This is a genomic window from Arthrobacter sp. H35-D1, from assembly GCF_030063185.1.
Classification (GTDB): Bacteria; Actinomycetota; Actinomycetes; order Actinomycetales; family Micrococcaceae; genus Specibacter.
This window is the reverse complement of the sequence record NZ_JASISP010000019.1, coordinates 1-56,915: the sequence shown is the minus strand read 5'-3', so window position 1 is coordinate 56,915 and position 56,915 is coordinate 1. Positions and strand designations below refer to the sequence as shown.

The 56,915-nt window shown below is 64.3% G+C and carries 52 protein-coding genes, 6 tRNA genes, 1 pseudogene and 2 riboswitches (1 of these 61 running past the window's edge); of the genes and pseudogenes, 25 read left to right on the top strand and 34 right to left on the bottom strand.

The window, feature by feature from the left end; translation table 11 throughout:
• The 19 genes from hisG to QMG25_RS15630 form a co-directional block, all read right to left on the bottom strand.
• Positions 1-595, bottom strand: partial view of an ATP phosphoribosyltransferase gene (gene hisG, locus QMG25_RS15720; RefSeq protein WP_283461908.1) — the 5' portion only. The gene continues 251 nt to the left of window position 1, outside the view; only the first 595 of its 846 coding nucleotides appear in the window; the start codon lies at positions 593-595; its stop codon lies off the left edge, out of view.
• Positions 596-687: 92 nt separating this feature from the next.
• Positions 688-951, bottom strand: a complete 264-nt coding sequence (locus QMG25_RS15715) for a phosphoribosyl-ATP diphosphatase (RefSeq protein WP_233914276.1) — start codon at positions 949-951, stop codon at positions 688-690.
• Positions 952-1,345: 394 nt separating this feature from the next.
• Positions 1,346-1,834: a 6,7-dimethyl-8-ribityllumazine synthase gene (gene ribH, locus QMG25_RS15710; protein WP_283461900.1), complete on the bottom strand. Its 489-nt coding sequence runs from the start codon at positions 1,832-1,834 to the stop codon at positions 1,346-1,348.
• Entirely contained in the window at positions 1,831-2,583 is a 753-nt protein-coding gene (locus tag QMG25_RS15705) for a GTP cyclohydrolase II (RefSeq protein ID WP_283461898.1), read from the bottom strand. The genes ribH and QMG25_RS15705 overlap by 4 nt, the downstream gene beginning before the upstream one ends.
• On the bottom strand, positions 2,580-3,287 hold the full coding sequence (ribB, locus tag QMG25_RS15700) for a 3,4-dihydroxy-2-butanone-4-phosphate synthase (protein ID WP_283461896.1): 708 nt from the start codon (positions 3,285-3,287) through the stop codon (positions 2,580-2,582). Before ribB ends, QMG25_RS15705 begins: the two co-directional genes overlap by 4 nt.
• Before the next feature lies 1 nt (position 3,288).
• Positions 3,289-3,915, bottom strand: a complete 627-nt coding sequence (locus QMG25_RS15695) for a riboflavin synthase (protein ID WP_283461893.1) — start codon at positions 3,913-3,915, stop codon at positions 3,289-3,291.
• Between the two features lie 2 nt (positions 3,916-3,917).
• Positions 3,918-5,087, bottom strand: a complete 1,170-nt coding sequence (gene ribD, locus QMG25_RS15690) for a bifunctional diaminohydroxyphosphoribosylaminopyrimidine deaminase/5-amino-6-(5-phosphoribosylamino)uracil reductase RibD (RefSeq protein ID WP_283461891.1) — start codon at positions 5,085-5,087, stop codon at positions 3,918-3,920.
• A gap of 26 nt (positions 5,088-5,113) precedes the next feature.
• The gene (gene pnuC, locus QMG25_RS15685) at positions 5,114-5,926 is read right to left on the bottom strand and encodes a nicotinamide riboside transporter PnuC (protein WP_283461889.1); all 813 of its coding nucleotides are present in this window, start codon (positions 5,924-5,926) and stop codon (positions 5,114-5,116) included.
• Between the two features lie 125 nt (positions 5,927-6,051).
• A riboswitch (FMN riboswitch) is annotated at positions 6,052-6,197 on the bottom strand.
• A gap of 111 nt (positions 6,198-6,308) precedes the next feature.
• On the bottom strand, positions 6,309-7,010 hold the full coding sequence (rpe, locus tag QMG25_RS15680) for a ribulose-phosphate 3-epimerase (RefSeq protein ID WP_283461887.1): 702 nt from the start codon (positions 7,008-7,010) through the stop codon (positions 6,309-6,311).
• 47 nt (positions 7,011-7,057) lie between these two features.
• Complete coding sequence (locus tag QMG25_RS15675; protein WP_283461885.1) at positions 7,058-8,635, bottom strand: RsmB/NOP family class I SAM-dependent RNA methyltransferase; 1,578 nt, start codon at positions 8,633-8,635, stop codon at positions 7,058-7,060.
• Complete coding sequence (gene fmt / locus QMG25_RS15670) at positions 8,632-9,552, bottom strand: methionyl-tRNA formyltransferase (protein WP_283461883.1); 921 nt, start codon at positions 9,550-9,552, stop codon at positions 8,632-8,634. Before fmt ends, QMG25_RS15675 begins: the two co-directional genes overlap by 4 nt.
• Positions 9,549-10,112 carry a peptide deformylase gene (gene def, locus QMG25_RS15665; protein WP_283461881.1) on the bottom strand — a complete coding sequence of 188 codons (564 nt, stop codon included), beginning with the start codon at positions 10,110-10,112 and terminating at the stop codon, positions 9,549-9,551. Before def ends, fmt begins: the two co-directional genes overlap by 4 nt.
• A gap of 96 nt (positions 10,113-10,208) precedes the next feature.
• Positions 10,209-11,063, bottom strand: coding sequence for a PD-(D/E)XK nuclease family protein (locus QMG25_RS15660; RefSeq protein WP_283461879.1), 855 nt, complete (start codon positions 11,061-11,063; stop codon positions 10,209-10,211).
• Between the two features lie 136 nt (positions 11,064-11,199).
• Positions 11,200-11,796 (bottom strand): hypothetical protein, encoded by a 597-nt coding sequence (locus tag QMG25_RS15655; protein ID WP_283461876.1) that lies wholly within the window; start codon positions 11,794-11,796, stop codon positions 11,200-11,202.
• A 118-nt stretch (positions 11,797-11,914) separates the two neighbouring features.
• Positions 11,915-11,989, bottom strand: a tRNA-Val gene (locus QMG25_RS15650).
• 82 nt (positions 11,990-12,071) lie between these two features.
• Positions 12,072-12,144, bottom strand: a tRNA-Gly gene (locus QMG25_RS15645).
• Positions 12,145-12,194: 50 nt separating this feature from the next.
• Positions 12,195-12,266: transfer RNA gene (locus tag QMG25_RS15640), tRNA-Val, on the bottom strand.
• Between the two features lie 48 nt (positions 12,267-12,314).
• Positions 12,315-12,388 (bottom strand) — tRNA-Cys (locus QMG25_RS15635).
• 24 nt (positions 12,389-12,412) lie between these two features.
• Positions 12,413-12,485, bottom strand: a tRNA-Gly gene (locus QMG25_RS15630).
• Positions 12,486-13,008: 523 nt separating this feature from the next.
• Between QMG25_RS15630 and QMG25_RS15625 the strand changes: the two genes are divergently transcribed.
• A tRNA-Val gene (locus QMG25_RS15625) sits at positions 13,009-13,080 on the top strand.
• Positions 13,081-13,222: 142 nt separating this feature from the next.
• Complete coding sequence (locus tag QMG25_RS15620) at positions 13,223-14,683, top strand: MFS transporter (protein WP_283461873.1); 1,461 nt, start codon at positions 13,223-13,225, stop codon at positions 14,681-14,683.
• A 39-nt stretch (positions 14,684-14,722) separates the two neighbouring features.
• Here QMG25_RS15620 and QMG25_RS15615 read toward each other — a convergent pair whose 3' ends face one another.
• Entirely contained in the window at positions 14,723-15,037 is a 315-nt protein-coding gene (locus tag QMG25_RS15615) for a DMT family transporter (protein ID WP_283461871.1), read from the bottom strand.
• 13 nt (positions 15,038-15,050) lie between these two features.
• Positions 15,051-15,112, bottom strand: a riboswitch (guanidine-III (ykkC-III) riboswitch).
• Positions 15,113-15,237: 125 nt separating this feature from the next.
• On the opposite strand from QMG25_RS15615, the gene QMG25_RS15610 reads away from it, so the two are divergent.
• Positions 15,238-15,459 (top strand): antitoxin, encoded by a 222-nt coding sequence (locus QMG25_RS15610; protein ID WP_283461869.1) that lies wholly within the window; start codon positions 15,238-15,240, stop codon positions 15,457-15,459.
• A gap of 175 nt (positions 15,460-15,634) precedes the next feature.
• On the opposite strand, the gene zapE is transcribed toward QMG25_RS15610, so the two are convergent.
• On the bottom strand, positions 15,635-16,717 hold the full coding sequence (gene zapE, locus QMG25_RS15605; protein WP_283461867.1) for a cell division protein ZapE: 1,083 nt from the start codon (positions 16,715-16,717) through the stop codon (positions 15,635-15,637).
• A 267-nt stretch (positions 16,718-16,984) separates the two neighbouring features.
• On the opposite strand from zapE, the gene QMG25_RS15600 reads away from it, so the two are divergent.
• The 4 genes from QMG25_RS15600 (at position 16,985) to QMG25_RS15585 (ending at position 20,254) form a co-directional block, all read left to right on the top strand.
• Entirely contained in the window at positions 16,985-17,908 is a 924-nt protein-coding gene (locus tag QMG25_RS15600) for a sulfurtransferase (protein ID WP_283461865.1), read from the top strand.
• Positions 17,909-18,042: 134 nt separating this feature from the next.
• Positions 18,043-18,501, top strand: coding sequence for a SufE family protein (locus tag QMG25_RS15595; RefSeq protein WP_283461863.1), 459 nt, complete (start codon positions 18,043-18,045; stop codon positions 18,499-18,501).
• Positions 18,502-18,509: 8 nt separating this feature from the next.
• The gene (ybaK, locus tag QMG25_RS15590) at positions 18,510-19,007 is read left to right on the top strand and encodes a Cys-tRNA(Pro) deacylase (RefSeq protein ID WP_283461861.1); all 498 of its coding nucleotides are present in this window, start codon (positions 18,510-18,512) and stop codon (positions 19,005-19,007) included.
• Positions 19,008-19,360: 353 nt separating this feature from the next.
• The gene (locus QMG25_RS15585; protein ID WP_349307150.1) at positions 19,361-20,254 is read left to right on the top strand and encodes an oxygenase MpaB family protein; all 894 of its coding nucleotides are present in this window, start codon (positions 19,361-19,363) and stop codon (positions 20,252-20,254) included.
• Positions 20,255-20,256: 2 nt separating this feature from the next.
• Here QMG25_RS15585 and QMG25_RS15580 read toward each other — a convergent pair whose 3' ends face one another.
• The 3 genes from QMG25_RS15580 to QMG25_RS15575 form a co-directional block, all read right to left on the bottom strand.
• On the bottom strand, positions 20,257-21,336 hold the full coding sequence (locus tag QMG25_RS15580; RefSeq protein WP_283461856.1) for a serine hydrolase: 1,080 nt from the start codon (positions 21,334-21,336) through the stop codon (positions 20,257-20,259).
• Between the two features lie 17 nt (positions 21,337-21,353).
• On the bottom strand, positions 21,354-21,506 hold the full coding sequence (locus QMG25_RS20625) for a Cpe/LpqF family protein (RefSeq protein WP_502866426.1): 153 nt from the start codon (positions 21,504-21,506) through the stop codon (positions 21,354-21,356).
• Between the two features lie 394 nt (positions 21,507-21,900).
• Positions 21,901-23,118: an alpha/beta hydrolase family protein gene (locus QMG25_RS15575; protein WP_283461854.1), complete on the bottom strand. Its 1,218-nt coding sequence runs from the start codon at positions 23,116-23,118 to the stop codon at positions 21,901-21,903.
• A 123-nt stretch (positions 23,119-23,241) separates the two neighbouring features.
• Between QMG25_RS15575 and QMG25_RS15570 the strand changes: the two genes are divergently transcribed.
• From QMG25_RS15570 to QMG25_RS15505, 14 genes are all read left to right on the top strand, one after another.
• Positions 23,242-23,733 carry a hypothetical protein gene (locus QMG25_RS15570; protein WP_283461852.1) on the top strand — a complete coding sequence of 164 codons (492 nt, stop codon included), beginning with the start codon at positions 23,242-23,244 and terminating at the stop codon, positions 23,731-23,733.
• Between the two features lie 14 nt (positions 23,734-23,747).
• The gene (gene msrB, locus QMG25_RS15565) at positions 23,748-24,206 is read left to right on the top strand and encodes a peptide-methionine (R)-S-oxide reductase MsrB (protein WP_283461850.1); all 459 of its coding nucleotides are present in this window, start codon (positions 23,748-23,750) and stop codon (positions 24,204-24,206) included.
• Positions 24,207-24,336: 130 nt separating this feature from the next.
• Positions 24,337-25,710 carry a DUF6421 family protein gene (locus QMG25_RS15560; RefSeq protein ID WP_283461953.1) on the top strand — a complete coding sequence of 458 codons (1,374 nt, stop codon included), beginning with the start codon at positions 24,337-24,339 and terminating at the stop codon, positions 25,708-25,710.
• Positions 25,711-25,728: 18 nt separating this feature from the next.
• Positions 25,729-26,481 carry an SDR family oxidoreductase gene (locus QMG25_RS15555; protein WP_283461848.1) on the top strand — a complete coding sequence of 251 codons (753 nt, stop codon included), beginning with the start codon at positions 25,729-25,731 and terminating at the stop codon, positions 26,479-26,481.
• Positions 26,478-27,605, top strand: a complete 1,128-nt coding sequence (locus QMG25_RS15550; RefSeq protein WP_502866424.1) for a threonine aldolase family protein — start codon at positions 26,478-26,480, stop codon at positions 27,603-27,605. Before QMG25_RS15555 ends, QMG25_RS15550 begins: the two co-directional genes overlap by 4 nt.
• Before the next feature lie 61 nt (positions 27,606-27,666).
• Positions 27,667-28,233, top strand: coding sequence for a DUF3000 domain-containing protein (locus QMG25_RS15545; protein ID WP_283461846.1), 567 nt, complete (start codon positions 27,667-27,669; stop codon positions 28,231-28,233).
• A gap of 371 nt (positions 28,234-28,604) precedes the next feature.
• Positions 28,605-29,579 carry a M12 family metallopeptidase gene (locus QMG25_RS15540; protein WP_283461844.1) on the top strand — a complete coding sequence of 325 codons (975 nt, stop codon included), beginning with the start codon at positions 28,605-28,607 and terminating at the stop codon, positions 29,577-29,579.
• A gap of 44 nt (positions 29,580-29,623) precedes the next feature.
• Positions 29,624-31,237 (top strand): DUF6345 domain-containing protein, encoded by a 1,614-nt coding sequence (locus QMG25_RS15535; RefSeq protein WP_283461842.1) that lies wholly within the window; start codon positions 29,624-29,626, stop codon positions 31,235-31,237.
• Positions 31,238-31,345: 108 nt separating this feature from the next.
• The gene (locus QMG25_RS15530; protein ID WP_283461840.1) at positions 31,346-31,741 is read left to right on the top strand and encodes a pentapeptide repeat-containing protein; all 396 of its coding nucleotides are present in this window, start codon (positions 31,346-31,348) and stop codon (positions 31,739-31,741) included.
• A gap of 174 nt (positions 31,742-31,915) precedes the next feature.
• Entirely contained in the window at positions 31,916-33,373 is a 1,458-nt protein-coding gene (locus QMG25_RS15525; RefSeq protein WP_283461837.1) for a ribonuclease D, read from the top strand.
• 156 nt (positions 33,374-33,529) lie between these two features.
• Positions 33,530-34,837 carry a thiolase family protein gene (locus tag QMG25_RS15520; RefSeq protein WP_283461835.1) on the top strand — a complete coding sequence of 436 codons (1,308 nt, stop codon included), beginning with the start codon at positions 33,530-33,532 and terminating at the stop codon, positions 34,835-34,837.
• Complete coding sequence (locus QMG25_RS15515) at positions 34,834-36,978, top strand: 3-hydroxyacyl-CoA dehydrogenase NAD-binding domain-containing protein (protein ID WP_283461833.1); 2,145 nt, start codon at positions 34,834-34,836, stop codon at positions 36,976-36,978. Before QMG25_RS15520 ends, QMG25_RS15515 begins: the two co-directional genes overlap by 4 nt.
• Positions 36,979-37,039: 61 nt before the next feature.
• Positions 37,040-37,492 carry a Rieske (2Fe-2S) protein gene (locus QMG25_RS15510; protein WP_283461830.1) on the top strand — a complete coding sequence of 151 codons (453 nt, stop codon included), beginning with the start codon at positions 37,040-37,042 and terminating at the stop codon, positions 37,490-37,492.
• Positions 37,485-38,120, top strand: coding sequence for a GNAT family N-acetyltransferase (locus QMG25_RS15505; protein ID WP_283461828.1), 636 nt, complete (start codon positions 37,485-37,487; stop codon positions 38,118-38,120). Before QMG25_RS15510 ends, QMG25_RS15505 begins: the two co-directional genes overlap by 8 nt.
• A 63-nt stretch (positions 38,121-38,183) precedes the next feature.
• Here the strand turns inward: QMG25_RS15505 and QMG25_RS15500 are convergent, their stop codons facing one another.
• Genes QMG25_RS15500 through QMG25_RS15490 form a run of 3 tightly spaced genes read right to left on the bottom strand, consistent with a single transcriptional unit; the run spans position 38,184 to position 41,227 of the window.
• Entirely contained in the window at positions 38,184-39,173 is a 990-nt protein-coding gene (locus QMG25_RS15500) for an aldo/keto reductase (RefSeq protein ID WP_283461826.1), read from the bottom strand.
• Positions 39,174-39,225: 52 nt separating this feature from the next.
• A complete protein-coding gene (locus tag QMG25_RS15495; RefSeq protein ID WP_283461824.1) occupies positions 39,226-39,957 on the bottom strand; it encodes a flavodoxin family protein in 732 nt (243 codons plus the stop codon).
• A gap of 1 nt (position 39,958) precedes the next feature.
• Entirely contained in the window at positions 39,959-41,227 is a 1,269-nt protein-coding gene (locus QMG25_RS15490; protein ID WP_283461822.1) for a bifunctional alpha/beta hydrolase/OsmC family protein, read from the bottom strand.
• A gap of 337 nt (positions 41,228-41,564) precedes the next feature.
• On the opposite strand from QMG25_RS15490, the pseudogene QMG25_RS20620 reads away from it, so the two are divergent.
• Positions 41,565-41,816 (top strand): annotated as a pseudogene (locus QMG25_RS20620) (MBL fold metallo-hydrolase); the annotation flags it as partial.
• Positions 41,817-41,870: 54 nt separating this feature from the next.
• Here the strand turns inward: QMG25_RS20620 and QMG25_RS15485 are convergent.
• The 7 genes from QMG25_RS15485 to QMG25_RS15455 form a co-directional block, all read right to left on the bottom strand.
• Positions 41,871-42,551, bottom strand: coding sequence for a hypothetical protein (locus tag QMG25_RS15485; protein ID WP_283461819.1), 681 nt, complete (start codon positions 42,549-42,551; stop codon positions 41,871-41,873).
• The gene (locus tag QMG25_RS15480; RefSeq protein WP_283461816.1) at positions 42,548-43,108 is read right to left on the bottom strand and encodes a DUF402 domain-containing protein; all 561 of its coding nucleotides are present in this window, start codon (positions 43,106-43,108) and stop codon (positions 42,548-42,550) included. Before QMG25_RS15480 ends, QMG25_RS15485 begins: the two co-directional genes overlap by 4 nt.
• 29 nt (positions 43,109-43,137) lie before the next feature.
• Positions 43,138-45,129 carry a 1-deoxy-D-xylulose-5-phosphate synthase gene (dxs, locus tag QMG25_RS15475; protein ID WP_283461814.1) on the bottom strand — a complete coding sequence of 664 codons (1,992 nt, stop codon included), beginning with the start codon at positions 45,127-45,129 and terminating at the stop codon, positions 43,138-43,140.
• A gap of 261 nt (positions 45,130-45,390) precedes the next feature.
• Complete coding sequence (locus QMG25_RS15470; protein ID WP_283461812.1) at positions 45,391-48,234, bottom strand: aconitate hydratase; 2,844 nt, start codon at positions 48,232-48,234, stop codon at positions 45,391-45,393.
• A 68-nt stretch (positions 48,235-48,302) separates the two neighbouring features.
• On the bottom strand, positions 48,303-50,837 hold the full coding sequence (locus tag QMG25_RS15465; RefSeq protein WP_349307149.1) for an HAD-IC family P-type ATPase: 2,535 nt from the start codon (positions 50,835-50,837) through the stop codon (positions 48,303-48,305).
• Between the two features lie 8 nt (positions 50,838-50,845).
• Positions 50,846-52,276, bottom strand: a complete 1,431-nt coding sequence (locus QMG25_RS15460; RefSeq protein WP_283461810.1) for a class I SAM-dependent RNA methyltransferase — start codon at positions 52,274-52,276, stop codon at positions 50,846-50,848.
• Between the two features lie 5 nt (positions 52,277-52,281).
• A complete protein-coding gene (locus QMG25_RS15455; protein WP_283461808.1) occupies positions 52,282-54,252 on the bottom strand; it encodes an APC family permease in 1,971 nt (656 codons plus the stop codon).
• A gap of 326 nt (positions 54,253-54,578) precedes the next feature.
• Between QMG25_RS15455 and QMG25_RS15450 the strand changes: the two genes are divergently transcribed.
• The 3 genes from QMG25_RS15450 (at position 54,579) to QMG25_RS15440 (ending at position 56,658) form a co-directional block, all read left to right on the top strand.
• Positions 54,579-55,250 (top strand): potassium channel family protein, encoded by a 672-nt coding sequence (locus QMG25_RS15450; RefSeq protein WP_283461806.1) that lies wholly within the window; start codon positions 54,579-54,581, stop codon positions 55,248-55,250.
• A gap of 1 nt (position 55,251) precedes the next feature.
• Positions 55,252-55,917, top strand: coding sequence for a potassium channel family protein (locus QMG25_RS15445; RefSeq protein ID WP_283461804.1), 666 nt, complete (start codon positions 55,252-55,254; stop codon positions 55,915-55,917).
• Positions 55,918-56,010: 93 nt separating this feature from the next.
• A complete protein-coding gene (locus QMG25_RS15440; protein WP_283461802.1) occupies positions 56,011-56,658 on the top strand; it encodes a PepSY domain-containing protein in 648 nt (215 codons plus the stop codon).
• The last annotated feature ends 257 nt before the right edge of the window (positions 56,659-56,915 follow it).

Here is a 56,915-nt window from a genome sequence, read left to right as displayed (position 1 = left end):
GTCGGATCAGCACCTCGACGCCGGCGGGGCGGGTGACGCCGCGGCGGCCAATGAGCAGGGCTTCGGAGTTCAGGATGGGCTCACCGAAAATTTCCATGCCGGCAGCCTTGAGTGTGCTGCCGGTTTCCACGACGTCGGCAATGGCATCGGCGACACCGAGGCGGACGGAGGATTCAACGGCCCCGTCCAGGCGAACCACTTCGGCGTTGATGCCCAACTCGGCCAGGTACTCACGCAGCAGCACATCGTAGCTGGTGGCGATCCGCTTGCCTTCAAGCTCGGCGGCGCTGCTGAAGTGGCCCACGGGACCGGCAAAGCGGAAGGTGGAGACGGCAAAGCCCAGCGGCAGGAGTTCGTCGGCTTCGACCTTGGCGTCCATGAGTAAATCGCGGCCGGTGATGCCGACGTCGAGCGTGCCGGCGCCGACATAAACGGCGATGTCTCGGGGGCGGAGGAAGAAGAATTCAACATTGTTTTCGGGATCAACCATGACAAGCTCGCGGGAATCGCGGCGTTGGCGGTAACCAGCCTCCGCCAACATCGCTGAAGCAGCTTCGGACAGGGAACCCTTGTTGGGAACGGCAACACGCAGCATAAGGAAAAGTACTTTCAGATCGGTTCAAGCAAAAGGTATTGGCATTGGAATCAATGCCGATTCAGGGTTGGTCAAACAGCCACGACACGTGGCTAGAGATGCTTGTAAACGTCCTGAAGGGTCAAACCTTTGGCGATCATCATGACCTGCAGGTGGTAGAACAGCTGGGAAATCTCCTCGGCGCAGGCCTCGTCCGACTCATACTCGGCGGCCATCCACACCTCGGCGGCTTCCTCAACCACTTTCTTGCCGATGCCGTGAATGCCGGATTCAAGTTCGGCCACGGTACGGGAGCCGGCGGGCCGGGCTGCGGCTTTCGCGCTGAGCTCGTCAAAAAGGGATTCGAAGGTCTTCACGCAAACCACCTTACTTGCTTTGCCACAGGTTTGCGGATTTCGAGACGGGCCGTGTCCAGCATGTGAACAGTTCCGCGGCATGGTTCGAGGCGAGGGGATCCCGAAACCGCGCCTACGCTGCATGCCCGCGTCTGCCCCGCGAAACCGCTGTTGCCTATCAGCTGGTTCGCGGGGCAGGTGCAGGCACGCGGGTAAGACGCGGGCACACCTTTGCGCCAGCCGGTGGGGCATTCGCGCACCAACGCCCAGTGCCTGCTGGCCCGCCAGTAACGGCGTGCAAGCAGACAAGGTGTCCAGGAGTCCGAAGGAGTGCAGGAGCGTTCGGATATATGGCCCCGAACGTGCAGGAGCGTCTGTAGGGCGGGGAGGGCGGGGCCGCATTGCCGCCCGGCCGCTAAACGTCCAGGGCGCCCAGGGTCAGTGCGGTGGCGAGTGCTGCCGTGATGGCTTCGTGGCCCTTGTCCTCAACCGAGCCCGGCAGCCCGGCGCGGGCCAGGCCCTGCTCCTCGGTGTCGCAGGTGAGCACGCCGAAGCCGATGGGTGTCCCCGTGCGCACGCTGACATCGGTCAGGCCCATGGTGGCTGCCTGGCACACGTAGTCAAAGTGCGGAGTCCCGCCGCGAATGACCACCCCAAGCGCCACGACAACGTCAAACGTTGCCGCAAGCCGTGCCGCAGCCACGGGCAGCTCAAAGCTGCCCGGCACCCGAACCACCGCGGGAGCCACGATCCCTGCATCGGCAGCACCGCGCAACGCGCCTGCCAGCAGCCCGTCCATGATTTCGGTGTGCCAGCTGGCGGCCACGATAGCCACCTTCATGCCGGCTGCCCGTGACTTTTCTGCAGTGCTGAATCCAATGCCGGGTGCTCCGTGTCCGCTCATGCTGTGTGTCCTTTCGTCGGTGCTGGGGTAGTTTCCGGGGCGTGCGACGGCGTCGAACCCACAGTTGTCGAGTTTTCCGCTGCCGCGTGTTGGGCGGGTGCGGTGATGGAAAGCGCGTGCTGCATGCGGTCGCGCTTGGTTGTCAAGTAGCGCAGGTTTTCGGCCCGGGCGGGCACCTCGGTGGGGACCACCTTGACCACGTCGATGCCATGACCCAACAACTGCTCCTGTTTCAAGGGGTTGTTGCTCAGTAGTGCGATGCGGAGCAAGCCCAACGACCGCAGGATTCCAGCAGCCGCCGCGTAGTCGCGACCGTCGACGGGCAGCCCCAGTTGTTCATTGGCTTCCACGGTGTCGGCCCCGGCTTCTTGCAGGCTGTAGGCACGCATTTTGTTGGACAGGCCGATGCCTCGGCCCTCATGCCCGCGCAAATACACGAGTGTTCCGCCGCGGCGGTGGATCATTTCCAGCGCATAGTCCAGCTGTTCCCCGCAATCACAGCGGTACGAGCCAAACACATCGCCTGTCAGACATTCGGAGTGCAGCCTGACAAGTGGCACGTACGCCTCCCCGGGCGCACCGGCTTCCGCTGGAGCTGCGGCAGAATCCGCAGCATCTCCGGCGGCGCTGAGGGTCAGGTGCTCGGCACCGGTTGCAGTGTCCACCCACGCTTGGGCCTGAAAGGGGCCAAAGCGCGTGGGCAACTGCACCACCGGCCCGCCGGTCACGGCCGGTTCCTGCCCGCTCATGCCGGCGTCGCTTCCCGGCCTGCGACGGGTTGGCCTGCCGCCTGCGGGCCTGCCACCTCCAAGTCTGCCGCGTCCAAGCCAGCCACATGCGCCACGAGGTCGGCAATGGAAACCAGCACCAAGCCGTGCTTGTTGGCGAAGTCGCGCAAGCCGTGAAGTCGCAGCATCTCCCCCTCGTCATCGACCACTTCGGCGATAACGGCCACGGGCTCGCACCCTGCCAACCTGCAAAGTTCAACGGATGCTTCGGTGTGGCCCGGTCGCTGGCGCACTCCCCCGGCGACGGCGCGCAGGGGGAACATGTGCCCGGGGCGGGTGACGGAGTCCGGCGTGGACAAGGGACTGGCCAAAACACTGGCGCTCAGCGAACGGTCCGTGGCGCTGATGCCTGTGCTGACGCCGAATGCGGCATCGCAGCTGACGGTGTAGGCGGTGCCCTTGGCGTCCTGGTTGTGGGCGACCATGGGAGGCAGTGCCAGGCGGTCGGCGTGGGCGTCGTCCATGGGGATGCAGACCACCCCCGAGCTGTGCCGGATGGTCCAGCCCATGAGCGCCGGGGTGCTGTGCTGGGCGGCAAAGATGATGTCGCCCTCGTTTTCGCGGTCTTCGTCGTCGACCACGAGCACCGCTTCACCGCGTGCCATGGCGGCAATAGCCATGGTGATGGGGTCCAGGATCGTTTCACGGCTGATGGTTTCGCTCATGTCAGGCACCCTTCAAGTTGGTGAATTCCAGCAGTCGCTCGGCGTATTTGGCCAGCACGTCAACTTCCAGGTTCACGGCGCCGCCGGCCGCCTTCTCGCCAAGCCCTGTCTTGGCCAAGGTGACGGGGATCAGTCCCACCTCGAACCACTGCTGCGGCTCCGTGGCCGGGCTGACGGCGGTGACGGTGAGGGAGACGCCGTCGATCGCGATGGAGCCCTTTTCGGCGATGTAGCGCGAGAGCTCCGACGGGACGGCAAAGCGCAGCCGCTCCCACTTGCCCTGGTCTTCGCGCTCAAGCAACGAACCCGTGCCGTCCACGTGGCCCTGGACAACGTGCCCGTCAAGGCGTCCGCCGGCGGGAACACAGCGTTCAAGGTTCACGGTGTCGCCGTCGCACAGCCCGCCGGTGGTGGTGCGCACAAGGGTTTCGCCCATGACGTCCACCTCCACTGTGCCGCCGTCAAGGCGCACTGCCGTCAAGCACACGCCGTTGACGGCCAGCGAGCCGCCCAGTTCAAGTCCCTCCAGGACGTCCCCGGCGTGGAGCACCAGCACGGCGCTGTCAGTCTCCGGGTGCAGGTCAACGCGCTGCACCGTGCCGCGTCCTTCAATGATTCCGGTAAACATCTCTACCTTCCTTCTGCGGCGTCGGAGGCAGCGGCACCGGCGACTGTGCCGGCATCTTTCGCTGCGGCCTTGGCCGGCATGAGTGTCAATTTTAAGTCCGGGCCCAGCAGTTCAACGGGCCCGGTGGTGGTCGCGTCCCACTCCCAACGCTGGGCTTCGGCAAGCGTGCCAATGCCCAGGTCCGTCAGCGCGGGGATTCCGGCACCGAGCAGCGTGGGCGCCAGATACACCACGAGTTCGTCCACCAGGCCCTTCGCCAGGAACGCGCCGCAGATCTTTGACCCGCCCTCGATCATCAGGTGCCCCACCCCGCGCTCCTGCAGTTCACGCACGACGGCGGCAGGGTCGTGGGTGTGCATGGCCAGGAAGTCCCCGTCCCCCAGGCGGTCCGGGCTGCTGGGGGTGCCGGAGACACCGCGCACTGCGGCATCGGGAGCGATGTCGCGCAGTCCCATGACCACCCGCAGCGGCTGGTGGGCTGTATCCGAGCCGTCGGCGGCACGGGCGGTGAGCCGGGGATTGTCGGCTGCTATGGTCCCCGTGCCCACCACGATCGCGTCCACCCGGGCCCGCAGGTCATGGGAGTCCTGCCGGGATTCCTTCGAGGTGATCCACTGGCTTGAGCCGTCCACCGCGGCAATCCTGCCATCCACGGTTTGGGCCAGGCGGGCGGTAATAAAGGGCCGTTGTTCCCGCACGGCCACAAACCACTGCCGGTTCAAATCCTCGGCTTCGGCGGACAGGAGTCCCATGCGGACGTTGATGCCCTCATTGTGCAGAATTTCCGCCCCGCCGGCGGCAGGCAGGTGGGGGTCCCTGACGGCGAAGACCACATTGCCAATGCCGGCTTCAAGAATCGCCTGGGTGCACGGGCCCGTGCGTCCCACATGGTTGCACGGTTCAAGGGTGACAATGAGCGTTGCCGCTGACAGGTCGCGCTTGACGCCGGTGCCCAACAGGCGGTTGATGACATCCGTTTCGGCGTGGAGGGTGCCAGCCCCTCGATGGTGGCCGATCGCCAGGAAAGTGCCGTCGGCGTCGATAATGACGGCCCCGACCAGCGGGTTGGCACTGCGGACGCCCTGCTTGGCGGCGGACAGGGCTGTTTCCATGCCGAGGATCTCGGCCGAGGTGAAGTTCCCGGAGTCATGGCCGAAGGGGACGGAGTTCATGAAGCCGGGATCCATGGAGCTGAAATTCACAGTTTTGCCTCTCGATTGGCCACAGTATTGCCGTGTGTGTTGTCCTCAGTATTGCCTTCAGAGTCGCCTTCAGTGTTGCCCAAGGTGTTGCCGACCGTGATGTCGGGGAAAGTGGTGTCGACGGACACTGTGCGTGCCAAGGCATCGCTGTTGCACCGTACCTTCCACCATACGAAGAATCCTGCCAGGGTGAAGGCACCGTAGAAAATGTACATGAAGGCCGAGGCGTAGTAGCCGGCGCTGAACAGCAGCGGCACACCCACCAGGTCCACAGCGACCCAGATCAGCCAGAATTCCACCCACGCCTTGGCCATGCCGTACGTGGCAAGCAGCGAACCCATGAAAATCCAGGCGTCGGCCCAAACCGGTTCGTAGGATCCCATGGCGCGGAAGATCGGGGTGAGGACCACGGTACCGCCCACGATGGCTGCCAGCAGGAGCCAGCGCACCCGGGCTCCAGCCCAGCGCGGCTCAACCGCTTCGCCCACATGGGTGCCGACGTCGTTCTTGGGGTGCCGTGTCTGGTTCCACCGGTTCCAGCCATAAATGGAGACGGCAATGAACATGATTTGGCGCCCGGCCTGGCCGAGCAGGTTCACGTGGTCGGCCGAACCGAAAACGGAGCCCATGAAGACGGTGAAGAGCAGCAGGTTGCCGACGATGCCCACCGGCCAGGCCCAGATTTTACGGCGCATGCCGCCGAGGGCGCTGGCCAGCCCAAAAAGATTTCCTATGACTTCGCGCCATAAAAGGAATCCACCACCGGCGAATTCCAGTTTGGCGTCAAAGAGCCATCGCAGAACGTCCATCGTTACCTTTGCCCTTTCGAGACCGCGATGGCTCCGGGGGTAACGTACAGCGGCGCGCAGGGTGCAAGAAATGGCAGGGATGCAAAAATGCTGCTGCCACACCCCTGACCTGGCGGCCAAGACTGTTCGTGCTTCTCCCATCCAGACTTTAACTGTCGGTTCCGGAATTTCACCAGATCAACCGAGCGCTGCTTGGCTGTTGCCAGCCTGCTGCGCGCGGGTCGCGGACTATAACCGCCGGTTCGGAATTACACCGACCCCGGAGCACGTAATACTTTGTTTTGGTCCCGACGAATGCCGGAACCACTTTCATTATGACACCTTTGGCGCGCCAAGCTAAATGTTGCCGTGCCGCACCGCCAAATGTCGTGGTCGGACCCGGCTAGACGTCGCGGTGCTGGTGCGCGTCGCCAAAAGCGAGCCGGCCCTTCGCCCGCAGCGCGTCGATGGCGTCGGCCGGCGAGGACTTGCCGTACACGGCCGATCCGGCCACGAAAACGTTGGCCCCCGCCTCGGCGGCACGGGTGATGGTTTCCTCCGTGACGCCGCCGTCCACCTGCAGGGCCACATTGATGCCGCTGCCTTCAATGGCGGCGCGGGCGCGGCGAATCTTGGGCAGCGTCAAGTCGAGGAACGCCTGGCCGCCAAAGCCCGGTTCCACGGTCATGATCAACAGCATGTCCAACTCGGGAAGCATGTCCAAGTACGGCTCCACGGGCGTGGCCGGGCGCAGGGCCATGCCTGCCTTGGCGCCCCGGGCGCGCAGTTCCCTGGCCAGCTTGATCGGTGCGTCGGAGGCCTCCACGTGGAACGTCACCGATGCCAGGCCGGCGTCGGCGTACAGCGGCGCCCAGCGGTCGACGTCGGCAATCATCAGGTGGGCGTCCAAGGGCACCGAACTGACCTGCTGAATCCGCTCCACCACCGGCAGCCCGATAGTCAGGTTGGGCACGAAGTGGTTGTCCATGACATCAACGTGCACGGCATCGGCGTTGGCAATGCGCGCCAGTTCGGCTTCGAGGTTGACGAAGTCCGCGGACAGGATGCTGGGGTTGATGCAACAGGCAAGCGAAGAGCTGGTCATGAATGAACCTCATCTTTATGCTGGTGGTGGGGCTTGATTCTCACGGATTAGTTCTTGCGGATCAGCGCAAGGAACATGGCGTCGCTTTGGTGGATGTGCGGCCACAGCTGCGCCATTTTCCGGTGTTCGGGAATGCTCGAGGCGGGGTTGCCGGCCTGCAGCTCGCCGCTGAGGCTGACGGAGTCAAGGGTGCTGCCGGCGTCGAGCAGTTCAACGTCGTCCCGCTTGCGCAGGGCGTCGTCGACGACGGCGATGGTCTCGGCCACGTGGGGTGAGCACGTCACATACGCCACGACTCCCCCGGGCTTGACGGCGGCCAGGGCAGAGTCGAGCAGCTCGCGCTGCAACCGGCCCAGCTCGCCCACGTCGGAGAGCTGGCGGCGCCAGCGCGATTCCGGGCGGCGGCGCAATGCGCCCAGGCCCGTGCAGGGTGCATCGACCAAAATCCTGTCGAAGGCGTCGGGGTGCTCGCGGCCAATGTCGCGGCCGTCGCCGGTGCGTACCGTCCAGGTGTCTTCCGGCACGGCGCCGAGGGCCTGCGAGACCAGCTTGGCACGGTGGGCGGAGGGCTCGTTGGCAAGAATCCAGGCGCCCTTTTCAGCAGCCAAGGCAGCCAGCAGGGCGGCCTTGCCGCCGGGGCCGGCACACATATCAAGCCAGCGCTCCTCGCCGTCGTTCTGTTCAGTGGCACCCAAATCGGTGGCAATCTCGACGGCGGCCAGGGCGCGGGCCACCAGCTGCGAACCGGCGTCCTGCACACGGACTGAACCTTCGCGCACGCTCTCCAGCCGGCTCAGGTCTCCGCCGGAGGACAGCGCGGAGTCAGCCACGAGTTCCCCGGGCGTGAAGCCCGCATCGAAGGCTTCGGACAAGTCTCCCAGGCCCGGCAGCGCCACGAGATTGACCACGGGGGCGGCGTTGTCGGCTTCGAGCAGGGCCGTGATTTCGGAAACGTCGCGGCCGTGGGCCACGAGCGCCTGGCGCATGGCTCGCACAATCCACTCGGGGTGCGAGTGCTCGATCGAGGCGATTTTCACTTCGTCGCTCAGGCCCTCCGTCAGCTCCTCGAGCCACTGCGGCAATTCCTTGACCGCAACTTTGCGCAGCACGGCGTTGACAAGACCCGAAGGGCCGGCGCCAATGACGGCACGGGCCAAGCCCACCGTCTGGTCCAGTGCGGCGTGGGTGGGCACGCGCATGGCCATCAGCTGGTGGGCGCCGATGCGCAACGCGTCAAGGATGGCGGGGTCCAGCTCGCTGAGCGGGCGGTCCACGCACTTGGCCAGGATGGCGTCGTAGGTGCCTTGGGCGCGCAGCGCGCCGTAGGTCAATTCGGTGGCGAAGCCGGCATCGCGGCGATCCAGGCCGTGCCGGCGGATGCGGGTGGGAAGCACCAGGTTGGCGTAGGCGTCGTCGGCCGAGACGGCGCGCAAAACTTCAAAGGCCACCAGGCGTGCGGGGTCGGCGATGCGGGTGCGCTGCCCGGGGGCCGTGTCCGTCCGGTTCGCTCCGGTGCTTCGATTGCGTTCGCGCCCCGAGGCGTCCCTGCGCTTGACACCGCCGGAGTGCTCCGGCCGCCCCTGCTGGTCCCGGTGGCTCGAACGTCCGCCTTGCTCGCTGGTCATCCAAACACCACATCTTCCTTGTTGGCCAGGCCGCGGGCCCAGTCCGTTGCTTTCATAAGTTTTTTGCCGGCAGGCTGGACCTCCGCCAGTTCCACCGCATGCGATCCCGTGCCCACCAGGACGGTCTTTCCCTCGATGCGGAGCCGGGCCGGTGCCAGGTCCGTGACATCGGTCCGCAATAGCACCGGGCCCAGCTTGAAGAGTTGCCCCTCCAGCATGGTCCATGCGCCGGGTTCGGTGGTGACCCCGCGGATGCGCCGCGATATGGCCAGTGCCGGGCTGTCCCACTGCACGTGGCCGTCCTCGAGCGTCAGTTTGGGGGCCAGGGAAATCTCCCCTTGCTGCGGGACTCCGCCGAGAGCCCCGGCGGCCAGGCCGTCAATGGTCTGCACCAACAACATGGCACCGCTGTGGGAGAGCCGCTCAAGCAGCACCGCGCTGGTGTCGGAGGGGCGGATGGACTCAGTCACGGTGCCAAAGACCGGTCCGGTGTCGAGGCCCTTTTCCAGCAGGAACGTGGACGCCCCGGTGATCTCGTCTCCGTTGATCACCGAATGCTGCACGGGGGCTGCGCCGCGCCAGGCCGGCAGCAGCGAGAAGTGCAAGTTGATCCAGCCGTGCGCCGGAATTCCGAGCGCACTTTCCGGCACCAGCGCCCCGTAGGCGACGATCGCCGCGACGTCGGGTGACGCGGCAGCAATGGCGGCGGCAGCCTCGGCGTCGACCTTGTTGGCCTTGATGACCGGCAGGCCCAGCTCGGCGGCACGGGCGGCAACGGGCGACGGCGTGAGGACCCGTTTGCGGCCCAGCGGCGCGTCGGGGCGGGTCAGGACGGCGACAATCTCGTGTCCGGCCGCGCGCAAGGCTTCAAGGGAGGGCAGCGCCACCGCTGGTGTTCCGGCAAACAAGACCCTCATTGGGCGGCCCCGGCACCAAAGGCCGAGCCCACGGTGCGGGCCCGCTTGGCCACGGTCCCGGCCGTCACGTCGTGGTAGTTGGCCATGCGGATGGCGCGCAGGGCTTCCTTGCGGTCCTCGCCCTCCAGCCGGTCAACATAGAGTTTGCCGTTCAGATGGTCGGTTTCGTGCTGGAAGCACTTGGCCAAGGTGCCGGTGGCTTCCAGGTCGATGGGGGCGCCGTGCATGTCGACGCCGGTAATCCGCACCCACCGGTAACGGGCCAGGGTGAAACCCATGCCGGGCACCGACAGGCAGCCCTCGGGCTCGGCCGGGGCAAAGTCGTCGCTGGCCACCAGGATGGGGTTGACGATGTGCCCTTCCGCCCCGTCCACTGAATACGTGAAGAGGCGCTTGTTCACGCCAATTTGGGGTCCTGCCAGGCCGGCACCGCGAACATCGAGCATGGTTTCGTGCATGTCCTCAATGAGCTTGGCCAGCTCAGGCCCAAAAACCGTCACGTCCTCGGCGACGGTTCTCAGGACAGGGTCGCCAATAATGCGAATGCTCAGGATGGCCATGGGTGGGCACCTCACTTTGATGTTGTTGCACGAGTGTCATTGCTCAGGTGGTGCTGCGGACCGGTTTCGGCGCGCGGGAGAGCTGGTGCCTCAAGTCTAGTTGGCTGCCGGGGCCGGCGGTGGCGAAATGTCCAGCAACGGCGTGCCTGCGGATGAGGCATCCAATGAGGTTTGCCACACCCGTCGCAGCGACGCGAACTTGAACCAGTGCGCCTTCAAGACCTCCGGGTTGGCCCGAAGCGTGCGCACCTCCGTCTCGCCGATGGCAACACCGAGCAGGATCGGGTCTTGGCCGTACTTCCATGCCTCCCAAGTGCCTGCTGCTTCATCGATGATGGATTCCTCCGCCTTCATCCCGGCCACGAGCTGCATGACCACCTTCGCATCAAGACTTTTTACCTGACCATTGCGGTCCGTGCCCTTCGTCTTGTAGTCGATGATGCACAGCTTCCCACCGATGGTGGCCACCAGGTCCAGGGTGCCGGCGTAGCCCAGGGATTCATTCCACACGGTAATTTCCGGGGCCAACGGCTGCACGTTGTACTCCTGCCACCACGCGTCAAAGCGCAACGCGAAGTCGCCTTCGCCGTTTTCGGCAAGGGCGTCCTTGGCTTCCGCCAGCTGGTGCGGGCGGTCCAGCACACGAAGTGCCACCTGCTCGCAGTAGTTGTGCACCCTGTCGCCGCGGGCAGCTGCGGCATCGCGGAACTGTTCTGCAGCGTTGGAGCTGTCGCGCACCACGGTGCGCAATTGTCCGGGATTGCCAATGCTGGCGCCCAGGTCCGGGTGCTTCGCCACGGCAGTTGCTGCCATGTAGCCAATCCAGCCGTCAAGGGAGGTGGACTGTTGGCCAATGACCGTGGTGATGGAAGGGACCTTGGGCGGGTCTTGGAGGGAACGGGCGTACATGCGCCCCAATTCGGTGCTGTGTGCCAATGCTGGTGCGCTCATGCCTCTACTATTCCATTAGCTGCCAACACTCGGTGTCGGTGCGGGCAGGAAGCTGTGGATAACCAGGCCCTGGGCGGCATACGGATCACCTCGCCCCAACTGGTTTGCTCGCACGGAGTTGTGGGGCCGCCCGTTGCTACCGCTTGTCGCCGTAGTAGTCCCCGCTCCCCGCAACCTCGTGGGGCCACCCGCCGTGGTGCAGGTGATGCTCAAGAACGTCCAACAGCGGATCAACGTTGAAGGCTGAGCTGTTCACGGAGATTCCGACGCCGTCGAGCCCCCAAACATTGACCATGGGAACAACACCGTTTGTCGTGAAGGAGTATCGGCGGATGGAGTCGTAACGGATGCGCTTGATCTTGCCGAAAACACTTCGATTGACAATCTCATCCGGACCCACCAAGACGTACCAAGACGAACCAAGACGTACCAAGACGTACCAATTCTTGTAAATCAACAAGAAGACGCCGCCGAAGGCCATCATGCCCGCCCCGCTCGCCAAAGGACCAATACCAGCACTGGACTCCATGATCAGCGGGATGGAAAGCAAGAACAGCAGCGCACCCACGACCAGCAGAATCCAGCCAAAGATGGGAATGATCTTTGGTTGGCGAACGGCGCCCTTGGTGACTTTGTCCAAGTTGGGTCGGCGTTTCGCCCACATCCCAAAGCCCGTAGTAAAAACAATGCTAAAAACCGCAACACCGAGCCAGACCCACGTTTCAATCGACATGCGCTTGCGCCATCCCTGCTCGCAACGGCGGCCGGCTCCCATCGGAAAAGCAACTTACACGTTGTCACAGGGTCCGGCAGCTAATAGAAAAGGCACCCTGTCAGGGTGCCTGGTGTACTGGTGGGCGATACTGGGATCGAACCAGTGACCTCTTCCGTGTCAGGGAAGCGCGCTACCGCTGCGCCAATCGCCCGGATTCGTTGGATCAACATCCGGATTTGGAACAAGACTGCCGGAAACCTCACGGCTTCCGGCAGTCCATCCATATATATGCGAGCGGTCGACGAGATTCGAACTCGCGACATCCACCTTGGCAAGGTGGTGCTCTACCAGCTGAGCTACGACCGCATTTACTTCTTTTGCCCAACTTTCATTGGATGAATGAACAAGTTCATTCGTGGGCGATACTGGGATCGAACCAGTGACCTCTTCCGTGTCAGGGAAGCGCGCTACCGCTGCGCCAATCGCCCAAATGCATTCCGCTGTACTCTACAGCAAAATACTTTGGATCAGCCTAATGGAGGTGGGAACGGGATTCGAACCCGTGTGCACGGATTTGCAGTCCGTTGCCTCGCCTCTCGGCCACCCCACCGTGAAAACTGAACGGTGTCTTGCGAGCGGTTGACGAGATTCGAACTCGCGACATCCACCTTGGCAAGGTGGTGCTCTACCAGCTGAGCTACAACCGCAGTGAGTAACATTTTCTTACCGCTTGCGTTTCCGCTTCGGTAGTCCGTGTTGCTGCGGTGAAAACAATACCCGAGCTTTTTCCCAAACACCAAATCGGCCCGCTCCCGGTTTCGCTTCCCAAGCCGGCGAGGTGCCTGCATCGTTGAATTGGCGGGGATTTCGCGTTTCCATTCGAATTACATGCATGTCATTCAATGCCCCCATTTGGGCCCGATTTGTTTCGATTTCGACGTTTTCGAGCAGAAACAATCCTGAGGTGCTCGTCACATTCACTCTTTTCCGGGCACGACGCCGGACACTCCCCTGTGCGTTTCGGGCGCCTTGGGTGCCAGCTGGTTCTTGGCACAACACTCTTGGCACAACACTGCCGGTGGCGCCCCATCCCCGGACACCACCATGCGGTCCGTTGCACAAGGAGGCGTTCGAACATGGACGATTATGAGTGCGCAGCAGTTTGGGCTATTGTTTTGAACGCACCAAGGAACGCGCACAACCCGCTTGACGGGCTGTGAAGGCGACTTTGGGCGATTGGCGCAGTGGTAGCGCGCTTCGTTCACACCGAAGAGGTCACTGGTTCGAACCCAGTATCGCCCACGATCAAAAAGCCCCTCCCACCAGCAGAAACGCTGGCCGGAGGGGCTTTTTCGCGCCGTCGGGCCACCACCCGCGTTGCCGGCGCGTGCACGGCAACGCGGGCACGTCGACACCCCTCAAGACGCTAAGTAAGGTTGTGCCAGTGATCGACGGACAGAGTACCCAGCAATACATTCCCGATCCGCGTCGCTGGCGGATCCTTACGGTTCTCGCTGTCACGCTCTTTATGTCCTTGATCGACGTCAGCATCGTCACCGTGGCGCTGCCATCAATCCAGACAGGGCTGGAAGCATCCACATCGGAGTTGCAGTGGGTGCTTTCCGGATATGCGCTCACCTTCGGCATCGGCCTCGTCTCGGCAGGCCGGGCAGGTGACCTCTTTGGGCGCGGACCCTTGTTCATCATCGGCGTTGCACTGTTCACAATTACTTCCGCCGCCGCAGGATTCGCCCCTGATGCACTCTGGCTGAACATCTCACGGGCGTTGCAGGGCATCGCGGCGGGCCTGTTCAACCCGCAGATGATCGGGATGATTCAGCAGTACTTCCGGGGCGCCGAGCGGGGGCGGGCCTTCGGTGTCTTCGGCGGTGTGGTGGGTGTCTCGGTGGCGGCGGGGCCGTTGCTCGGCGGCCTCCTGATTCACGCAGCCGGGGTGCAGGAGGGCTGGCGGTGGGTGTTCTTCGTGAATCTTCCGGTGGGTATTCTTGCCATCGTCCTTGCATTTTTGTGGCTTCCCAAACCATTGCTCAACAGCAGGCAGGGCCAAGGGCTGGCTGTTCCCGGCGTGCCGAAGCAGAGCAGGGACTTGGACATGGTGGGCGCGGTCCTTCTGGGGCTTGCAGTGGTTGCTGTGCTCTTCCCCTTCCTGGAGTCAAGGGAATCAGCGCTGGTCTGGGCAGTTCTCCCCTTCGGGGGCGTCCTGCTGGCAGTGTGGCTGTGGTGGGAGCGTCGTTACAAGCGCCTCGGCAAGAGCCCAATGGTTGATCTCGGGATCTTTCAGGTGAAGAGCTTCGCCAATGGAACTCTGCTGGTGGGCCTGTACTTTCTGGGCATGACAAGCATCTGGGTGCTGATTGCGCTGTACTTCCAGGATGGGCTGGGCCACAGCGCCCTGGCGACCGGGATGGTAGGGCTGCCCAGTGCCATCGCCTCGGGCATAGCGGCGTTGTGGGGCGGGCGCAAAGTTGCCGAGTACGGTCGCAAGGTCGTCGTCGGTGGGCTGTATTTTGGCTTGTTCGGACTCGCTACCAGCATCCTGGTGGTGTGGCTTCAAGCAATCGGCGCCGCCAGTGAATGGTGGCTGCTGCTGAGCCTGACGTTCGTCGGGGTGTCGCAAGGGGCTGTGATCAGCCCCAACCAGACGCTCACCCTGGCCGAGGTGCCGCTGGAGTACGCGGGCAGCTCGGGCGGGATCATGCAGACCGGCCAGCGCATCGGAACCTCGGTGGGCATCGCCTTGATCACTGCAGTGGCTTTCACGGTGTTGGGATTCAGCAACTGGTCGATGGCGTTTATCGCAGGGCTGACCACGATCTTCATCTTGGTGGTCCTCACGCTGGTTGTGGGCTATGCGGACCTGCGCTCGCGTCGAGCAGGCGAGTAGCTGGCAAACCGCTGCCATGACAGCGCCTGACGGAAAAAGTCAGTGGGCCAGTTTCAGGCCCACAATGCAGCCCACCAGGCCCAGCAGCAACAGGATCTTCACCAGCGAAACGGCCTCGGTGCCCGTGAGCATGGCATAGCTGACCGTCAGGGCAGCGCCAATGCCCACCCAAACCGCGTAGGAGGTCCCCACTGGAAGCGTGCGCATGGCCCAGGCCAGTCCGAACATGCTGACGACAACGGCAACAACAAAGACAATACTGGGACCTATTTTGGAAAAGCCTTCACTTTTTCCCAGCGCAGTGGCCCACACGGCCTCCAGCAATCCCGAAACAACCAAAACAACCCACGCCATGAAAAGCATCTCCTCGGCGCCGTCTTGTCGCTGTCCGGGTACGGCGCACCTCGTCCGGGTGCCTAGTGGCTCAAACCAGTGTGCCACATGGCAACGATTCGTTCCGGATTCCAGCAAAATTTCCCTTGACAAAGCGCAGGCGGGAACTAGGCTAAGAAAAGTTGGGGCGCAAGGACCCCATGAGCGAAGGGAGGTGCCTGTTGTCTATTTTTGACGATGTCAAGGGCAAGGCCGAAGGATTGGTCAACAAACATGGAGACGCCATCAAACGTGGCGTCGAAAAGTCCGGCGACTGGGTCGATGGGAAAACTGGTGACAAGTACAAGGACCAGATTGACTCCGCCCAAAAGGCAACTTCCGACTATGTAGACGGTTCAGCCAAGGCAGACGGCCAACCCAATGTAGACGGTTCAGCCAAGTAGCTGGTCCTTCGCTCGTGTCCAGAGCGTCAAAGAGGGCGCCGGTCCCGTCGTGACGACGGCACCGGCGCCTTTTGGCGTTAAAACACTTTTGGCGTTAAAACACTTTTGGCATTGACATAGGTACGGGAGTGGATCCTGCACGGGCCCCGCGGACGCCCTCAGCTGCCGTGCCCCGTCAGCTCACGGGTTGGGGAACTGTGGCCTCCTGGGCTTCACGGGCCAGAGCTGTCAGGCGCGACACCGCGCGGAAGTACTTCTTCTGGTAGCCGCCTGTCATCATCTCTTCGGTGAACAGTTGGTCCAGCGGTGCCCCGCTGGCCAGGATTGGCACGTCCCTGTCGTAGAGCCTGTCGGCCAGCACTACAAAGCGCAGTGCAACCGATTGTTCGGTAATGGTGGCCACATTGCGCCACACCACGGCATCGATGCCGTCAAGCAGCTGCCTGTATCTGGAGGGGTGGACGCCTGCCAAATGGTCCACCAGCGTGCCAAAGTCGTCCACAGCCACGGTGCGGTCCCCGAAATCGGCGCGCATGCGCGCATCAAGCTCACTGTTGGCCACCGGATTGGGCGGGGTGGGCAGTCCGCGGTGGCGGAAGTCTTCGCCGTCGATGTGCAGGATCTCGAACTGGTCGGCCAGGACCTGGATTTCCCGCTGGAAGTCGACGGCGGCGAACCGTCCGTCGCCCAGTGAACCGGGCAGCGTGTTGGAGGTCGCTGCCAGCTTCACGCCGGCGTCGGCCAGTTCACGCATCAATCGCGACATCAGCACCGTGTCGCCGGGATCGTCAAGTTCAAACTCGTCAATGCACACCAGTTTGTACTGGCTCAGCGCCTCGACCGTCTTGCGGAAGGACAGCGCGCCCACCAAGTTGGTGTACTCCACAAAAGTGCCAATGGCCTTGGGCCCCTCAACTTCGTGCCACAGGGAAGAGAGCAGGTGGGTCTTGCCCACGCCAAAGCCGCCGTCGAGGTAGACACCGGCGCGCTTGCCCGCACCCTTGGCCCCGGATCCCTTGCCGCTTCCCTTGGATTTGCCGCCAAAGAGCTTGCGCAGGCCGCCGGCCGGTTTCCCCGCCGTGCCGGTGGCGAATTCCTGCAGCAACGTCACCGCTTGGGACTGCGAGGGCTGGTTGGGGTCCGGGCGGTACGTGTCAAAGGAAACTTTGCCAAAGCGCGGGGACGGGACAAAACCCTGCAACAGTTCCGCGACCGAGACAGCCGGACGGCGGGTGGATAGTTGCTCAACGTGTACCAAGAATGATTCCGATCATAAAGATTCTTCCGACAGTGCATGCCGGACACGACACACGGCTCATGGATACAAGAATACCCACGGCATATTGCGTTGCGTTAACGGCCAAGGAAGTAAACGGCGGGGCAACTCGTTACGCTGATAGTAGGGAATAGCTGCCGCACCCAAGATTTTCGCGGCGGAACGCTAATCTGCACCTCACGGCCACGGAACGGTCCCGGAAATACCTTCGGCGGCCCCGGCCTGAGCAGTTATAAGAGAAAGGGCACCATGCCTGTTGCAGTTGAATCGAATGAGAAGTTCGCAGCCTACGCCCACCCGGAGCGGCTTGTGTCCACCGAGTGGCTCGCCGAGGCCATTGCCGGCGGGGCCACTGCCAACGGCGGCCTTGTGGTCGTGGAGTCCGACGAGGACGTGCTGCTGTACGAAACCGGGCACATCCCCGGAGCAGTCAAGATTGACTGGCACACGGACCTGAACGACGACGTCACCCGGGACTACATTGACGGCGCCGCTTTCGCCCTGCTCGCCACGGCCAAGGGCATCTCCCGCGACACCACAGTTGTGGTCTATGGCGACAAGTCCAATTGGTGGGCCGCTTACGCCCTGTGGGTCTTTACCTTGTTCGGCCACGAAGATGTTCGCCTGCTCGACGGCGGCCGCGACAAGTGGATTGCCGAGGGCCGCGAGATGACCACCGACGCCACCGCCGTCACCGCGTCCGCAGGCTACCCGGTGGTGGAGCGCAACGACGCCCCCATCCGCGCCTACAAGGAAGACGTCCTGGCCCACTTGGGCAAGAACCCGCTGATCGATGTCCGTTCCACCGAGGAATACACCGGTGAACGCACCCACATGCCTGCCTACCCGCAGGAAGGCACCTTGCGTGGCGGCCACATCCCCACGGCTGCCTCCATCCCGTGGGCCCGTGCCGCGGCCGAAGACGGCACCTACCGCTCACGCGAAGAGCTCGAGGCCCTGTACCTCGGCGAAGCCGGACTGGCGGCAGGGGACGACGTCGTGGCCTACTGCCGCATTGGCGAGCGATCCAGCCACACCTGGTTCGCGCTGAAGTACCTGCTGGGCTTCGACACGGTCCGCAACTACGACGGCTCCTGGACCGAATGGGGCAACGCCGTGCGTGTTCCCATCGCCGTGGGCACCGAACGCGGCGAACTGCCCGCAAAGAACTAGTCCCCACGCCCTCCCAAAGTTCAGCCGCTGGCGCGTCTGGACTTTGGGCCCCTCGGGCGCGTGGGCCCATACGCTTCCGGGACCAACTTTCCTCTGTTTCACCTTCCACCGAAAAGAAACGTACGCTTTAGTCGATGACTACTTCACAAGCACTTCCCCCCGCACTGGCTGAGATCGTCGAGGATTTCCAGGAACTGGAAGAACGCGACCGCCTGACGCTGCTGCTGGAATTTTCCCGTTCCCTGCCGGCCCTGCCTGAGCGCCTCACAAATCACCCGGAGTTGCTCGAGCAGGTCCTGGAATGCCAGTCGCCGTTGTTTTTGACAGTCGAGTCGGAAAAGACACCGAACGGCGATGTCGTCAGGTTGTTCTTCCAGGCTCCCCCCGAAGCACCCACCACGCGCGGTTTTGCGTCGGTGCTGTTTGAAGGCCTCGACGGATTGACAGCCGAAGAAATCCTTGCCGTACCCGACGACATGCCGGACCAGCTGGGCCTGACCCGTGCCATCTCCCCGCTGCGCATGCGCGGCATGAGCGCCATGCTGGGCCGCGTCAAGCGGAAGATCAACGGCGGACTCCGCCCCGCTGCCTGACTGCTTCCATGGCCAAACGACAAGCAGCGGGTGCAAGCACGCCGGCAACTGTTGCGCTGACGGCCGCCAACGTGGCCTTTATACCCCACAGCTATGCCCACAACCCGGCCGCCACCAGCTATGGCATGGAGGCAGCCACGGTTCTTGGCATTGCCCCGGAACGCGTTTTCAAGACGCTGATGGCAGACGTCGGGGGCGCCTTGGCGGTGGCGATCGTGCCCGTCAACGGCACCCTAGACCTGAAAGCCCTCGCCCACGCGCTTGGCCACAAAAAGGCCGTGATGGCCGACCCTGCCTTGGCACAGCGACGCACCGGCTACGTGCTCGGCGGCATCTCCCCGCTCGGCCAGCGCCAGCAGTCCCCCACCGTCCTTGATGCATCGGCTCTTGCACATGAGAGCATCTTCGTCTCGGGCGGACGCCGGGGATTCGACGTCGAGCTCTCCCCCGGAGACCTCATCACCTTGACCCATGCCATGACTGCGCAGATCGGCCACCCTGCCTGAGCAGACCTGCCTCGCAGCAGCCATGGATCCCAGTGTGCGATTCGTGGTCGGCGGGAACATGGAGGCCGGCCATCGTCGCCCCGGGACAATACGTGCTGGGAAATAGGCCACCCCCAACCGTTTCAGTGTCACCGGGATGTACTCGTTCCGTGCCTCCAGATCCGCCCGGGTAGCGAACACCTCAACGACGGCCCGCACCGTAGCTTTCAAGGCACTGCTCGTCCTCCCCGATGGGGTCCAGCAACCTATTCTGGTAGCCGCCGGACAAAGGCCCTGGGCTGGTTCCAACAAGTTATAGGCGAATAACAAACGCGGCCGGAACAATCGGCGGCGCGGTGATGGGAAGATTCTTGATGGAAATGCATCGCGGCCTCGCCGAGAGCGTCCACCGTCAAACGGCCGCCGACCCCGGCGATTGGGAAGCCACCTATCGGCAGATGGTGCTGTACGACCTCGCAGCTGACGTTGAACTTGGGTTCTTCCTGGCCTACTACCGCAATTTCGCCATCCCCGGCATCGCTGCAACCTTGCACCGGAACGGCGAGATCATCCAGCGCCCCGTGAAGCGCACGTTCGACACCGCCATTGTGACCTATGAACTCATCGCCTGTGGCCTCAACAGCGAACGCGGGCGCCACATGATCCGGCTGCTCAACCGCGTCCACCGCCACGTCCCCGGCAGCAACGACGACTTCCTCTACGTCCTGCTCACGCTCCTCGACGTCCCGATCCGCTGGGCCCGCGGTCACGCTTGGCGCGCCCCGACGCTGGCAGAGGAGGCTGCAGCAACGCGCTTTTATCAAGAGCTGGGGGCCCGCATGAACATCGCCGCCATCCCCGCGACGTTGACGGAAGCGGAGCGGTTCTTCGACCACTACGAGCGTGTTGACATCGCCCACTCTCCCGCCGGCGTCCAACTGATGGCCGGCACCGTCCAAGTTCTCAAGTCCAGACTCCCTGCGCTAGCCAGACCGGTTGCCAGGACCATGCTTTCTGCCATGTTCGACGACGACCGCCTCACCGACGCACTCGGCCTCCACCGCGCCAACAGGGCTTCCAAGGCAGCCCTGCGCATGGTTCTGGAGACACGCAACGCAATCCACCGCCGTCGTCCGCTAGTCACCAGGGCGCACTTTGTGCCCGGCGAGGAAGTATCCGGCCCGCACCCCACCGGCTACCGCCTTGCAGATATAGGGCCGGAAAACATCATGAAGCCAACCAGCCGTCCGAATCATGGGCCGTCGTGATGTCATTTCTGCGCCAACGCGAACGCTCCGCGTGTGAGCGAGGCCAATTCGCTTGCGGCGGCTCCGGCGTTGATCGCGTTCTTGGGGTTGGCTGTCATCATTGCCGTCACGAAAGTTCGGCCCTGTGCGTTGGTTGCCTTCCAGCCCAGCGACAGGACTCCCTGTTCCGCGCCGCCCTTGAACCACACTGAGGGCCACGACTTCGGATCAAGGCCCAGACCGCCGTCACTGGTTGACATGATGGTGCAGATCGGTTCAAGGCCCGGCTTGGAAGCAAGCGAGTCCAGCGCTGCAAAAGCCTTGCACAAGTCCTGGGGCGAGGCGAACCACTCCAGTTTTTCGATGTCGCGGGGCTCCTGCCATCCTGTGATCTTGCTGCGCGGGACGGGGTCGATCGTTGCGCTCAAGTACTGTGAACGTTCCTCGGGGCTGAGCTGGAGGTAGGCGTCGGCGTATTTGGGGTAGTCGGCGCCCTTGAGCACAAACAGTTCCTTGGTGCGCAAGAACGGCACGTTTCTCTCGGCATGGGTAGAGCCGAAGGCGTGCTGGGTCGATTCGACGGCGGCCCGGCCAACAGTTTGTGCGAGCAAGTCTGCAGTGGTGTTGTCGCTGATCGAGATCATCTTGGTCGCGGCGTCGGCGATGCCGACCATGGTGCCAGCAGGCTCGTCTTGCAACACTCCGGTCGGCAGGCTCTTGACCTGTTCGGTGATCTCCAGCTGTTGGTCCCATTTCAGCTCGCCTGCATCAATCTGGTGGGCGACCGCGCCCAAGACGTACACCTTGAACATCGATCCCGTGGGGCGTGTTTGCCGCTCATTCAGTGCGTGGACCGGTGTGCAACTGCCGTCCTTCTCAACCTCGGCACTCAGCATGCCGACCTGCGGCGCGAGAGCGGCAAGCCGCTGGTCCACCGCACCCCACGAAGTGGGTGTGCCAGTGGTTGTGGGTACCGGCTTGAACAACAGTCCCTGAATCTTCCCGTCTGCCTGCGTTGACAGACTGACTTGCAATGGTCCCTGGCTGCTGCTGACGGTCCCGATAAGTGCCGACGGCGTGCTGGACTCGATTGACGTCAGCACCAGACCTCCCTCGGGAGTCAGCGAGGACAGAACTTCGTTGAGCTTCTCCGGGGCACCTCATTAAAGAAATCAGTGTTTAGGTGTTCGGTCACGACCTGCGCGTCAATGGGCAGGCTCTTGGTTGCATCCAACAACCATGAAAGCTGCTTGCCGGCTGCAGTGTCAGGCACCTCCGTCGACGGTGACGAAGGCGACGGGGTGCTGGCAGTGGTTCCGGCGGCGCTGCTGGCAGGGTTCCGGTTGGGCTACCGGTCGGGGTGCTCGCGCTGCTGGTCCCCGGGGTGTCCGGCGGAGTGGCGCTGGACGAACACGCCACCAGTCCCATGCTCACACCGGGCACGGCAACTGCCAGTCGAGCAGCGCCGGTGGACCGTCTCTTCGAGCGCGTGCTCGACGTTTCCGGGGGTTTGCAGACACGATTGCCACGTCCTTTTCAATTCGGGAAGTCCCCGTCACCCTGATGGCTGTCTGTGTTGCGTTGCCACTTCAGCGTAACGCCGCCCCCCACTGGCTGCCGTCGTGACGGTCCCACGACAGCTGCAGTCCACACCTGCGAACCGGACGCTATTCCCGCGGCAGGCCGCGCCTGCCCAAGCGCGGCCGCAGCCAAGCCTCCACGACGTTCTCCCACCGCACCGGGTCCACATTCCATTCCTTGGTGTGCCGGGCCTTGCTGAACGGTTCAAAGGTGACCATCTCGGGATTGCGTTTGGCCAGTTCCGCTGTGGGCTCATAGGGAACAAAGTCGTCGTCGATGCTGTGCAGGATCAACGACGGCGTCCGCAGCTCGACGGCCCGGCTCACCCAGTCCATGCTCTTGAAATTCACCGGAGCTGCGAGCCCCGTAATCCGCTGGCCCAGCGGGTGCGTGAGCATGAGCTGGCCATAGCGGCCAATGTAGTCGGGCAACTTGTTCAGCTTTGCCTGGTGGGCCAGCACATTGACCCAGTTGATGACGGGCGCATCCAACACCATCGCCAGTACGTGCTTCCGGTTGCGGGCAAGGTCGGCTGTCTGCAGGCTGATGGCCCCGCCCATCGAGTTGCCAAACAGCACCACGTCCTTGGCGCCGCGGGAAAGGGCAAAGTCAATGGCCGCTTCCACGTCCGCCCACTCGGTGACCCCGAGCCCGTATCGGCCGTCGGGCGCGGCGGGAGCATCGCCGTCGTTCCTGTAGGACATCAGCAGCGCGTTCATGCCCAGGCGGTGCGCGGTGGGTACTGCGCGCAGTCCTTCGTTGCGGGTGGCGCCGCGGCCGTGGACCATGATGGCCCACGTGGGGCCGGGATTCGGTGCGGGCAACAGCCAGGCGGGTGCCCGGCCCACGGGCAGCTCCAAGGTCACGTCCTCGTAGGGCAGGCCGGCTTCATCGGGATTCGCGTGCAGGTTTCCGGACCACGAGCCGGAGGTGGCAGTGCGCAAGTCCCCGCCGTGGACCGCCAGGACTTCGCGGGTGACGCTGCCTTCCCTCGGCACGTAGGAGAGGATGGGCCCGATGATGGCGTGGGCGCGGCTGCCGTTGAAGTACAGGCCGTACGTACCTTCGATGACGGTGTCGGCGGTGGCTTCCAGCACCACCTGGAGCTTGGGACCGTCGGCGATGACGGCCAAAATGGCGAGGTCGTCGACGCGTTGTTTTTCCGGGGTGACCACCCTCCGGGCGAAGTATGCCGCCAATCCAGCGGTGGCTGTCACCACCGCAAGCGAACCCGCTCCTGCTGCTGCGGCGCCCAAGGCACCCCACTTGAGCCATGCACTTGACTGTTGATCCGAGGTAGCCATGCCTCCATTCTGCCCATCGGTGTGTGGTCGCGTCGAGCGGCGCACCGGGGCATGGGCAAGTTTCTTCGAACACCCCTGCCGTGCCGCAAAGAATCCCGGGGCGATGGCGCCTATGCTGGAGCAATGAGCGACGCCATCATCATTTTGACCGAAGAAACGCTAACCGCCGTCGACGTGGCAAACATCACCGACCTCTATGGCCCCGACGACGACATTGAGCTTGTCCTGCTGGTTCCGGCCGACACGAAACGCAACCTCTTTGTCGACGTCATTGACCAGTTGACGATGCTTGACATCCCGGGCGTGCTGCGTGAATTCCGGGAGCGGCCCGACGCCAAGACGGTCCAGGCAGAGGCGAGCGAGATTTTGGCGGGTTCCCTCGCCGTGTTGGAGGCCGTTGGAGCAAATGCCACCGGGGCCGTTGCCGAGGGCAACGCCGTTGCTTCCCTCGTGGCCAAGGTCGGAGAGACCGGGGCGCGCCAGGCAGTGGTGGTCACCCGCCCGCACGCCGTCGCCGACACCTTCCGGCAGGACTGGGCAAACCAGGCGCAGCGGAAATTGGGACTGCCGGTTTTGCACTTGTACTCTGATTCGGGATTTATTGGCGACTCCTGAACGTTGTAAAGGGCATGACAACTTCTGAAACCCCCGCCGCCCCGTCCGTGGTCAAGCCCGATTCCCAATGGCGTGAGGAGCTCAGCCGTGCCGAGTACCAGGTGCTGCGCCAAGCCGGCACCGAAAAGCCCTTCACCGGTGAATACTGGGACTCCATGCAGGAAGGCGTGTACGAGTGCCGTGCCTGCGGCGCTGAATTGTTCAGCTCCCGGGAAAAGTTCTCCTCGCACTGCGGCTGGCCGTCCTTCTTCGCGCCGCTGGCCGACGGAACCGTACGCTACCTGCACGACCACTCGATGGGCATGAAGCGCGTCGAAGTTCGCTGCACAGCCTGCGATTCCCACTTGGGCCACCTCTTTGAAGGCGAGGGCTATGACACGCCCACCGACGAGCGCTTCTGCATCAACTCCGTCTCCCTGAAACTGCGGGAAGGACCACGGGAACTGTCGCCCGAGGCTTCCACCACGGACTGAGCACGAGAGTTTCTTATGCTCAACCATCTAGGGCATTAGTTTTCCTTTCCCATTGCTACGCTCGAAAAAAGGACCTGCAGGGACCACCCGCAGGCTCAGCGCAGCAAGGAGAAACGCCATGAGCATCACCATGGAAAACACCGGCACGGCCGGCACATTCGACTACAGCACCCTGGCCGGGGACCCGGCCTGGGTGGAGTTGAAGGGCGCCGCGACGCAGCTTGCCCAACTGCAGGTCAAGGATGGCTCGGTGCCCGAGCCGTCCGACCATGCCGCGGCCACCGGCCACGTCGAGACCATCAAATCCTCCATCACGGAACTGGCCCGGCATTTCCCGCACGATCGCGCCTATTTGGAGCTCCTCACTGCCGATTTCAACAAGTGGGTTGCCGCTGGTCTGGGCGTGCCGGACTTCCTTGACTCGCTCTTGGCCTTCAACCCGCAGGAACACCGGATCAACGGGCTGGGGCATTTGGTGGTTTTCCCCATGTACACGCAAAACGGCTCCACCTCCCGCCACGTCGAAGCAGTCCTGGTAGAGGTCATTTGGCCGGAGTTCATTGGCGAGCTGGAGGCGGGGAGCTACTCCAACAAGTTGTTTGTCCCGCTGCGCTTCATCGACTTCACCCCCGGCTACGACAGCAACGCGGCCGTGCTGTTCCCGGAAAGCGTTGCCGTGCGGCAAACACCCACGTTCACTTGGGGCGCCATCTTCCAGGACCGCGAAGCCGCACGCTTCCGCCGCGTGGTCAAGGAGGCCGCCGCTGTGACCCGGTTGGATTTGCCGGAGGATGCGCTCGAGCTGTTGGACGACCAGGCCCTGACCCAGGAAACCTTTGTCATGTGGGACATGATCCACGACCGCACGCACATGCGCGGGGACCTGCCCTTTGACCCGTTCATGATCAAGCAGCGCATGCCGTACTTCCTGTATTCATTGGAGGAGCTGCGCTGCGACCTGACGGCGTACCGCGAATCCGTGGCCGTCGAGCACGATGAAGCAGCCTCCCCCGAGGCACGTCGGCACGCGAAACTGGTCCAGTACGCCGTGATCTTTGACAGGATTTTCCGCTTTGCCATCACCGGCTCGCGCGTGCGCAACTACGACGGCTTGGGCGGGCAGCTGCTGTTTGCCTGGCTGCACCAACACCGTGTGCTGCACTGGACGGACACCACCCTGACCATTGACTGGGCCGGCGTGCCGGAGGCCGTGATCGCCCTGGGCCAGGAGATTGAGGACCTGTACTGGCGCTCCATCGACCGACCCAAGTTGGCGCACTGGCTCGCCGCCTACCGCTTGGTCTCCGCCACGCTGACGCCAAACCCGGCCTCCACGTGGGCCAAGGGCCCCGGCGCCCTTCCGTTGACAGGGCCGCTGCGGGAGATCACGGACCAAGTCTTGGACGACGAATTCCCGCTCTCCATGTTCTATGAGGCCCTTTCCAAGAAGATGGCGGCAGTCATTGAATCCACCTCCGGAATCACCGGCGCCACGGCGTCCTGAGTGGGTACTGTAGGGAACATGACTGAATCACCCTTGGCGTCTCCTCCCCCTGCATCTCCACTCGTGCTGGTTGCCGGCGGCAGCAGCGCCGCCGGCATCGCCGTGGCCCGCGAGTTGCTTTCCGCTGGCATGCGAGTGCTCACCGCGGGGTCCGACGCCGGACGCATCACGGCGGCGGCCGAAGCCGCCGGCGGTGCCGTCCCCCTGGTGTGCGACCTGGCGGATCCGGCAGCTGTGGAAGAGCTGGCGCGCCGCATCCACGCCGATTTTGGGCCCCTCGACGGGCTCATCCATCTGGTGGGCGGGTGGCGCGGCGGTTCCGGCCTGGCCGGTCAAAGCGACGCCGACTGGGATTTTTTGCACACTTCGGTGCTGACCACGCTGCGCAACACCACCCGTGCCTTCCACCCCGATCTGACGGCCTCCCCCGTGGGCCGGTTGGCCATCGTCTCCTCCACCACCGTCACGGCACCCACCGCGGACAACGCCAACTATGCAAGCGTGAAGGCTGCCGCCGAAACGTGGGTGCAGGCCGTCGCCCAAGGGTTTGGAAGCAACGCAAAGAACTCCAGTGCCGCCGTCGTGCTTGTGGTGAAGGCGCTGGTGGACCCCGGCATGCGTGAACGCTCCCCCGACCGCCGCTTCCCCGGCTTCACCGACGTGGCCGAGTTGGGCCGCACGGCCACGGGGCTGTTTTCCCGTCCGGCCGGCGAGCTCAATGGCGCGCGACTGATATTGCCCACACCATCCAAGAAGCAAGGCGAACAGTGACCAACGGCAGCACCCCCACCCCACAGACCTCCACGGCACAGACCTTCCCGACCCAGGCCCCCACAGCACAGGCCTTCGCAACATTGCACGACCCGAAGCTGATCAGCTTTGCCTCGGACAATTACTCGGGCGTGCACCCGGAAGTCCTTGCCGCCTTGGCCGCGGCCAACGGCGGGCACCAGGTGGCCTACGGCGGCGACGACTACACGGCGCGCCTGCAGCAGGAGATGCGCCAGCTCTTCGGCAAGGACGTGGAAGTGTTCCCGGTCTTCAACGGCACGGGGGCGAACGTGCTGGCCCTGCAGTCGCTGCTGCCGCGTTGGGGCGCCGTGGTGTGCGCCGGCACCGCGCACATCAACATGGACGAAAACGGGGCGCCGGAGCGAGTGGGCGGCATGAAGCTGCTGCCGGTCTCCACTCTCAATGGGAAGCTCACACCAGAGCTCATCGACAAGGAGGCGTGGGGCTTCGGCGACGAGCACCGCGCCCAGCCGCTGGCCGTCTCCATCACCCAAACCACCGAGCTGGGCACCTGTTACACCCCCGCGGAAGTGCGTGCCATCTGCGACCATGCCCATTCGCTGGGCATGAAGGTGCACATGGACGGCGCCCGGCTGGCCAATGCCGCAGCCTTCCTGGGCGTGCCGGTGCGCGAGTTCACCTCCGACGCCGGCGTGGACGTGCTGTCCTTTGGCGGCACGAAGAACGGGGTCATGTTTGGCGAGGCCGTGGTGGCACTGAACCCCACGGCCACGGACGGCCTGGTCTACCTGCGCAAGATGAACATGCAGCTCGCCTCCAAAATGCGTTTCATCTCCGCCCAGCTGCTGGCGCTGCTGGCGGACGGGCTGTGGCTGCGTTCGGCCGGCCACGCCAATGCGATGGCGGCCACGCTGCGCGCCGCCGTCGAATCGCTGCCCGGCGTCCACTGCACGCAGGCCACCGAATCCAACGGCGTCTTTGCCGTGCTGCCCGAGGGCGTGGCGGAGCGGCTGCGCACCAAGTTCCGCTTCTATGACTGGGACGAGGCCGCCCGGGAAGTGCGGTGGATGTGCTCCTTCGACACGCAGGAGCAGGACATAGCAGCGTTTGTGGCCGCATTGCAGACGGAGTTGGGAGCCTAGCCCCGGGCCGGGTGCGGCGCGCCTGCCACACTTTGACCCTGCAGCGTCATAATCTGCGAATGTGACCTTGCTCCCGCAGCTTCCCGCTGACTTCCAACTAGCCTTGGCATCGTTGCGCGCGGGCAAGGTACGCAACGAGATCATGCTCGCGGAAGTTCCGGCCCCGGCCCGCCTGGCACCGTACGGCGTGGCACTCGGTGCGGAGATCATTGTCGACGGCGACGAAATGGCCACCGGGCGCTTCATCCTGCTCCACGATCCACAAGGATCCCCGCTGTGGGACGGCACCTTCCGCATCGTGACGTATATCCGCGCCCGGCTGGAACCGGACATGGGCAACGACCCGCTGTTGGGCAATGTCGCCTGGGCGTGGCTCGTCGAATCCTTGGAAGAACAGGGTGCCGCCTACACGAGCGCCGGCGGGACCGCCACCCGCGTTCTGTCCGAAAGTTACGGGACGCTTGCCGCCCGCCCCGACGCCATTGACATTGAACTGCGCGCATCGTGGACGCCAAACGGCACCGCTGTCCGCCCGCACCTTCAGGCGTGGGCAAATATTGTGGGCACCTTTGCCGGGTTGCCGCCCGTGCCCGACGGCGTGACCTTGCTGCCACAGCGCCCCCGCTGATCGACCAGCGCCCCCGCTGATCGACCAGCGCCCCCGCTGATCGACCAGCGCCCCCGTTGCAATGGAGGATGGCAGCGGGGCTGATCGGGACCAACCCATGGCAACGGCCCGGCCCAAGGCGTTTGGAAGCCAAGCGCTGCCTGTGGATGCCCTGTGCCCGGTCCACGCCCCAAGCCCGGTCGATGCCGCACTTGGCCCGGCACCGACAGTCGGGACTCATCAGGAGAAAACATGAGCGTCCCCCCACTCATGACCCGCAGCGGGAGCAGCAATAGCCTTGGCTTACCTGATGGAAAACCTAGTGATGGGAACCAGCCATGCCCACGGAAACCGCCCGACCGTATTGTGCAGTCAAACCCCGAATCCCGCGGGTGACCCCACCGGGGATGCTCGACCGGAGGCAACACCTCCTCACCGTCCTGTCCGCCGTCTGGGCCAACGGGACTGTGCTGCACTACACGCTGCTTGGAGGCCCGGAACCACAGCGCCAAGCCGTCCGCGATGCCTTTGCCGAATGGAAGGCTTTGGGCATCGGCCTGGCGTTCGCCGAGGTGGGCACCGCCAATGAAGCAGAACTGCGCATCTCCTTCGACCAGGATGCTGGTTCATGGTCATACGTGGGCCGCGATGCCTTGGGCATCGGTGCGGCGCAGGCAACCATGAACTTTGGCTGGAACCTCACCGACGACTACGGACACACCACGGCCCTGCACGAGATCGGCCACTCGCTGGGGATGCCGCACGAACACCAGAACCCCTTCGCAGGCATCGTGTGGGATGAGGACAAGGTCTACGGCTACTTCGCCGGCAGCCCCAATTTCTGGCCGCGCGAACAGACGTACAACAACGTGCTGCGCAAGATCCCCGTCGCCGAAGTACAAGGCTCCGAATGGGACCCGGACTCGGTCATGGAGTACTGGTTCCCGGCCGGGCTGATTGTGGAACCCGCCCGCTTCCACGCGGGGCTGAGGCCGCCCGGCGGACTCTCCACACTGGACAAGGAATGGGTTCTCCGCTTCTACCCCCCGCTGGGACCAACCACGCCCAAGCTGGAACCCTTCGTGTCCAGGCCCTTGTCACTTACGGCAGGGCAGCAGGCCGACGCGCGGATCGAACCAACCGAGTCCCGGGAGTACCAGATCTCCAGCTTCGGCACGGCCGACACCGTCATGGTGCTGTTCGAAGAAGTTGACGGCGAGTTGCGTTTCCTCGCCGGTGACGACGACGGCGGCACCGACTTGAACTCCCATCTCTCCCTCAAGCTCTTCCAGGGCCGCAAGTATGTGCTCCGGCTCCGGCTGTACTGGAGCGGGGCCTCCGGCCAGACCGCCGTCATGTACTGGTGACTGTGGCACGCAGAACAGCAATCAACGCAAAGGAGCACCACACCATGGACACCGAACAGCGACAACAGCCTGCGCCCCCTGACACCGCCCCCGCAGGGCAGGAGGACCCCGCCTCCGACGGGGCCAAAGCCCCGCGGGGCGGCGCGAAACTTTACGGCGCGTTCAGCGTCGAAACGTTCTGCAACACGGGCTCGCTCACCCTCACCCACGATGACACGGCCGGATTTTTGGCCTACGCCGAGCAGTTCACGCCGAGAAACTTCTGGTTCACTGACGCGGGAGTCAAAGTGTGGGCCTACGGTGAAGACTACGACAATTGGCAAGACACTTACGGCATGGATTCCTCCCGTGTGCTATATCATTGCGGCCACGGGGGAATGGACGCCAATGGCGTCTTCTACGTCCCGATGGGCGCTCCCTGGCTGGGCGATGACTGCACGGCGACGTCGTCGATCATGCGGCTGGGGAACGAGTACGCACGGTACGTTTTCTGGTCGACCTGTTCGTCCTTGCGCGTGCTGGACGGCCATTCACCTTTCCGCACGTGGAAGGACGCCAACCTGGGACTGCGAATGATGTTTGGATTCGAGACGGTCAGCTGGGACGATGCACGGTACGGCTCGGGATTCTGGCGGCATTGGCAGGCCGGCGAGAGTCTCAGCTCAGCTTGGCTCAATTCCAGCTGGGACATTGCCCACGACCAGGCGCCCAGCGTATGCGCCACCGGAGCCAGCCCTGAGCAGGCCCAGGACAGGCTTTTCAACGAACGCTACCTGTCGGCCGAACGTGCCAGCACGGATTGGTGGTGGTGGCGGTGGTATGACACCGCTTCCAGCGTGGTCCGGGCACCGTCCATGGAAATGCCGCACCAGTTGCGCACCGCGCTCCTCGCGCCGCCGAATTCCCGGTCACTGCGGGACATTGCGGGCCGGTTCAACGTGCAGGGGGGCTCCGCCCGGACCTTCGGCAGCTTCGCCCACATGGCCGCTGACGGCAGGACTGTCACTGTGGACGATGCCGGCCTTGTCTCCGCACGGCTCAACCAGCCCAACTTGGAGAACCGGACACAACTGTCCCGGTCCGATGCCTTGGCCGCAGCGGGGGCCGCAGTGCGCGACTTCGGTCTCGACGAAGGTTCGGAGCTGGTGCTGGACAGGGTTGCCAGCCTATGCGAAGGCGGTGTCTCAGCCAGGGGGGACGGCCATGTTGAGGATCCGTTCACCACTGGGACGCTGGTGCAATACCGGCAACTCGTCAACGGTTTGCCGGTGATCACCACAGACCGCGGCATGGTGCGGATCAATATTGACAACGACGGACGGGTCACGGATGTTTATTCCGGCATACGGCCGGTGGAGGAACTCTCCGACAAGCCACGCGCCACGACTCGGGAGCCGGCACCTCCGGGCGGGCTGGCGCGCGCCATCGGTGAAACGGACCCGCAAACAGCGTTGGCTCGCGCTTTTGGGCCGCGTTTGCGGACCATCCTGTCCGGTCCGCAGGCGCCTGTCTCGGTCGCTACTGTTCCGGAAAGCACCGAGGTCGGCTATGACATTCAGGGCTCCCATGCGTCCTTGGTCGCCCGCAAGGCCGTTGAACTCGAATTTGCCGGCGGTTTCCGCAAGAGGTACTGGATCAATGCTCCGCTGTTCGACTAGGAACACCGTTTCGGCGGGACCAGCAATGGCCCCGCCGGTTGGCGCAGCACATGGGCCGGTGTCCTTGAAGCGGCAGGTGGAAGCTGTGCCCCAAGGGAAGGAGAACCCATGCCGAAGCGCTTGACGCGTGGCGAGATCGAACACGCACTCACGGCCGGCCCGGCCCGGCTGAACGGGACGGACGTTCGTGGCGTGGTTCTCGACGGGCTGGATTTGGCCGGGGCCGACTTCTCCCACGCCCTCCTGGAAGGTGCCTCGCTGGTCGGGGCCGACCTGCGCGGAGCCAGTCTCTTTAGCGCCAAGGCTGCCGGGGCGTGCCTGCGGGACGCGGATCTTCGGGGCGCCAACCTCACTGCGGCAGACCTTTCCCATGCCGATCTTTCGGACGCCCAACTGGACGGCGCGCAGGTCTCCGGCACAAATCTGACGGGGGCCCACGTGATGGGGCTGGCCGGACTCATGCGGGCCGGGGCGATCGCCGGGCCAGCTGACCCCGGGGTGTAGGCCTCCTGCCAACACGGGCGGAAAGCTCCAGCAACCATGGCCCACAAGGTCGACCCAACTGGGCAAACAGAAGACACTTCCCCGAACTGTTGCCGACACTTGAGCAGGGAATCTCCCACCACTGGTGCCGCCCACCCGCCAGCGGCGCGGACCGTTCGGTAGACTGGGGCAATCATGACCAACGCAGAATCAAGCTCACACAGCCGCGCCAGGGACAAAAAGTCCACCCCCCACCACGGCCACAACTCGGCCACAAGCACCCCTGCCGGTGCCCCGCCGGGCGGTGCGGCCGGCGAGGCGTCCGGCAGTTCCACCGGCATTGGCACCGATGTGGCGCCCGCCCCCTTGACGTCCGTGCTCATTGCCGGCCGCCGCGTGGAGTTGGGCGAACTCCCTGAACTCGTGGAGCTCGACACGCCCCAGGACGGGATCCCGGCAGTTGTCGAAACGGAGCCGGCGCTCAAAAGGTGCGCCGCTGCCCTGGCGGGCGGCAGCGGCCCGGCCGCCGTGGACACCGAACGTGCCTCCGGGTTCCGCTACGGCCAGCGCGCCATGCTGGTGCAGATCCGCCGCGAAGGTGCCGGCACTTGGCTCATCGACCCCGAGGCGTTTCCCGACCTGAAGATCATCGACGAAGCCCTGCGCGGCGTCGAATGGATTTTGCACGCTGCCAGCCAAGACCTGCCGTGCCTGGCCGGGGTCGGCATGTGGCCGGACAAGCTTTTTGACACCGAACTTGCCGCCCGCATTGCCGGGTTGCCGCGTGTGGGGCTCGGCGCCGTGGTGGAGTCGCTGCTGGGCTACCACTTGGCCAAGGAACACTCCGCCGCGGACTGGTCCACGCGCCCGCTGCCCGAGCCGTGGCTGCGCTACGCCGCCCTGGACGTCGAGGTCCTGGTGGACCTCGAAGAGGAACTTGTAGCACTGCTGGAAAACGACGGCAAGCTCGACTACGCGGCCCAGGAATTCCAGCACCTCATCGACGCCGGGGTTCCGGCACCCCGCGTGGACCCGTGGCGGCGCACGTCCGGTTCGCACAGCATCCGCAACCGCGTCCAGCTGGCCGCCGTGCGGGAGCTGTGGGAGACCCGCGAAAAGCTTGCCGAACACCGCGACATAGCCCCGGGCCGGCTCATCCCCGACTCCGCGATCGTGGCCGCAGCCAAGGGCATGCCCGGCACGGTTCCGGCATTGCTGGCACTGTCCGGGTTCCATGGCCGCTCCGCCAAACGCGATGCCCCCAAGTGGTTGCATGCCATCCAAACAGCCAAGAACGGCAATGAACCGCCACCCCTGCAGGTCTCCAGCAACGCCCCGCCGCCGCCGCGCATCTGGGCCGAACGCGACGTTGAAGCGGCCGCCCGGTATGCCACGGCGCGGGCACGCCTGGGCGAGCTGGCTGAAGGAGTCAACATACCGGCAGAGAACGTCCTCACCCCGGACTTCCTGCGCCGCGTGTGCTGGCGGCCGCCGTCGGAGATCACCGAAGAAACGGTGGCCGGGCAACTGGCCGAACTGGGAGCCCGCCCGTGGCAAATCGCGATGACCGCCCCCATGCTCACCGAAGCGCTGGCGCACCCCGAGCCGCTGCCTCCCAAGGAAGCAAAAGACGGCAAGGAAACCAAGTCCTAGCCACAGCTTCGCCTCTCTGCGGGTTTATGCCAAGATTCAAGCAACCACGCCGCTTTTGACCTCCATGTTACTCGTGAGTAACATGATGTGTGACACAGTCGTCCGTCTCATGGGTAGGCTTGGCGACACCCGTTGAAAGCATTTGAGGAGCCAAGCGTGAGCCAAAATCGGCAAGTTAGGGACGTGGTCTTTGTTGACGGCGTCCGCACACCCTTCGGACGCGCCGGGGAAAAAGGCATCTATGCCGACATCCGCGCCGACGACCTCGTGGTCAAATGCATCCGCGAGCTGATGCGCCGCAACCCCCAGTTGCCAGCGGAGCGCATTGACGAGGTGGCCATCGCCGCCACCACCCAAACCGGCGACCAGGGCTTGACCATCGGGCGCACGGCGGCACTGCTGGCAGGACTCCCCCAGTCGGTGCCCGGCTTCGCCATCGACCGGATGTGCGCCGGCGCCATGACGGCCGTGACCACCACGGCGTCGGGCATTGGCTTTGGCGCGTACGACGTCGTCATTGCCGGCGGCGTGGAGCACATGGGCCACCACCCCATGGGATCCGGCGCCGACCCCAACCCGCGCTTCATGTCCGAACGCCTGGTGGACCCCGCCGCCTTGAACATGGGCAACACGGCCGAAAACCTGCACGACCGCTTCCCTGCCATCACCAAGGAGCGCACCGACGCTTACGCCGTGGCCAGCCAGGACAAGCTTGCAGCCGCCTACAACAAGGGCCAGATCCAGCCGGACTTGGTCCCCGTTGCCACGCTCAAGCCCGGCCAAGGCTGGAACGTCAACACGCTCGACGAGCCGCCGCGCCCCGGCACCAGCCTGGCCGACCTGGCCGCGCTGCGCACCCCCTTCCGCGCCCACGGCCGGGTCACGGCGGGCAACTCCGCCGGCTTGAACGACGGCGCCACCGTGGCACTTTTGGCTTCTGCCGACGCTGCCGCCGAGCTGGGGCTGCCAGTGAAGATGCGCCTCGTCAGCTATGCCTTTGCCGGCGTGGCACCGGAAGTCATGGGCATCGGTCCGGTCCCTGCCACGGAAAAGGCACTCAAGAACGCCGGCCTTGCCATCGAGGACATTGGCCTGTTTGAAATCAACGAGGCGTTTGCCGTCCAGGTGCTCAGCTTCCTTGACCACTTCAACATGGCCGACGACGACCCCCGCGTCAACCGCTATGGCGGCGCCATCGCCGTGGGCCACCCGCTGGCTTCCTCCGGCGTCCGGCTCATGAACCAGCTGGCCCGCCAATTCGCTGAAGACACCTCAGTGCAATACGGCATGACCACCATGTGCGTGGGGCTGGGCATGGGCGGCACCATCATCTGGGAGAACCCGCACTTCGTCCCCAGCGGCTCCCCCGCCTCGCAAGCTCGGCCGGGGACCCCTGCCGCCGTGGCCCCTGACTCGGCCGCCTCGATCACAGCCACCCCAACCACGGAATGGGACGCCTCATGAGCGCCCAGGACTTCAACAAGCTTGCAGCACTGTTCCCCGACGAAGTGGTGACACACCCGTACGTTCAGGACGTGGCCCTGCCCGGTGTCGACGGCGCCACAAGCGCGGGCACCCTCGCCTTGATCACGCTCGACAACGGCCTTGACCACCGCCGCCCCACCACCTTGGGGCCCAACACCCTGGTGGAATTCGGCACCGTGCTTGAAGCCCAGCGCGAGCGGGCATCCCGCGGCGAGATTGCCGCCGTCGCCGTCACCGGCAAGCCCTTCTTCTTGGCCGCCGGGGCCGACCTTTCCGCCGTGAAGGGCGTCAGGGACCGGGAAGCAGGGCTGTGGATGGCGCAGCTGGGCCACGACGTCTACTCCACCCTGAACGACCTCGGCGTGCCCAGCTTTGTCTTCATCAACGGAGTGGCACTGGGCGGCGGGCTGGAAATCGCGCTCAACGCCAACTACCGGACCGTCTCCACCGGTGCCGGCGCCTTGGCGCTTCCCGAGGCGTTCCTGGGCCTTGTTCCCGGATGGGGCGGCGTGTACCTGCTCCCCCGTCTGATCGGCCCGGACAACGCCGTGAAGGTGATGATCGAAAACCCGCTCTCCAACAACCGCACGCTCAGCGGGGCAGCCGCGTACAAGCTCGGCATGGCCGATGCCCTGTTTGAGCCGGCCGATTTCCTGGAACAGTCCGTTTCCTGGGCAGCCCGCGTCCTGGCCGGAGCGGAAACCCCTGCCCGGCCCAATGCCGTGGCCGAACCGCTCAGCGAAGAAAACAGCGCCGCCTGGGATGCCGCCGTGGTGCGTGCCAAGAAATTTGTGGAAGTCAAAACCTCCAACGCGGCCCCGGCCCCGGCGCGGGTCATTGAGCTGCTGGAAAAGGGCAAGCACTTCAGCAAGGCAGAGTCTTTTGCCGCCGAGGAAGAGGCGCTGGCGGACCTCATGCAAACCCCGCAGTTCCGCGATACCGTCTATGCCTTCCTCGACCTGGTGCAGAAGCGCGCCAAGCGCCCTGCCGGAGCGCCGGACCCCAAGCTCGCACGGCCAGTGACCAAAGTTGGTGTGGTGGGGGCCGGGCTCATGGCCGGGCAGTTTGCGCTGCTGTTTGCGCGCCAGCTCAAGGTGCCGGTGGTCATGTCGGACATTGACCAGGAGCGCGTGGACAAGGGCGTGGCCCACGTGCACGCCGAAGTGGACAAGCTCCTCGCCAAGGGGCGGGTCAGCCAGGACGCCGCGAATCGGACCAAGGCGCTCGTGACGGGATCCGTGTCCAAGGAGGCGTTTGCCGACGCCGACTTTGTCATCGAGGCCGTCTTTGAGGAGCTCGGCGTCAAGAAGGCAGTGTTTGCCGAGGTCGAAGCCATTGTTTCGCCCGAGTGCATTCTGGCCACCAACACCTCGTCGCTGTCCGTGACGGCCATGGCCGAAGACCTGGCACATCCCGAGCGCGTGGTGGGCTTCCACTTCTTCAACCCCGTGGCCCTCATGCCGCTGCTGGAGATTGTGCGGGCCCCCAAGACCGACGACGCCGTGCTGGCCACCGCGTTCGCCACCGCCAAGGCGCTGCGCAAGAGCGCCGTGTTGGTCAAGGACGCAGCCGCGTTTGTGGTCAACCGGGTGCTGTTGCGGCTCATGGCTGAGGTGTCCAAGGCCTTCGACGAGGGCACCGACGCCGCCGTGGCGGATAACGCCCTGCGTCCCATGGGCCTGCCCATGACGCCCTTCAACCTGCTGGCCATGGTGGGCATCCCCGTGGCACAGCACGTGACGGAGTCGCTCCACGCAGCATTTGGCGACCGCTTCCACGTCTCGAGCAACCAGCAGGCGCTCATCGACGCCGGGCTCAAGGGACTGTGGGAAACCGCCGAGGACGGCACCCAGCAGATTCCGGAAAGCACGCTGGCGCTGCTCAGCTTTGGCAACTCGCCCTCCACTGCCGAGCAACTCCTGCACACCACCCAGGACGCACTGGCCGAGGAGATCGGACTCATGCTGGACGAAGGCGTGGTGGCAGGACCGGAGGACATTGACCTGTGCATGATCCTGGGCGCCGGCTGGCCCATGCACCTGGGCGGGATCACTCCCTATCTTGACCGCGTGGGAGCCTCCGAACGGGTCAACGGGAAGCCCTTCCACCCGGCAAGCTAGGGTCGGGCCGCCGTCGTGCACGGTTTGGCGTTCACACAGCTGAAGCTGAGAGAATGCAGGCATGACTGTTGAACCTTTCCTGACCCGTCGCACGGCCCTGCGCGTCACCACCACTGCCTCGGGCGCTGCCTGCGCCCTGGCCCTGGCGGGCTGTGCCCCCTCGGCCACCAAGACGCCCGGCAAGGGTGCCGCCCCGGAAGAGATTCCGGCGGCCGGCACCCCCTACCAGGTGGGCAAGGTGTCCGAACTGCCCGTGGGCAGCACGGCGGGCGGGACCGCCAACGGGATTGAGGTGATGCTGTTCCGTCCCGATGAAACCACCGTGCTGGCCTATAGCGACATTTGCACCCATGCCGGTTGCAAGGTGGCCCCCGACGGCGTGGACTTCAAATGCCCCTGCCACGGATCGGTGTTCAAGGGCAGCGACGGAACCGTGCAGACGGGCCCGGCGAAGCTGCCGCTGCCGCGCTACGCCGCCGCCATCGCTGGTGAGTGGATCACCGTCAGTGTCTGAGCCGGCAGTCTCAGAACGGGAAGTCTCCGAGCCGGCAGCGTCTGGACAGGCAGCATCTGGACAGGCAGCGGGATCGGCACGACTCTTGCAGGGGGCGGTCCGGATCCGTCCTGTTGCCATGGCGGACGCCGCACCCCTCGCTCAGGCGTATGCCCGCAACCGAAGCTATTTGCAGCCTTGGGAACCTGTGCGTCCCGACTCGTTTTTCACGGCCGACGGCCAGCAGCCGCTCCTGGCCGCTGCCATCGCGGAAGCTGCTTCCGGGCGCAGCTTCCACTGGCTGATGGTGGAGGACGGAGACATCGCCGGACGCATCTCGCTCAACGACGTGGTCCGGGGCGCATTCCGCAATGCCCATGTGGGCTACTGGGTGGCCGCCGACCGGCAGGGAAAAGGCCTGGCCACCGCCGCCCTGAACATGGTGGCCGAACTTGCCCGCGACACGCTGGGCCTGCACCGCCTCCAGGCTGGGACCCTGACGTCCAATCTCGGCTCACAGGCGGTGCTCTCGCGGAACGGCTTCACTCCCATCGGCCTGGCCGAGAAGTACCTGCGCATCAACGGCGAATGGCAGGACCACCTGTTGTTTCAGCGCATCCTGGACTCCGGGCACACGCCTGCGCCGTAGCCTCGGCCATCGCCGCCAGAACCGCCACGTGCTGGAACCAGCGCCCGCTAGAGCTGCCACAGCCTAGAACAAGGCCACGCGCGGCTCTTTCGGGAAAATCGTTTCCAAGGCGGCGAGGTCCTCCGCTGTGGGATGCCACGAAGCGGCGCGGGCGTTTTCACGCACCTGTTCCGGCTTGGTGGCACCGGCAATTACGCTGGCAACGGACGGCTGGGCCGCCAGCCAGGAGAAGGCCACCTGCACTTCGCTGAGTCCGCGTTCGGCGGCAAAGTCGCCAAACGCCTGCAGCTGTGCCCGGTCGGCATCCTCCACCAGGTGTTGGCGGGTGTGGCTGAGCCGGCTGCCCGCAGGAGCCTTGCCGGCACTGTACTTGCCGGTGAGCAGTCCGTTGGCGAGAGGGTAATACGGGAAGACGCCCAGGCCAAACGCCTCCGCGGCCGGAACCACTTCAAGTTCGGCGCGACGGTCCATCAAGTTGTAGTGGTTTTGGCTGGCCGTGAAGCGGTGGCCGCCCGAGGCCCTGGCGGTGAACTCCGCTTCGGCAATCTGCCAACCGGCCATGTTGGAGTGGCCCAGGTACAGAACCTTGCCCTGCTTCACCAAGTCGTCCAGGGCGTCCAGAGTCTCACTGATGGGCGTCAGCGGATCCGGGGAATGGTAGTAGTACAGATCGATGTAGTCCGTGTTTAACCGGCGCAACGATGCTTCCACCGACTGCATGATGTATTTGCGCGAACCGCGCCTGCCCCAGTCAACGCCGTTTGCCCCCGAAGCGTCGAGGCCAAACTTCGTGGCCACGACAGCGTTTTCGCGTTCCTTGCCCAACGCCTTCCCCAGCATGGTTTCTCCCTGGCCGGCGTAGGACCCGTACATGTCGGCCATGTCGAAAAGGGTGATGCCGGCATCCAGCGCGGCATGCACCACCACATCGCTTCCCTCTTGCGTCTCGGTGACGGCTCCTATGCGGCCCAGGTTGTTGCACCCGAGCCCCACTGTTGAAACGGTCAATCCCGAACGGCCCACTTGGCGGTATTCAATGCTGTTTTCAGTCATGCCTCCACCCTAGCGAATCAACGGTTCCGTTTCAGAACATGGTGCTGGCAGCTCAGGAACGGTATTCGGGGTTTTCGAAGTCGAAGCGCGCTCCGGCATCCCATTCGCGGCGCTGGTTGCCGTGTGCAGGGAACCCGCCGATCGACGTCAGGGTGTGTGCCATGTGCATCAGGTTCCAGGCCATGAAGGTGGTGTTGCGATTCGTGAATTCGTTGCCCAACCCCGCCCGCGAGCCATCGTCCTGCTTGTCTCCGTAGCTCGGTCCTGGACCTGCTTCGCCGATCCAACCAGCATCGGACTGTGGTGGAATCGAGTAGCCGATGTGCTGCAGGCTGTAGAGCACGTTGGATGCGCAGTGTTTGATGCCATCCTCGTTTCCGGTGATCAGACAGCCACCAACGCGGCCATAGTAAAGCCACTGGCCGCGGTCGTTGAGCTCCCCGGAGTAGGCATACAGCCGCTCGATGACTTTCTTGGTCTCACTGCTGTTGTCTCCCAGCCAGATCGGACCGGCGATGACGAGAATATCGGCGGAAAGAACGCGCGGGAACAACTCCGGCCAGGCGTCCACCTCCCAGCCGTGCTCGCGCATATCGGGATACACTCCGGACGCAATCGAATGGTCCACCGAACGAAACGTATCAATGCACACACCTTGCTTCGCCATGATGGCGGCACTGGTGTCGACCAGCAGTTGCGTGTGGCTGGTGGCCGGTGAGCGGGTGAGTGTTGTATTGATGAACATTGCGCTCAAGTCGGAGTAGTCAAGATCGTTCGCAGGCATGTCAGATGCTCCCAGGGGATCGCAGGGTGGTGTGAACCTCGATTTGTCCTTCGAGGGTGAGGTGTACCGGGCACCGGTCGGCGATGCGCACCAGTGCATCGCGTTGATCGTCGCTGAGGTCTTCAGGCAGCTCAAGCGTGCGGTGGAGCCTGTCGATGCGACCATTGCTGTGCTCGCACTCCCGGCAGTCGCTGGCATGGATCCGGTCGTGCTGGACGTGGGCGTCTAGCTCGCCGATCTGCCACCCCTTGCGGTCCGCATACACCCGCATGGTCATGGCGGTGCAAGATGCCAACGCCATCGCCAAGTAGTCGTAGGGCGTCGGACCGGTTTCGGTTCCACCGGATTCGGAAGGCTCGTCGGCGGCGAGGACGAAGCCCCGCGATTCCAAGCGGGTCACGAACCCGCCGCCGTTGCGGGCGGTGGCACCGGCGACGTTGTAGCCTTCCCCTCCCGCACCCGAGACTCCACCGCCCAGGATTTCTGCGCCCGGAATTCCCTCGGGTGTGACGGGAAGGTAGCGCTCTGCCCACGCGGCGATCACGGTGGCCGTATAGTGGGCGTCCGCTTCCTTCGTGAGCAGGTGGTCGGCGTCGTCGAGGGACACAAAACTCTTGGGGTGGCGGGCCGCGCGGTAGAGCAGCTCGGCGTTTTCAATGCCGACGAGAGCGTCCAACGGTGCGTGCAGGATCATCGTGGCACCGTCGAACTCGGCGATGCGGTCGCGGGGATTGCCTTGTTCGAGATCGTCCAGGAAGGACCTGCCGACGGTGAAGGTCCTTCCGCCGATGGTGACGGGGGCGGATCCAACGCGGCGAACTGCGTCCAGGTCGCCGTCAAGGAGGCCGAGCACGTGCGCGGTGTCCGCCGGCGCGCCGATGGTCGCCACAGCGCGGACACTGGGCAGGTCGGGCGCGGCGCTGATCACCGCCGCACCGCCCAAGGAGTGCCCCACCAGCAGTGCCGGTGCTGCCACCGTTTCGGATAGGTAGCGGGCGGCCGCACGGAGATCGGCCACATCGGCGGAGAAGGAGGAATCAGCGAAGTCGCCTCCACTGCGACCGAGGCCGGCGAAGTCGAACGACAGCACCGCATATCCCTGCTCCGCGAGTGCTTGGGTCAGTTGGCGTTCCACCCGAAGGTCCTTGGAGCAGGTGAAGCAGTGTGCAAAGAGGGCGGATCCGCGAATCGGCCCATCAGGGCGTTCCAAGCGAGCCGAAAGCTGGTGCCCGCGGTCGCCGGTGAACGTGCAGGTATTGGACGTCGACATGGATGGTGCCTCCCTTGGCTTGCGCCCCTCGGGAGAGCAACACAAAATGACAGTCGCGGCAGCCCAGCCGATGGGGTCCGTGGCTGGAGTGCCCGAGCTTACCTTGCAGGAAGCCAGCACACAATGGAAGTCAACCACAGGCAACCCCATGGAACCCAGGCTCGGAGATTGCTGTCGATGGAGGTGTTCCCCTTTTCCCGACGGGACGCAGGACACAGGAGCTGCTCCTTCCTTATGGCAGCTGATATTTTGGGCATCAGCATGGAAGGGCAACTTCCGGCCGGCTTGCTCGGACCGACAGCAACAACGCTGAACCTCCTCGCCTGCCTGGCCCCACATGACTCCGGCCCTGTCCTCGTCGACCGGCATGGGCCCGACCGGACGTGCTAACGATGCGGCTCGGGAAGCCGCAGGTGCCGCTTGGATCCATGTGTCCGGTGTGGTCCCCACACACGGTCATCCCGACCACACGGCAGCCCTTGCCGGTGCGCGTGCGTTGCGATCCGCAGCCAGCCACAGACGCGCGAGAACGGTGCATCCATCCACCGTTCTCGCCGAAAAAGGGGCCAGCTTGCGAGATGAAGGCAACGACGGAACGCCGTTCTCGCAGGATGGCCCCTTCCCCGTGAACCGTGATCGGCGGCTACAAGCTAAAAGCGGTGCCGCCGTTCAGGCTGTGCTTGGCGCGCAACGCGGACGGGTCGTCGATGGGACCGGTGGCCACTGTCAGCTTCGTGAAGTCGAGCTTCTCCTCGCGGATGCAGACCTTGATGTTCGCCACCGCACGTGCGGCATCCGGTGCAACGACGTAGACGTTCAGCTTGCCCAGGCCGTGCCCGGCGGAGGTGAACTCGAGCTTTTCCAGCACGCCGCTCCCGCGCCAGGCCAGGTGCGGGGTCAGCGCGTCCTTCACGCGCTGGGCGAGGTGCTTGTCGCGGTCGCTGACACGATCGCTCTTCAGCGCAAACTGGGCCACCACCAGCGTCTGTTCTTCCCGTTTCAGCACGGCATAGCCGTCCTCGCCGCACTGTTCGGCAAACGCCGCAAGCATCCCTTCGGCCTCTTCCACAGACTTGACGGCAGCGTCCTTTGAGGTGCTGATGTGTCCCACCGTGCCGTGGTTGACCACGAAGAACACCTCCGCAGCTGCTCCAGCGGATGCGCCGCTGCCATTGCCGGCCCCGTCCGTCTCCTCGGCTCCCCCGGCGTCAACCCACGCTTCGCGGAAGACCAGCGTGCCGTCGTCGTTCTTCTTGTACATGCGCACAATGTTCGGGTCCAGGCCGTCCAAGACGGTCTGATTGATTTGTTCGGAGCTGCTCACGGCAGGGTCCTTCCTAGGGTGAACCAGGCCGCTGCGCGACCGTCGAATGGTGGGAGGGCGGCGGCGACCGCCTCGGTGAGGGCGTCACAGGCCGCTCCCATGCGGGCCACCAGCGCGTCGGGGTAGGACATCTGCCGTCCGTGCTCGGAAAACTCGTCGCGGTCGTCCACGAACAGCCCCTCGGATTTGCTGCGGACCACATCCAGGTCCATGTCTATCATGTGGAACTCCACGACCCCGGGACGAATGCGCCGCCATTGCAGCTCGATGGCCAGGTCGATGTAAAGTTCGACGCCGTGCGGGTGCGCGTTGTCGAAGAACGTCGCCACCCAGTCCCCCGCGTGCGGGATCAGGAAGATGGCATCGGATTCGGTGTACGAGGCGGCGCCGGGGCGGGAAATGAACTCGTGCGTGCCCTGGAAAACCCAGTGCCCGTGCTCGTCCGAGCCCAAATAACGTCCGGGCACCACCCAATGGGCCGTGCCGTCGTACTTGCGGTTGCGGGCCACAATGAGGTCTCCGGGCACGGGGAGATCACCCGGCACAGGAACATTCATAACAGCCGGGAGCAGTTCGGGATGGGCCGTCACAGGATTGGCATCTGCCCTGTGCGGGGGGCGGGGTGGCCGGGCAGCGGGCGGGCAAAGGGCACCCTGGTGCCAATGACCTGCTCCACGGTGTCCTGGGCCACGCGCTGGGCGGTCAGGCCCACTCGTTCCATGACCTCGGCACGGGTGCCGTGGCTCAGGAACTCAACCGGCAAGCCCACTTCGTTCAGCGCCGTGTCAATGCCTGCCGCACGCAATTCCTGACGGATGCGCGCGCCGACCCCGCCGGTTCGCACGCCGTCCTCGACGACAATCACAATGCGGTGCTGGGAGGCCAGCTGCACGATGGAGCGCGGCACGGGCATCACCCAGCGCGGGTCGACAACTGTGGACGAGATCCCCTGGGCACCGATGCGCCGGGCCACGTCGAGGGACATCTCGCTCATGGCGCCGACACTGACGATCAAGACATCCGTTTGGGGCTCAACACCGTCCTCGGGCATGTCGTGCTCGTTGCGCGCCAGAACGTCGACGCCGTCGTACAAGCGCTCAATGGCCACCACCTCGGGACCGACCTTGCCCTTGGAGTAGCGAACCACGCTGGGGGCATCGGAAATGGCCACGGCTTCGCGCAGTTCCTCGCGCAGCCGCACCTCGTCGCGCGGGGCTGCCAAGTGCAGGCCAGGAACAATCTGCAGCATGGCCAAGTCCCACATGCCGTGGTGGCTGGGGCCGTCCGGGCCCGTGACACCGGCCCTGTCGAGAACAATCGTGACCCCGGCCTTGTGGAGGGCAATGTCCATCAGCAGCTGGTCGAAGCCGCGATTGAGGAACGTGGCATACATGGCCACGACAGGGTGCAGGCCGCCAAAGGCCATGCCTGCCGCCATCGTCAAGGCGTGCTGCTCTGCAATGCCGACATCCACCACGCGGTCGGGGAACTCCATGGCAAAGGCCGTCAAGCCAAGAGGCTGCAACATGGCCCCCGTGACGGCTACAATGTCTTCGCGTTCTTCGGCGATCTTGGTGATTTCCTCGCCGAAGACCGACGTCCAGGACTTGCCACCCGCTGCTTCCACCGAGACACCTGTCTCGGGGTTGATGACGCCCACGGCATGGAATTGGTCATTGATGTCTGCCCGTGCCGGGGCATAGCCGCGGCCTTTTTCGGTGTAGGCGTGGACAATGACGGGTCCGCCGTAATTCTTGGCAGCCGTCAGCGCAGCTTCCATGGCCTTTTCGTCGTGGCCGTCCACGGGCCCCAAGTACTTCATCCCCAAATCGTCAAAGAGCCCCTGCGGGGCCCACCAATCCTTCATGCCCGTCTTGGCGGCATGCAGGCTCTTGTACACGAAGCGGCCCGCAACGCTGCCGTCCTGCAAGCGCTTCTTGCCCCACGTCATGGACGCTTCATAGCTTTTTCGCGTCCGGACGTGGTCGATGGCCGGGCGTAGGGACGCCAAGTACTCAGCCACGCCACCCACCGTGGGGGCGTAGGAGCGGCCGTTGTCGTTGACAACAATGACCACGCGTCTGTCCTTGTCGGCGGCAATATTGTTGATGGCTTCCCACGTCATGCCACCCGTCAGGGCTCCGTCGCCAACAACGGCCACCACGTAGCGGTCGCCTTCGCCTGTCAGCTTCCGGGCGCGGGAAATCCCGTCGGCCCAGGACAGCGAGGAGGACGCGTGCGAGCTTTCCACGATGTCGTGCTCTGATTCGCCGCGGTCCGGGTACCCGGAGAGCCCGCCGGTTTGGCGCAAGGTGGAGAAGTCCTGCCGGCCCGTTACCAATTTGTGCACATAGGACTGGTGCCCGGTGTCAAAGACAATGCTGTCCCGCGGGGAGTCAAAGACCCTGTGGATGGCAAGCGTCAGTTCCACGACACCCAGGTTGGGCCCCAAGTGCCCGCCCGTCTGGGACACGTTTGCAATGAGGAAGTCGCGGATTTCCTGGGCCAGCGACTCCATTTGGGTATCACTGAGCCTGCTCAGGTCACGCGGATCCGTGATGGTTTCTAAAAGTCCCATGGCATACCTCCCGGGTGCACAGTCAAGGTCTAAGACTATCGCGATCGTTAATGTACCGGGGCGGGCACCCGGTTTCCCGGATGCCCGCCCCTTGCTCACTGCAACCTTGTCCCGCCACTTGCGCAAAGCGGTGGGCCCACACGCCCGAGGGCCCCGGGCTCAAGTCGCGCCAGCGACATGAGCCCGGGAGGGCGTGGATGGGCCCACGCCTGCCAGGTACCCGCAAATCGCGTCAGCGATTTACGGGCCGGCGGGTGGGGATTAGCTGGCTGCGGAGATCTGGCGCAGCACGTACTGCAGGATGCCGCCGTTGCGGTAGTAGTCGGCTTCGCCGGGGGTGTCGATGCGCAGATCGGCATCGAAGACCACGGTGGTTCCGTCTTCAGCAACAGCCGTGACCAACAGCGTCTTGGGCGTGGTGCCGTTGTTCAGTTCGGTGACGCCTTCCACGGAGAAGGTCTCCGTGCCAGTCAGGCCCAAGGACTCCGCGTTCGCTCCTGCCGGGTACTGCAGCGGGAGAACGCCCATGCCGATGAGGTTGGAGCGGTGGATGCGCTCGTAGCTTTCGGCAACAACAGCCTTGACACCCAGAAGTGCCGTGCCCTTGGCTGCCCAGTCGCGTGAGGAACCTGAACCGTATTCCTTGCCGGCCAGCACGACCAGCGGTGTGCCGGCGTCCTGGTAGTTGATGGAAGCGTCGTAGACGTAGGCCTGCGGGCCGCCGTCCACGGTGAAGTCGCGGGTGAATCCGCCTTCAACATTGTCCAGGAGCTGGTTGCGGATGCGGATGTTCGCGAACGTGCCGCGAATCATGACCTCGTGGTTTCCACGGCGTGAACCGTAGGAGTTGAAGTCCTTGCGCTCCACACCGTTCTCCAACAGGTACGCCCCGGCCGGGGTGTCCGACTTGAACGAGCCTGCAGGGCTGATGTGGTCGGTGGTGACGGAATCGCCCAGTTTGAGCAGCACGCGTGCACCGGCAATGTTTTCCACCGGATCGGCTTCAGCCTTCATGCCGTCAAAGTATGGGGGCTTGCGGACGTAGGTGGACTTGGGATCCCATTCGAACGTGTTGCCCTCGGGGGTTTCCAATGCTTTCCAGCGGTCGTCGCCGTCGAAGATGGTGGCGTAGGAGTTCGTGAACATCTCGCGGTCGATCGAGGCGTCCATGACTTCCTGGACCTCGACCGGGTTCGGCCAGATGTCCTTCAAGAACACGTCGTTGCCGTTTTCGTCCCGGCCCAGCGCATCTGCTTCAAAGTCGAAGTCCATGGTGCCGGCCAGGGCGTACGCGATGACCAGCGGCGGTGAGGCCAGGTAGTTCATCTTCACGTCCGGGTTGATGCGGCCTTCGAAGTTGCGGTTTCCGGAGAGAACCGCGGTGACGGAAAGATCGTTTTCAGCGATGGCTGCAGAGATTTCGGTGTCCAGCGGGCCGGAGTTGCCGATGCAGGTGGCGCAGCCGTAACCGACCGTGAAGAAGCCGAGCTTCTCCAGGTAGGGAACGAGACCCGACTTTTCGTAGTAGTCAGTGACAACCTTCGAGCCGGGGGCAACAGAGGTCTTGACCCACGGCTTGGACGCCAAGCCCTTGTTGACGGCGTTGCGGGCCAGCACGGCTGCAGCGAGCATCACCGAAGGGTTGGAGGTGTTGGTGCACGAGGTGATCGAGGCGATCGAAACAGCGCCGTGGTCCAGCTCGAAGTCAACGCCGGATTCGTTCGTGACGTGGATCGGGGCCGATGAGCGGCCCTCGGCACCGACTGCGGCCGAGGCAACCTGACGCTCCGTGTCGTGCTGGTGGCTTCCCGGGTGGGTGAAGGACGGGGCGTCGGAAGCCGGGAAGGACTCTTCCAAGCACTCGTCGATCGTGTTGCCTTCAGCGAAGTCTCCTTCGGAGACGTAGTTCTTCAGATCCGTGCGGAACTGCTGCTTGGAGTTTGTCAGCTCGATGCGGTCCTGGGGACGCTTGGGCCCTGAGATGGAGGGAACCACCGTGGACAGGTCCAGCTCCAGGTACTCGGAGAAGGTGATCTCCACCGAGGGGTTGTGCCACAGGCCCTGTTCCTTGGCATAGGCCTCAACGAGTGCCACTTGCTCATCGCTGCGCCCGGTCAGGCGCAGGTAGTCCAAAGTGACGTCGTCGATCGGGAACATGGCAGCCGTGGAGCCGAACTCCGGGCTCATGTTGCCGATGGTGGCGCGGTTTGCCAACGGCACGGCGGCAACGCCTTCACCGTAGAACTCAACAAACTTGCCCACCACACCGTGCTTGCGCAGCTGCTCGGTGATGGTCAGCACCACGTCAGTTGCCGTGGCGCCTGCCGGGATGGAGCCCGTCAGCTTGAAGCCGACGACGGGCGGGATCAGCATGGAGACGGGCTGGCCAAGCATGGCTGCCTCTGCCTCGATGCCGCCAACGCCCCAACCCAGCACGCCCAGGCCGTTGACCATGGTGGTGTGCGAGTCGGTGCCGACCAGGGTGTCCGGGTAGGCGCGCAGAACCGGTGCTTCCCCGTTCACGGAGACCTCGCGGGTCATGACGGTGCGGGCCAAGTACTCGATGTTGACCTGGTGCACGATTCCCATGCCCGGGGGGACAACCTTGAAGTCCTCAAATGCGCTCTGGCCCCAGCGCAGGAACTGGTAACGCTCACCGTTGCGCTGGTACTCGATCTCCATGTTGCGCTCGATCGCGCCGGAGTTGCCGAAAACGTCGATCTGCACGGAGTGGTCAATGACCATCTCGGCAGGGGCCAGGGGGTTCACGCGGCTGGGGTCGCCGCCGAGTTCCTTGACGGCTTCACGCATGGTGGCCAAGTCAACGATGCAGGGGACTCCCGTGAAGTCCTGCATGATGACGCGTGCCGGGGTGAACTGAATTTCTGTGTTGGGCTCCGCACTGGGATCCCAAGCTGCCAACGCACGCACGTGGTCGGCCGTAATATTTGCACCGTCCTCGGTGCGAAGCAGGTTCTCCAGCAAAACCTTGAGGCTGAACGGAAGGCTCTTTGCGCCTTCAACCGAGTTCAGTCGGAAAATCTCATATTCGGTCCCGGCTACATTAAGTACGCCCTTGGATCCAAAACTGTCCACATTGGTCATCGATGGACTCCTCTCGCCACTACTTTTATCTTTGTCACGCATGGGACAGGACGCCAGTTAGGCATGCCTTACTCACGCTCGGAAACCGCTCCGCGCCTCTTGAGGTAACGGTAGAGCAGCTCGATCGCCAGGCATCCTGTTGCAGTTACCGCAATCGTAGCCGTCAAAAGACCGCCGCTGGGGATATCGAGTGCGAAGAAATTCCGGGCGAACGGCACGGCCATCACCAGGACCAGCCCGGCCACCATGGCCGCCACGAGCAGCGCCCGCCATCTGTCGAAGGGTCGAGCCAGGGCGCCCAGCACCCAGAGTGCAACCATCAGCACCGTCATGGTCGCCGCCGTCTGGGCCTCGGTCACCATCTGCCCTTCGTCGACCGAGGCGTTCGGGAAAGCGTAGGCGAAGGAATAAACCGCCATGATGCAGGCGGCCACAATGGTTCCGGCCGGTATGGCAAACATGAGCGTTCGCCGGAGGAATCCGGGCTTGTAGCGCCTGTTGTTGGGCAACAGCGCCAGGAAGAAGGCGGGGATGCCGATGGTCATGGAGCTGACAATGGAGAGCTGGCGGGGCAGGAACGGATAACGCCACATCAAGATGCCAATCGTGATGGAAATGATGATTGCGTAGGTGGTTTTTGTCAGGAACAAATTGGCCACGCGCTCCACGTTGGCGATGACGCGTCGCCCCTCGGCCACGACCGAGGGCAGGTGGGAGAACTTGCCGTCCAGCAGTACCAGCCGGGAAACGGCCTTGGTGGCTGCCGCGCCGCTGCCCATGGCGATTCCCATGTCGGCATGCTTGAGCGCCAAGGCGTCGTTGACGCCGTCGCCCGTCATGGCCACCACATGGCCGCGGCTCTGCAAGGCCAGGACGATGGACTTTTTTTGTTCCGGTGTGACCCGCCCCAGCACGCTTTCGTGCTCCAGCACGTCTGCGATGGCTTCCCGGTCTTCGGGCAGTGCCCGGGCGTCGTAGCCGTCGCCGGTGAACTCAAAGCCCACTTCACGGGCCACGATGGCCACAGTGCGGGGGTTGTCGCCGGAGATGATTTTCAGTTCAACGCCCTGTTCGCGGAAGTACGCCAACGTCTCGGCGGCGTCGGGGCGCACCTTTTCACGGAACGTCAACAGTGCCACCGCTTGGAGTTCCCCCTGCCCCGCACTGTCCGTGGCAGGCGCCCTGTGTGCCAGCACCACCGCGCGCAGGCCGCGCCCTGAGGCTTCGAAGGACGCAGCGAGGGCTTCCTGGTGGGATTCGTGCGTCAAGACCAGCTCAGGGGCACCCAGCACCCATTCACCGACCATGGGGCCGTTGCCGAAGGTGACAGCGCTGTACTTTCGGGCGCTGCTGAAGGGGATCTCCGCCGTCGGACGTTCCGCGGGGACGTCGGCATATTCGGCGGCCAGGGCGGCGGAGGTGGCATTGGCGTTGGGATGGTCGCCCTTCCAGGCCAGGACCTGTTCCCACCCGGGCACGGCGTCAAAGACGGTGGTGCCGGCCCATTCCATGCTGCCCTCTGTCAGCGTTCCCGTCTTGTCCAGGCACACCATGTCCACGCGGGCCAGGCCCTCCACGGCGGGCAACTCCTGGACCAGCACCTGGCGTTTGGCAAGGGTCACGGCGGCCATCCCAAAGGAAATGCTTGTCAAGAGCACCAGGCCCTCGGGAATCATGGCCACAATGCTGGCCACGGCACTGACCACCGCTATCCGCCAATCCCCGGAGGCCACGGCCACAGCCCAGCCGCCGTGGGCGCTCATCTGGCCGTTGATGACAAGCACAATGATGGGGATCAGCGCCCAGGCGATGTACAGGATGATTCGGTTGATGGAATTGCGGATCTCAGAATTCACCAGCGAAAAGCGGCGTGCCTCGGCCGTCAACGCCGATGCATAGGCTTCGCTGCCGACCCTGTGCACGCGCGCCGTGCCGTAGCCGTCCACTACGGCAGAGCCGGACAAGGTCATGGCGCCGGCCGTCTTGCTGACGGGGTCGGACTCCCCCGTCAGCAACGACTCGTCAATTTCCAGCGCCTCGGCGGACAGGATGATCGCGTCGGCCGGGATCTGGTCGCCGGTGCGCAGCAGCAGCACGTCGTCCTGGACCACGTCGGCGACCGCAATCTCCTCCTCCCGCCCCTCGCGCAGCACCCGGGCCAGCGGGGCGTGCAGCACGGCCAGCTTGTCGAGCGTGCGCTTGGCCCGGTATTCCTGCACCACCCCGATGGCGGCATTGGCCAGCACGATGAAACCAAACAAGGCGTCGCGGGGGTCCCCCACCACCAGCACCAGGACCAGGCAGCTGCCCAACACCGTGTTGAACAGGGTGAAGACGTTGGCCCGCACAATGGCCCAGACGCTGCGACTGCTCTCGTGGGCCACGGCATTTGTCAGCAGTGCCGTGCGTCGTTCCTGGATTTGCACTGCACTGAGCCCGCTGCGTTCAAGCTGGGCCGCATCGACCGGCGCAAGCTTTTCGCGAGCCTGCTCCATGGCCTGACGGCGGTGCTCGTCTCGCCGTTCGGCCAGGACTGTGCCCTTGGGTTTGTTCCGAGTGAGGTCGCGCCGCGGCGGACGGACCTTTGTAGGAGTCTGGTTCAAGTCCGGTCCTAGTTGCTGGTGGTTGCTTTCACAGCCGGCACCAGCAAGGCCACTGTCTCCACATGGTGGGTGTGCGGGTACAGGTCGAAGGCACGGAGCTTTTCAACGCTCCAGCCGACGTTGGCAAAGTACTTCACGTCGCGCGCAAAAGCTGCGGGGTCGCAAGAGACGTAGGCAATGGCCTCCGGGGCGGTGGCTGCCAGCGCCTGCACCACTGCTTTTCCGGCACCTGCGCGCGGCGGATCAAGCACGACGGCGTCAAACCGGCGCCGCTGTCCGGCTGCGGTCCGCGAGGCGCGGGACTGCGTGCCCAGGATTTTTTCCACCCTGCCCTGCAGGATTTCCACCTGTTCGCTGGCGTGCAGGTTCTTGCGCGCGTCCCGGCTGGTGCCTGCGGAGCCTTCCACCGAGAGCACGCTGCCGTCGGGTCCCACGGCGTCGGCCAGGGGTGCGGTGAAAAGCCCGGCGCCGGCGTACAGATCCGCCACGTCGGCGCCGTCGTTCAGGTAGCCGCCCTGGAGCAGGAAGCCGAGGGCAACGTCGGTGAGGACTGCCGGCGCCTTGCGGTGGATCTGCCAGAAGCCGTCGCCGGAGACGCGGAATTCGTGGTCGTCGGTGGTTTCCCTGACCCAGCCGCGGCCGTTGAGAACTTCAATGGCACTGTTTTCCGGGTTCCAGCGGGCCACCGACGGCGGAGTTTCCAGTGCAGCCAGGGCCCGAGCAACGCGCTTGACTGCGGCACCGGCGGCTTTTTCGCTCAAGTCTGCGGCGGGTGCCAGCAGCACCAGCACGCCAGAGCCGTTGGCGGGGGCCGCCACTTCGACGCGATCAATGCCGGTGAAGTCGAGCTCCCACAGGCGCAGTTCGTTCACGGCGGGCAGGGCCAGCGGCATTTCCTGCACGGGCAGAACGGCGTGGGAGCGGTGCGGGTGCATGCCCAGTTTCCCTGCGGGCGTGACGGCGAAGCCGACGCGCGTGCGCCAGCCCAGGCCTGCCTGCTGGTCCGTGCTGCCATTCGTGTCAACATCCTCAACGCCGTCGCTGAACAACGCGTCGATGGCCGCCGTGCGCAGGCCGCCCAAACGTTCGAGCTGTTCGCGCACCACGGCGGTTTTCAGTTCAAGCTGGCCCTTGCGGGAGATGTGGCCGAATTCGGCGCCCCCGACGGGCGCGCCGTGCCGCACCGCGGCCCTCAGCGCATCGGCTTCGGGCCAAAAGTGGGTGACGCGTTCCGGGGAGCCCGCAAGCACCCGGGTGACGTCCCCGCGCCAAAACTTGGCCTCGTCGTCGTGCTCGGTCAGCGAAATTTCCACGGTCTCACCGGGGATGCCGTGGCGGACGAAGATCACGCGCCCTTCATGCCGGGCAACGCAATGGCCGCCATGGGCCACCGGCCCCACGGTGACGGTGAGGCGGGGGGTGCTGGTGGGCTCGCTCATATGCTCTATTCCTGATATTTCTTCGCGTCGGTGGAGGACTTCAACTGCCAAGGCACGCTGGCCACCACCACGCCGGGTTCAAAATGCAATCGCGTCTTAATGCGCAGGGCCGTCTGGTTGTGCACCAGTTGCTCCCACCATTTGCCCACCACGTATTCCGGGATGTACACCACAATCAAGTCGCGCGGGGCGTCCCGGCGCATGGCCTTGATGTGGTTGATCAGCGGTGTCAGCGTTTCCCGGTAGGGGCTCGCCAACACAGTCAACGGTACCGGGATGGCCAGCCTCTCCCAATCCAGCAGCGTTTGCTCGGTCTCGACAGGATCCAGATCCACCGTGATCGCTTCGAGGGTGGAGGGCCGGGATGCCCGGGCGAAAGCGACGGCGCGGACCACGGGCTTGCGCACGTGTGAGACCAAAATCACCGCGTGGATGCGGGCGGGGAGGGCCTTGAGCGGGGAATCCGTCTCGACGGCGAGTTCCTTGGCGACGTTGTCGTAGTGCGAGCGGATCCCCCACATGATGACAAACAGCACGGCCATGGCCAGCAGCGCAATCCAGGCGCCCTGCTCGAATTTTGTCACCAGCACAATGAGCAGCACCGTCAGCGTCATGCAAAAGCCCAGGGTGTTGATGACACGTGAGCGCATCATGCGGTACCGCACCGGCTTGTCCTTGACCTTGAGCAGTTCCCGGGTCCAGTGCCGCACCATGCCCAGCTGGCTGGCCGTAAAGGAGATGAACACGCCCACAATGTAGAGCTGGATGAGGCGGGTGACGTCCGCGTTGAAGGCGACGATGAGCACCAGGGCGCCGATGGCCAGCAGGATCACTCCGTTGCTGAAGGCGAGCCTGTCACCGCGGGTGCGCAGTTGACGGGGCAGGAAGCCGTCCTTGGCCAGGATGGAGGCCAGCACGGGGAAGCCGTTGAACGCAGTGTTGGAGGCAAACACCAAGATGACGCCGGTGGCGGCCACGATGATGAAGAACGGGATGGAACCGGCGCCGAAGATCGTGGAGGCGATTTGGCTGATGGACGGGTTTTGCACGTAGTCGGCCGGCGGAGCGACGCCGTTGACAAGGAATTCGGTGTGCGGATCGGCCACAATGTGCACGCCGGTGGCATTGGCCAGGAACAGGATGCTTGCCATCATGCCGGCGGCAATGGCGCCGAGCAGCAGCAAGGTGGTGGCCGCGTTCTTGCTCTTGGGCTTGCGGAAGTTCGGCACGCCGTTGCTGATGGCTTCAACGCCCGTCAACGCCGCAGCGCCGGAGGAGAACGCGCGCAGCAGCAGGAATGCCCCGGCCAGGCCCACCAGGCCCTGGTTGAAGGCTGCTTCGGGGATGATCTCAAACTCGGCCGACGGCGCCCTTCCGAGGCTGCCGGTGGCGGCTTGGAAGAGACCGGCGGCCGTCATGGAGAAGATGCAGAACATGAAAATGTAGGTGGGAACGGCAAACACGTTTCCTGCGTCCTTGATGCCGCGCAGGTTCACCAGCGCCAGGATGATGACACCGACGACGGCGATCACGGCTTGTGTGCCGTGCCAGCCGGGAATGGCCGTGGCCAGGTAATTTGCGGCGGAGGACATGGACACTGCCACGGTCAGGACGTAGTCCACCATGAGGGCCGAGGCCACCGTGAGACCGGCGCGCTTGCCGAGGTTGACGGAGGCAATCTCGTAGTCGCCGCCGCCCGACGGGTAGGCGTGCACGTTCTGGCGGTAGGAAGCCACCACCGTCAGCAGGACCACCATGACCGCCAGCCCCACCCAAGGGGACAGCGTCACTGCCGCAGCACCGGCCAACGCCAGGGTGAGCAGAATTTCATCAGGGGCGTAGGCCACCGAAGAGAGCGCGTCGGAGGCAAACACCGGAAGCGCGATGCGTTTGGGCAACAGCGTGTGGGACAACTTGTCGCTTCGGAACGGACGCCCCACCAGGACCCGCTTAAACGCGTTGAAAAAATTCAGCACGCGGGTAACGCTAGCACCAGAAAGACACGCACGGATGGCAATGACTTTGGAAGGAGCCGCGTGACACACTGGTTCTGCTGACCGCGCCACCCTTTTCATTCGGCTTCTCGCGGCTTCTCGCGGCTTCCGGGGGTCCGGGAGGTTCGGGGAAGTTTGACTCGGTACAGCAACGCAGGTTTGGCGGGGCACGGCACTGCCCCATCGGTCTCAACTTGACCGCCGGGGCACCGGCAACGTCAAATTGGACCCGCACCGCATGCCAAAGCATGCGGCACCAGCAGCAGATCCCGGCAGTGATGCCGGGGCTGCCATGACAAGGAGCATCAGTGGCACACTTTGTGATCATGGGTTGCGGTCGCGTGGGAGCAACACTGGCCCACACCTTGGAGGACTCCGGCCACTCGGTGGCCATCATCGACCAGGACGAGCGGGCGTTTAGGCGGCTGCGCACGGGGTTTGGCGGGCACAAAATCACCGGTGTTGGTTTTGACCGGGAAACCCTCAAGCAGGCGGACATTGAAAGTGCCTACGCCTTTGCCGCCGTCTCCAGCGGCGACAACTCCAACATTCTGGCCACCCGCGTGGCCCGCGAGACCTTCCATGTTGAACACGTCGTCGCCAGGATTTACGATCCGGGCCGCGCTGAGATCTACCAGCGCCTGGGCATCCCCACAGTGGCCGCCGTGCGTTGGAGCGCCGACCAGGTGTTGCGCCGCATCCTTCCGGAATCCGCCATCAAGGGCGACTTCCGCGAACCGTCCGGCCGGCTGCTGTTGAGCGAGCTGACACTGCATCCGGAGTGGATTGGCTGGCATATTTTGGACATTGAAAAGGCTTCCGGGGTTCGGGTGGCGTATCTGACGCGTTTTGGCGAAGGCATGCTGCCCGGTCCCGACACGAGCTATCAGCAGGGCGATACAGTGCATGCCATGTTGGTCGGCAAGCAGTCCAGCGAAGTCGCCCACATTCTTTCTGCCGCACCGATCAAGGAGCTTTAACATGCTGGTTGTCATCGTTGGTGCAGGCAGCGTGGGCTGCTCGATTGCCAAGGAGTTGCTCTCCAATGGCCACGAAACCCTGTTGATCGACCCCAAGCCGGAGGTAATTGGCAAGAGCGGCCTGCGCGGGGCACGGTGGCTGGTGGGCGACGCCTGTGAAATCAGCACCCTGCGCGAGGCGAAACTGGAAGAGGCCGACGTCGTCGTTTCCGCCACCGGGGATGACAAGGTCAACCTTGTGGTCTCGCTGCTGGCCAAGTCCGAATTTGGTGTGGGACGCACTGTGGGCCGTGTCAACAACCCCAAGAACGACTGGATGTTTGACGACTCCTGGGGTGTGGACGTTGCGGTCAACACCCCGCGGCTCATGACGGCCTTGGTGGAGGAAGCCGTGGAAATTGGCGACCTGGTGCGCTTGATGACCCTGCAGACAGGAGTGGCTTCGCTCGTTGAATTCACCGTGCCCGCTGATTCGCACGTGATCGGGTTGACTGTTGGCGCCGTCAACTGGCCGCTCGACACCACGCTCGTGGCCATCCTTCGCGACGAAGCCCCCATCACGCCGAGTGCCGACGATGTTGTGGAGGCCGCCGACGAACTGTTCTTCCTCACCACCATCGCTGCAGAAAACGAATTGCGCACGCTGCTTTCCGGCCACGGCGAATAGGGCAATCTCGTCGTTGCCAGTACCAGCGGGCCGCCGTAGCATCGGTAGGAATCGACAGCGGCGCGCCGCCGCCCAACGAAGACGAGGTGTCCCATGTCCCGCTGCACCCTGGCCATTCTGGCAGTCGCAACCCTTGCCCTGACCGGCTGCACGAAGCCCGATTCGCCAACAGATCCGCCGCCGCCGGTCACCGCCACCCAGAGCATGACCGAGGCGGCGCCACAAGCCAGCGATGCCACCCAGCAAAGCTCCGAGCCTGCCGCGCCCGGCGCGACGGCGGACGGTGCGACGGCGGACGGTGCGGCCTCGCTAAGCGCGCTCGTCCAGGCGGGCCGCACGGCACTGAACGCCGTCCCCGACAGCACTGTCACCTCCCTCGACATGGAAGGCAACGGAGAGGGATGGGAGGTTGAAGTGACCGCCGCGGACGGCACCGAACACGAGATGCAGGTTTCCGCAGACGGCGCCAGCGTCTTGTCCGGGCCAACGTCCGAGCACGACGACGCAGTCGACAAGGCCAGGCATGTGAGCCGGATGAAAGCCGCATCCGTGGACTACGAAGCTGCCGCCAACAAGGTGTTGTCCATCGTGCCCAATCGCACTGTCGTTGAACTCGAACTCGACGACGAAAACGGAACTGTCGTGTGGGAGGCCGAAGTGCGCGAGTCTCCCGACGCAAAGTACAGCGTCCTCATCGACGCCGGCAGCGGTGAACTCATCCAGAAGAAGCACACCAACTGACGTTCAACGACCGTCCAAGGCTGCCAGTTCTCCTCATTTTCGGCGTTGCTCGGTCTTGATGGGACCGGTGCTGGAACGTGGCGAATCAATCGTATCTATGTACGCGTATCTATTGCGGTGGTGTAACGGCGGGGGTATTATGGGGGTATGAGTAGTCGGGAGGAGTTCCCCGGGGACCGGGGCTTTGCAGCCACAGCGGATGTGGCTGCACTGCTTGGTGCGATCACTCTTCCTTCCATTGAACCCTTTGGCCCTGA

What these genes read in the sequence shown, in the direction of transcription:
- QMG25_RS15695 (WP_283461893.1), bottom strand. Translation starts at nt 3,915, where the DNA reads ATGTTTACCGGAATCATTGAAGGACGCGGCACGGTGCAGCGCGTTGAC.
- QMG25_RS15510 (WP_283461830.1), top strand. Translation starts at nt 37,040, where the DNA reads ATGACTGTTGAACCTTTCCTGACCCGTCGCACGGCCCTGCGCGTCACC.
- QMG25_RS15470 (WP_283461812.1), bottom strand. Translation starts at nt 48,234, where the DNA reads ATGACCAATGTGGACAGTTTTGGATCCAAGGGCGTACTTAATGTAGCC.
- dxs (WP_283461814.1), bottom strand. Translation starts at nt 45,129, where the DNA reads ATGGGACTTTTAGAAACCATCACGGATCCGCGTGACCTGAGCAGGCTC.
- QMG25_RS15445 (WP_283461804.1), top strand. Translation starts at nt 55,252, where the DNA reads ATGCTGGTTGTCATCGTTGGTGCAGGCAGCGTGGGCTGCTCGATTGCC.
- QMG25_RS15480 (WP_283461816.1), bottom strand. Translation starts at nt 43,108, where the DNA reads ATGAATGTTCCTGTGCCGGGTGATCTCCCCGTGCCCGGAGACCTCATT.
- QMG25_RS15535 (WP_283461842.1), top strand. Translation starts at nt 29,624, where the DNA reads ATGGACACCGAACAGCGACAACAGCCTGCGCCCCCTGACACCGCCCCC.
- QMG25_RS15515 (WP_283461833.1), top strand. Translation starts at nt 34,834, where the DNA reads ATGAGCGCCCAGGACTTCAACAAGCTTGCAGCACTGTTCCCCGACGAA.
- QMG25_RS15570 (WP_283461852.1), top strand. Translation starts at nt 23,242, where the DNA reads ATGAGCGACGCCATCATCATTTTGACCGAAGAAACGCTAACCGCCGTC.
- QMG25_RS15575 (WP_283461854.1), bottom strand. Translation starts at nt 23,118, where the DNA reads ATGGCTACCTCGGATCAACAGTCAAGTGCATGGCTCAAGTGGGGTGCC.
- QMG25_RS15495 (WP_283461824.1), bottom strand. Translation starts at nt 39,957, where the DNA reads ATGCCTGCGAACGATCTTGACTACTCCGACTTGAGCGCAATGTTCATC.
- QMG25_RS15595 (WP_283461863.1), top strand. Translation starts at nt 18,043, where the DNA reads ATGACTACTTCACAAGCACTTCCCCCCGCACTGGCTGAGATCGTCGAG.
- QMG25_RS15675 (WP_283461885.1), bottom strand. Translation starts at nt 8,635, where the DNA reads ATGACCAGCGAGCAAGGCGGACGTTCGAGCCACCGGGACCAGCAGGGG.
- QMG25_RS15560 (WP_283461953.1), top strand. Translation starts at nt 24,337, where the DNA reads ATGGAAAACACCGGCACGGCCGGCACATTCGACTACAGCACCCTGGCC.
- ribH (WP_283461900.1), bottom strand. Translation starts at nt 1,834, where the DNA reads ATGAGCGGACACGGAGCACCCGGCATTGGATTCAGCACTGCAGAAAAG.
- QMG25_RS15530 (WP_283461840.1), top strand. Translation starts at nt 31,346, where the DNA reads ATGCCGAAGCGCTTGACGCGTGGCGAGATCGAACACGCACTCACGGCC.
- QMG25_RS15525 (WP_283461837.1), top strand. Translation starts at nt 31,916, where the DNA reads ATGACCAACGCAGAATCAAGCTCACACAGCCGCGCCAGGGACAAAAAG.
- QMG25_RS15705 (WP_283461898.1), bottom strand. Translation starts at nt 2,583, where the DNA reads ATGAGCGGGCAGGAACCGGCCGTGACCGGCGGGCCGGTGGTGCAGTTG.
- rpe (WP_283461887.1), bottom strand. Translation starts at nt 7,010, where the DNA reads ATGACCAGCTCTTCGCTTGCCTGTTGCATCAACCCCAGCATCCTGTCC.
- ribB (WP_283461896.1), bottom strand. Translation starts at nt 3,287, where the DNA reads ATGAGCGAAACCATCAGCCGTGAAACGATCCTGGACCCCATCACCATG.
- QMG25_RS15555 (WP_283461848.1), top strand. Translation starts at nt 25,729, where the DNA reads ATGACTGAATCACCCTTGGCGTCTCCTCCCCCTGCATCTCCACTCGTG.
- pnuC (WP_283461889.1), bottom strand. Translation starts at nt 5,926, where the DNA reads ATGGACGTTCTGCGATGGCTCTTTGACGCCAAACTGGAATTCGCCGGT.
- QMG25_RS15440 (WP_283461802.1), top strand. Translation starts at nt 56,011, where the DNA reads ATGTCCCGCTGCACCCTGGCCATTCTGGCAGTCGCAACCCTTGCCCTG.
- ybaK (WP_283461861.1), top strand. Translation starts at nt 18,510, where the DNA reads ATGGCCAAACGACAAGCAGCGGGTGCAAGCACGCCGGCAACTGTTGCG.
- def (WP_283461881.1), bottom strand. Translation starts at nt 10,112, where the DNA reads ATGGCCATCCTGAGCATTCGCATTATTGGCGACCCTGTCCTGAGAACC.
- QMG25_RS15490 (WP_283461822.1), bottom strand. Translation starts at nt 41,227, where the DNA reads ATGTCGACGTCCAATACCTGCACGTTCACCGGCGACCGCGGGCACCAG.
- msrB (WP_283461850.1), top strand. Translation starts at nt 23,748, where the DNA reads ATGACAACTTCTGAAACCCCCGCCGCCCCGTCCGTGGTCAAGCCCGAT.
- ribD (WP_283461891.1), bottom strand. Translation starts at nt 5,087, where the DNA reads ATGAACTCCGTCCCCTTCGGCCATGACTCCGGGAACTTCACCTCGGCC.
- QMG25_RS15600 (WP_283461865.1), top strand. Translation starts at nt 16,985, where the DNA reads ATGCCTGTTGCAGTTGAATCGAATGAGAAGTTCGCAGCCTACGCCCAC.
- fmt (WP_283461883.1), bottom strand. Translation starts at nt 9,552, where the DNA reads ATGAGGGTCTTGTTTGCCGGAACACCAGCGGTGGCGCTGCCCTCCCTT.
- QMG25_RS15655 (WP_283461876.1), bottom strand. Translation starts at nt 11,796, where the DNA reads ATGTCGATTGAAACGTGGGTCTGGCTCGGTGTTGCGGTTTTTAGCATT.
- QMG25_RS15660 (WP_283461879.1), bottom strand. Translation starts at nt 11,063, where the DNA reads ATGAGCGCACCAGCATTGGCACACAGCACCGAATTGGGGCGCATGTAC.
- QMG25_RS15460 (WP_283461810.1), bottom strand. Translation starts at nt 52,276, where the DNA reads ATGAGCGAGCCCACCAGCACCCCCCGCCTCACCGTCACCGTGGGGCCG.
- QMG25_RS15615 (WP_283461871.1), bottom strand. Translation starts at nt 15,037, where the DNA reads ATGGCGTGGGTTGTTTTGGTTGTTTCGGGATTGCTGGAGGCCGTGTGG.
- QMG25_RS15500 (WP_283461826.1), bottom strand. Translation starts at nt 39,173, where the DNA reads ATGACTGAAAACAGCATTGAATACCGCCAAGTGGGCCGTTCGGGATTG.
- QMG25_RS15585 (WP_349307150.1), top strand. Translation starts at nt 19,361, where the DNA reads ATGGAAATGCATCGCGGCCTCGCCGAGAGCGTCCACCGTCAAACGGCC.